We start from the raw sequence: 57,671 nt of genomic DNA, 5'->3' as shown, positions 1-57,671 counted from the left end.
TTGGCAATAAAGCCGGTGCTGCCTTCCTCCTGACCGTCCAGCCAAAAGTAATTGTTCTTCACCACCATCAGCTGGTCGCCGCCGGTGAGTTCCTCTTCGCGCATCAGGATCCGCCCGCGAATCTGCCGGTTATACAGGTTTGCATTCTTGTTACTACGGCAAATAATAAGCGTACTATCGTAACCATACTTGCTGTAGGCGTAGTTGAGGCCTTCTTCCAGCATATCGCTGCCCATACGGTAAACATCCTTGTAACCCTTGGTCACAATTTGAGGCATCACCTCTTTACCCTGTCTAATGATCTCCCTCACCCTGGTTACATTATACAAAATGCCCGATTCCTTTTGCTGCCTTAAAACGTCGGTAAGTTCATAAGTGTGTACGTTAAGGCCATAATCGGCTTTCATGAGTTTGGCATCAAGCGCGGGGCTATCGTCGGCGCCAACGGGTGGTAGCTGCGCGGTATCGCCCACCAGCATCAGCTTGCAATTTTTATCGTTATATACGTAGGTAACCAAATCGTGCAGCAGGGTTTCACGGTTATTGCCCGTTAGTTCATCAGATATCATCGACGCCTCATCAATAATAAAAAGCGTATTGGTGCTCATATTATCGGCTATCATAAAAGATTCATCAACATTTAACGCCGATTTTTTACGGTAGATGCGCTTATGAATGGTAAAGGCCTTGCGCCCGCTGTAGTTGGTAATTACCTTGGCGGCGCGGCCTGTAGGCGCCAGCAGCACGGCTTTTAAATTGTAATTGGGAAGCGCCTTTACCAGCGCGCCAAGCACGGTGGTTTTACCTGTACCGGCATATCCCTTTAATATAAAGCAATCATCCTGTTCCTCGCTGCTCAGGAATTTATCAAGCCGGGCAAAAAGTTCCAGTTGCTGCGAAGTAGGTTCATGCGGAAACCCGCGGCGGATATGATCAATTGTTGGCACACACAAAAATGGAGATAAGTATGTTAAATAGTTTATTACCCGCGTAAAATTTTACTCACCCCGACTTTGCTGCGCCGGTCGACCCTCTCTCCTGCGCAAAGAGGGTTTAGAAAGGATTTTAAAGCCCTCTCCTTTGGAGAGGGTTTGGGTGAGGCTAATGCCGCGGGGTGAGTAAACACGATGTACCGGTATTACTCAAATAATGCCATTGTTGGTGTTGTCACCAACAACATTTAGGAAGGTTATTAAATTGCTATACAAGGTGCATAGCGGCTTGTTAATAGCAATACCAACAGGGCGAAATTTTACTCACCCCGACTAAGCTACGCCGGTCGACCCTTTCTACTGCGTAAAGAGGGTGACGAAAATAAAATCCCTCTTTCCGCGCAGCGAAGAGAGGGTGGTCGAGCGAAGCAATGACCGGGTGAGTAAACACGATGTACCGGTATTACTTAAATAATAATACAATGCCGAAAAAATATTACTTTTGTTAATCTGCATGAGCGACCACAGACATTACTACACCAGCGACGATTTAAGCCTTACACAGGCCCACAGCTACACCCTGTTATTACAGGTTGATGTAAACAGCTTTAGTTATGCCGTTGTTAACGGCAAGCAGCTGCTATCCTGGGGCGAAAATTATTCGCTTGATGAGCTGCGCGACCCGCAACAGCTTCGCGATATTTTAACCGCCAATTACAACTTGGTAGTAACCGGCCTGCACGCTACAGGTTTTACCTTATTTCCCGAGGCTCTTTTTGAGAAAGGCCGCCTTGCCGATATTGCCCGCCTGCTTGATGTTACCGATACCGAAAAGGTTAAATACGAAAACGTTGACGGCAAAAATATCATCATATACAAGGTTGATGAAACCTTAACTTACGCTATAAAAGACCTCGACAACCAAAATGTTTTACATTACGACGCCGGGTTCATAAAAGCCGTTGCAAATAACTATCCGTTGAGTACTGATATATACCTTAATATTGGTAATGATACCGTGTCGTTTGTGAACTTCACCCACGGAAGCCTGCGTTTTTACAATACCTTTAAGTTTAAAAGCCACGAAGAACTGGCCTATTTCAGCGCTTTGGTAGCTACAGAATTAGGGTTACAGCCCGATAAAACCAAACTGGTAATAAGTGGTGATATTAATGATACCGACCGTTACTTTTTATACCTTAAAAACTTTTTTGGCGAAGTAAAACTTAACGATATTACTGTCTTAGACCTGCCTGGCAACATCCAATCTCATAAAATTTTAGCCCTCGCCGCTTTATCGCTATGCGCATCATTGGTGGAAGATTAAAGGGCCTTAGGCTTAACCCGCCTAAAGGCCTCCCCGTACGCCCAACTACCGACCTTGCAAAAGAGGCGCTGTTTAATATACTGCAAAACCAGATAGAATTTGAGGGTATTAAAGTGCTCGACTTGTTTAGCGGTACCGGCAACATTGCCATGGAATTTGCATCGCGCGGAGCGGAAAAAGTTACCGGGGTTGACCGCGCCATACAATGCGTGCATTATTTGAAAGATGCGTCGCGACAGCATGGCTTAACAGAAATTGAAGTTTTTAAAGCCGATGTTTTTAAATACCTGGCTATGGAAACCGAGCGATACGACCTTGTTTTTGCCGACCCTCCATACGACTTGAATAAAATACCCGAGATACCAAAAATTGTGTTCGATAGAAACTTGCTTTTAGCGGGCGGTATGCTGATAGTAGAGCATCAAAGCATGCAAAACCTAAGCAACCATCCGGCTTTTGTGGAGCAACGTAAATACGGGCACTCGTCGTTCTCGTTTTTTAAAGCCTAACTTTAACAGCGCGCAAATGAATAATAGAATCAGGAACCTTGAAGTTTCTATCTTATCCGACAATTGGTACGTTCTAAAAAAAGCTACTTTCGATTATTTAGGGAATGACGGCACCTGGGAAAGTTTCTCGCGCGAAGTTTACGACCGTGGTAACGGCGCTACTATACTGCTTTACAACAAAGCCAGCCAAACGGTGATACTAACCAGCCAGTTCAGAATGCCTACGTACTTGAACGGTAACGCCGATGGCTACATGATTGAAGCTTGTGCCGGTTTGCTTGACCTTGATAACCCCGAAGATTGTATTAAACGCGAAACGGAGGAAGAAACCGGTTACAAGATAACATCAGTACAAAAAGCGTTTGAGGCGTACATGTCCCCCGGCTCGGTCACCGAGATCCTATACTTTTTCACCGCCGAATACACCAAAGAGATGAAGGTGAGCGACGGCGGCGGCCTTGCCGAAGAAACCGAGAATATTGAAGTGATGGAGCTGCCCTTCGCCCGGGCATTGGAAATGGTAAAAACCGGCGAAATAAATGACGCGAAGACGATAATGCTGCTGCAATATGCGCAGATAAATGGTTTGGTATAGCTAAAAGCGGCGGCCTCGTGCGATTCCCTCCCCGCGGGAGGGTGTAGGGAGAGGTTTATGCGAATGATAAATGGCGTTAAACCCCTCACTGCCACCACATATTCCTGCACACCCCTCCCAAGGGCGGGAATTTACATCACATACATTGCTCATCACAATAATTAACTACTTTTGAATTAGCAACAGCGTTATCACCTAATATGAAAATAGCCCTTTTCCCCGGCTCGTTTGACCCGGTTACCAAAGCCCACGTTGATATTGTAAAACGCAGCGTAAGCCTGTTCGATAAGGTTTATATAGGCATTGGGGTAAACAGCAGTAAGCAGGGTTTGCTTAGCGTTGGCAAAAGAGAGGATATGCTGAGGGCCGTTTTCGCACATGACGACCGCATCCACATTGTAGCTTACGAAGGTTTAACGGTAGATTTTTGTAAAAGCATAGGCGCCGATTACATGATCCGCGGTATCCGCACCGTATCAGACTTTGAGTACGAAAAGGCCATAGCCCAAATGAACCACGCGCTGGAGCCCGAAATTGAAAGCATATTTATTGTAAGCAAGCCGGGTTACTCATCTATCAGTTCGAGTATCGTGCGCGAGATCATCCGTTATAACGGCGATGTCGCCCAGTTTATTCCGAAAGAAGCCCTACCGTATTTGTAATCAGTTCCTCTTTCTCCAACACATCAATTATAGAGGGGAATGTATTATTTACAATGGTTGGCACATCCTCATTTTTAAACCAGCGCACATCGGTAATGCCTTCCTCTAACTGTGGTACCAGCTTAGCCTTGCCTTTATAGGCCATTTTAAACCAATGGGTTTTCTTAAGCACAACTTCGCCCTTGTAAATATAGGTATGATATGTTTTGCAGATCTTTTCCTGTAGCTTGCTTACCTTAATGCCACACTCCTCTTCCACTTCGCGCACGGCAGCAATTTTAGTTTTCTCTTTCTTTTCTATCTTACCCTTTGGCAGGTCCCACTTATTGTTGCGGTAGATGAACAAGTGTTCGTCATACTGGTTGGTAACCAGGCCGCCGGCAGCTTCAATTAAATGATTTTCACTGATGATCTTTTTAAGGAAAGCCTTGGCATCATCGCAAAGCACGTAAAATAATTTACAGGGTTGTTTATCTACCCAGTGGTAAACAATTTTCAAATCAAAATGCTCAGCATCAATCCGTTGATATTGCGATGCTACTTTGGGTGATTTCGCGGTTAGTAAAACCACTTTTTCGTTAATATAAATTCTGTATTTTTGAGCCATGTATACCAATAGTGAGACCGAACAGCAGGTTGCGGAATTTCTGCTGCAAATTAAAGCAATAAAATTACAACCTAATAATCCTTTTACATGGGCTTCGGGCTGGAAATCACCCATCTATTGCGATAACCGTGTAACACTATCGCACCCAACTATCCGTACTTACATTCGCCAAAAGCTAACATCGGCCATTCAGGAAGAGTTTGGCTCGGTTGGTTGCATAGCAGGTGTAGCAACGGCGGGCATCCCCCAGGGCGCGTTGGTAGCGCAGGAAATGGGGCTGCCCTTTATTTATGTACGTGCCAAAGCAAAAGAACATGGTACAGGAAGCCTGATAGAGGGCGAAATTTCTCCGGGCCAGCGCGTAGTAGTCATTGAGGATTTAATATCTACCGGCAAAAGCAGCTTACAAGCCGTACATGCCTTGCGCGATGCGGGTTATACCGTTGCGGGCCTTGCCGCTATTTTTAGCTATGGCTTTGATGTAGCTACCGATAATTTTAAGGAGGCCAAATGCCCTTTTATTACTTTATCTAATTATAACGCCCTTTTAAAATACGCCGAAGAGCACAACTATATTTCTGCTGCCGATACCGCGGTGTTAAAAGAATGGCGTATACAACCATCAACCTGGGGGCAATAATATTTACTATGAGTGTTTTTGAAAGTACAGTTACCGTTAATAAGCCCGTAGCACAGGTATATGCGTTCCTGGCCGATATGAACAACCATCGGCAATTAATGCCCGATAATATTGAAGACTGGGAATCAACCGCCGATGTAGCCAGTTTCAATATTCAAAACATTACAAAACTTTCTATAAAGATAGAGGAACGTGTGGCTAATACCCTGGTAAGGATCATCCCCGCAGAAAAACCGCCGTTTGATATGGAATTAAAATGGGAATTGAGCGAAGCTGACGGGGCTACCCAAGCTGCTTTTACCATTACTGCCCAGCTGAATATGCTGATGAAGATGATGGCTTCGGGCCCGTTGCAAAAACTTGTGGACGAGGAAACAACTAACTTAGCAAAGCTGCTAAGTTAGTTGAACCTCATTTTCGGGGGTTTAAGATCTTTTTACCTTTAAGTGCTGCACCACTACCAGCGCATTCACGATAAACAGACTTGTTACTACAATAGTCATAAAAATTAAATTAGGGGTTTAATTGCTTTTACGGGAATTGTTAATCAATTGTTATTCCAAAACCTAATCTATGCATTTTAAATGCACATTATCAACATTTTTTTAATAATAATTTTACACATGGGGAATTGTGTAGAATGGTATCCTCAGCGGCCGCCGCAATAAGCGTAATTTTATACCTGCGAAACTATTATACAGCCAATTTAACCCCCTATTAAAATAAATTAAGTATTTACCGTACTTTTGCGCAAAATATAAGTACAGCATGATAACGGTATCTAATTTATCCTTACGTTACGGTAAACGCACCCTTTTTGAAGATGTAAACCTAAAGTTTAGCCAGGGCAACTGCTATGGCATAATTGGCGCTAACGGCGCGGGCAAATCAACCTTCATGAAGATACTTTCGGGCGAGATAGACCCAACCAGCGGTTCGGTTAGTTTTACCCCGGGCGAGCGTATGGCCGTATTAAGCCAAAACCACTACGCTTATGATGAATTTACGGTTCTGGAAACCGTAATGATGGGCCACAAGGAGATGTACGCCGTAATGAAAGAAAAGGACGCCATTTACCTGAAAGAAGATTTCAGCGACGCGGATGGTGAGCGCGCCGGCGAACTGGAAAACCTTTTTGCCGAAATGGATGGCTGGAATGCCGAGAGCAACGCTGCTACCCTGTTAAGCAACTTAGGTATTAAAGAAGAATTTCACTACAATCTTGTAAAGGACCTCGATAATACTCAAAAGGTACGTGTGCTATTAGCTCAGGCCCTGTTTGGCAAACCCGATATTTTGTTACTGGATGAGCCTACCAACGACCTGGACATACACACCATTAGCTGGCTGGAAGATTTCCTGGCATCGTACGAAGCTATTGTACTGGTAGTATCGCACGACAGGCACTTTCTGGATACCGTTTGTACCCACGTTGTGGATATAGACTTTGCCAAGATGACCATCTACACCGGTAACTATACCTTCTGGTACGAGAGTAGCCAGCTGGCATTAAAACAGCGCAGCGACCAGAATAAGAAAACCGAAGAGCGTGTAAAAGAGCTGCAGGAATTTATTCGCAGGTTTAGCGCCAACGCCTCAAAATCTAAACAGGCAACCAGCCGTAAAAAGGCTTTAGATAAGATCAACCTCGACGAGATACAGCCATCTAACCGTAAATACCCCGGCATCATATTCAATAACCAGGGCCGCGAAATTGGCGACCAGGTATTGCAAACCGAAAAGCTTGGTAAATCGCTTAACGGCGAGGTACTTTTTGCCGACATTAACTTTATGGCTAATAAAGGCGATAAAATTGCCGTGCTGTCTCAAAACAGTTTGGCAACATCGGCCTTCTACGATATTTTAACCGGACGCGATACAGATTACACCGGCAGCTTTAAATGGGGCGTAACTGTTAACCTTGCAGATATACCTATCGATAACTCATCATACTTCACAGGTAAGGATGAGAACCTGATAGACTGGCTGCGTGAATACTCTACAGGCGAAAAGGACGACCAGTTTATCCGTGGTTTCCTTGGCCGCATGTTGTTCAGCGGCGAGGAGGTGTTAAAGAAAGCTACTGTACTTTCCGGTGGCGAAAAAATGAGGTGTATGTTTAGCCGCATGATGCTGCAGTCGGCCAATATGCTTTTGTTAGATGAGCCTACCAACCACCTCGATCTGGAATCTATAACCGCGCTAAACAACGGTATGAAAGATTTTAGGGGTAACATTATCTTCACCTCTCGAGATCATGAATTGGTGCAAACCGTTGCCAACCGTATTATCGAGATAACCCCGGGCGGTATCATCGATAAACTGATGACCTACGACGAGTATATCAACAGCGAAGCGGTACAAAAACTACGCGAAGAATTATACGCCACGGCGTAACTATTGGGGCAGCAAATACGTCTTACCAACATGAAGAGAATTTTATTTGCTGCCCTATTTATACTTCCCTCGTTATTTGCAAACGCCCAGGTGTGTGAAGGCTTTGTAAAAGATGCCAAAACCAACCAGCCCCTGCCCTACGTTAACGTGGGTATTATAGGCAAAAGCGTTGGTACCGTTACAGATAGCGCCGGGCGCTATAAATTAAACCTTACAGGCCACGAAAACGATTCGTTAAAACTATCTATGATAGGTTATGCGCCTGCCATTTACAAAATAGCCTCATTTGCAACCGACGCGCATAAAACAATTTTACTGCAACCCTCTACCACCCAGCTTAAAGAAGTACGTGTAAGCAACCGTAAATGGAAAGAAGGTATCCTTGGTAACGATTCAAAATCTGACAATAGTAACGCCGGGTTCCGTTCAAACAGGCTTGGCTACGAGATAGGTACGGTTATCAAGATAAAAAAGAAACCTACTTACCTTAAACAATTTAATGTGCATATTACAGATGCACCTGCATACCCCGTAAAGCTCCGCCTTAATTTTTACAGTTTAAATAAAGGCATGCCGGATCAGTTGCTGCAAAACCAAAACATTTATGTTGATGTAATGCCCGGTCAAAAGGATATACAGGTTGACCTGCAACCTTATAGCATTTATGTTGACAACAACTTTTTTGTGAGCCTGGAATGGATAGCAAACTCCAAAGGCCGCGGGCTGATGTTTTCGGCCTACCTGAGTATATTTGGCAGCGGCGCTGTAATATCCCGCGAAACCAGCCAGGCCAGTTGGGAAAAGGTGGGTATTGCGGGCATAGCGTTTAATGTACTGGCCGAGTATTAATAAAGATATTTAACAGAAATATGCAAAAACATTAATTGTTACGCCTATCAATTGTATATTTGCATCCCGCTAAATATCAGCACGACTTGGTAGCTCAGCTGGTAGAGCAACTGACTCTTAATCAGTGGGTCGAGGGTTCGAACCCCTCCCAGGTCACCTTAAGTTAGCCTTTGGTAGTCTCTACTAAGGGCTTTTTTGTGCCTCCGTTAAATCAAAAAAGAGATTTTCACCTAACTTGAGATAACATTGTTGGGATGTATTGACGCTTACTCTAAGTGTAATTTTTTAAAGAAAATCTGATTACGAAGCTTAGCATCCTTCATTAATTTTTTAAAACTTATGAGCTCAATATACATTTTGTAACCTATGTGGTAACCAAAATACCCTTCGTCATCTGGGCTTACTGTCAACGAATGTTGTTTAGCGAATTGTTTTATTTTGTCTGTGATATCAGCAACAATATAAGCGTAAACTGGTGTATTGTCATTAACCTTAATTGGTTCTAAACCTTCTGGCATCTCATACTTACCAGCTCGAATCTTCTCAATATATTGACCGATTTGCAATATTGGGTCGTCCTCTTGTTTGTAAGCATATCTTTTGGGTCGTTTGAACTCAAAAATAGTTATTGGGTTACTATACTCATTATCACCACTTCTAAAAGATTTTTTACTATCAAATATTAATAAATCAGGCTCTCCAAACGCATCTTTTCGTTTAGAGATTTTTCGGTCTGATGCAACATATTCTGAGAATACTAACCTTTCATCTAACAACCATAAATTATGCTCCTCATAGGATGTCTTTTGAGTGTCACTATTCATTGGAAATATTAAGGAATGAATTTCCTTTTCGAGATTGGGATTTCCTTCTTCATCTCGTTTACGTAAAGCATCAAAAAAGTCTAAGATTATTTTTCGATTACACACGTAATGAGCCAAGTCACTCTTTCCTATATCGGTTACCTTGCTTAAGATAGCGTTTATATCTTGATTAAGATCTGTTTGGTCTGACGAGCTCAGAATAAATTGAATGTCTTTTTTTGTATCTTGTTCTTGTTGAAACTTAAATTTCTGTAAATCGAGTTCAATCTTTTCGTCTGTCGCATTATAAGAGAATAAGCTCAGATCGACGCTATCAATATATGTTTTATGCCAAGGGGCAGTCGAATTCACATACCCATATATTCTATTTTTTTTCTTTTCAACACGATGCTTAACGTCATCAGCAAACATCTCTTTAGTTTTTAAAGCTGCACTTTTTTCAATTTCAATTTGAGATATCCCATACATCAAATCGGATGTTTCTTTGTCGAAATTGAAAGTTTCCCGCTCTAATGAAACGTTTGAATCCAAATAATCTCCCAATACATACGCTTTTATCGAGTAGTTCTTTTTTGTTTTTTTTCACCTTTTATTATTTCATCATAAAACTCATCAATAAACTCTGGCACATAGTTATGTAACATTGATTCAACAACTTCTCTGTTATGTGCCGTCAAAATGACCTTGCTATCAGTTTTGGAAAAATAAATTTTGAATACTTTTAGGGTGAAGCTTTCTTCAACACTAACCCGCTGGCTCTTAATACTGAATTTGGTAGTATCTACAAGCTTAATTTCGTTGTCAGACGACAGGTAGTTATTAAGAACTATTTTTTTGCTTCCATCAAATTCTTGCAAAGTAATTTCCGGGCAAGTAAACTTATCATTTATAAAGAAAATCAATAGTCTTTCAAGTAGCTTTCTGGAAATTGTTTCCAACTCTTTGTCATAATTTCTTTCTTTTACAAGATTATTGAGGTAAACTATTGTTTTATTTTCAAGGTTTTCGACTTGTTTAATAACCTCATTTACTATGATTTCACTTTCTCGTCCAAAAGTAAAGCTGCGCTCATTGTGTTTACCATCCTCCTCCTTGTAAACGCTGTGCACTTTGACATCAGCGAAGTACTTTAGATACATAAATCTTCCAAATCCTTTACCGCCGGAGGATTTTTTCGACAAACTATATAGTGTGTCGAAAGAGTCTCGGTTTCTTTGCCTGAAACCAACTCCATTGTCGTGAATCTCAATACTCTTTATTTCACTTAAAGTGTCGTCAAACTGGAGGGAGTTTTCTCGAATAACTTTTATAATTACTTCTCCTTTAATCTGTTTTGCCTCAATAATGGAATCTATTGCATTCACAATAGCCTCTATTAAAGGTGTATAAACATTAGATTTACTTCTAATATTATCAACGGTGCCCTGAATGTTTATCTTGCTCATAAAGTGATTAAAGCTAATTATTTTAGCATGAAATTAAAGGATTTTTTTTAGTTAGATTCCCACTCATAAGTAAACCCCGGGGTTTCACCACTAAGGTAATTAAAGGTGAGTTGTCTGCCTTCCATACTTTTAGCACCGGCAATTTTTTTGGGATTGGTAAGGCTGCACTCGTAATCGGTAAGTACTTCATCGGCATATGTTTGTATACGGGTGTGCAAAAAAACATCCTTAAAACCATTTAGCTCATCCGGTATGCGGAAGGTGGCCGCCCGCGGTGTTGCATAGTGCTGCATGCTTATAGTGTACACCTCGCCAAGTAATATGCGTTGCGGTAAATACCCGGCCGTTGTAAAACCTTTTTCTTCTTCTTTAGCGTTAAGCAATTGCGCGCTTATGGTGATCTTAGCGGGTACAAACAGGGCCTTGGGCGGTAATTGCGGGATAATGTTTTGCATAACCGCTACCTGGGGCTCTTTCATCAAGGCGTTTAGCATGGTTTCTGACACAGCCAGATGAACGGTTGTATCCGTAGGTATTTTATACGTGGTGGCATCGGTGCAAATGCAGGCCTTTATGTATTCACCTATGTTTAGGCGGTCATACATCATCTTTACTGCATCCAGCGATACCTGGTTAATATCCAAAAAAGTAAAGTTTACTTCTGATGGACCGAATAAAGCAGCTATAGGAGTAAGCAACGTTGCGTAAGGGCCGCAGCCCGCATATAAAACATGAATGATTTGTGATGGAAAATCTGCCTTTAGTTGGAGAATTGCCTTGTATATGCCCCTTACAAAAACTGCCGTACGCTGAAACTCTAACAGGCAATGGGCAGCCTTAATGGTAGATACCGCTTTGCCTGAAGGTAACATAATGTCGTCATCAGTGATATTCCCGGCCGACACGCCGGATAATTCGGCATACACAGCGTGTAACTCGTGTACTACTTTGTATATGCCACCCAAGTTGCCTGGCTCGTTTATAATGGTTTGGGTAGCTCTTTTGAGCACTTCAAAATAACCGGTATCTGTTTCTGTTTCCATTACGTGTAATTAGGTTTAGGCCGGCCCGCAACAAGTAGTACCTGCTGACGGGCGTAAGGGATAAATATAATACTGATAATTGATATTTTAATGTTATCACCTATCCGTTTGTAAGAAAACGTGCACAAAAAAACCCCGGTCCTTTCGAAACGGGGCTTTGCATAGGGGTATATAAAACTTATTGAAATAATTCGGGGTAGACCTTACCGTCAGTAGCAGGTAATGTAACACCTGTTAGCTTACCAATAAAAGGGGCAACATCAACCATGTTCATCACCGGGATAATAGTTCCCTTTTTAAGGCCCGGCCCAAAGGCCACAAAACCGGTTTGGATCTGTTTATGATCCGGGTAAAAACCGTGGGTACCTTTAACTTTTTTGAGGGTTTGGATCAGGGTTTCGGTACCATTACCAATGGTAGTTCCGTTTACGCCGCTTAGGGCAAGCTGCACGTTAGGGTCGGCGCCAACTTTATCCAGGCCGGCTTTGTTTATTACCTGGTAATATTGTTTAACAGAATCCGGCTGTTGCGACAGCATGGCGGTCACTTTGTTTAGGGTAGCTTTGTCATTCTTATCCTTCAGTTGTAGAAATGATGAACCGCCCGACGAATGGAACTGCGCTTTCCAGCTACCTGTTTTAACATCGGTAATTAAACCCGCCAGTTTCAGCAAAACATTTGGGTTAAAGCTGCGGTAAATATTCTCGAAGCCATGGTCGCCCAGTATGATGATCAACGTACTATCTGCAATCTTGGCCCTGTTTACAGCTTCAACCAGCGTTTTAATAGCCCTGTCTGCCCCTGCTACCGATGCTTTAACCATGTAATGGTCGCGGCCGTTCTCGTGTTCGTAATGGTCGGTACATGCCAGGTGAAGCGCCAAAAAGTTTGGCTTATACTTTTTAATAATGTAGCCGGCCATACGGGCTACGTTCTCGTCCTGTATCAGCTCATCGTTGTTAGCGTTAAGATCATTGGCTTCCAACACACCGGTGGCGTTATCCTGTACCTCTTTCCACAGGGTTGCAGGCTGTGTTGCCGCAGCTGTGTATTCCCTTGCATCGCTCATGTTCTTATAATTCCAGTACTCGGGTATCCGGTAATCTATAGGGGCGTTTACCGTAACCGGCCAGCGCACACATGCGGTAGTTTTACCCGCTTTGTGCATAGCATCCCAAAGGGTTGGCGATTTGATGAGGCTGTAATCCCAATACCACTTACCTGTTGCACCTTCTGCCTCAAACGGTGTGTTGTAGTATATGCCGTGTTTTGCCGGGGTAACGCCGGTTATCATGGTAGTATGGTCCGGGTAAGTTACCGACGGGAACACGGGGTTTAAGCCTTGTGCAGCAATACCATTCTTCATTAATTCCCTTACCGTAGGCATAGCATAATTAACGCTATCCAAGTAAAACTCGGGCCTAAAGCCATCTACCGTTACCAGTATTACATACTTTGCCTGCGGGGCTTGTGCAACGGCGCTTTGTTTTAAACCTAATAGCGCGGTTAGCGCTATCAGGGTACTATAGATGTTTCTTTTCATGTTGATGTTAATTAAAATCCGTAACGCAGGCCTAACTGAAACTGGTAAGGGTTACCGCTTAGGTTTGATACCCCGGCGTTGGTGTTAACCGTATATACATACTCTTGCTTGGTAGCATCAAAGCTTTTGATGTTGTAAATAGAGGTTGCACCAAGGTTGTGGTTTACCCCCCATTTCTTATTAAGCAGGTTGCTTACGTTAAACAAGTCGACAGACAACTCTACGTATTGCTTTTTAGCAAAGTTGATTTTCTTGATCAGCCTTAAATCTACTACACCGTAAAAAGGGTTAACACCACCGTTACGTTCGGCTATTTTACCAAAGCTGTTACGGATGTATTCTTTCATACCTTTTTCAACCTTAGGGTTGTTAAGGATAGCGTTGATACCATCTTTAAGATATTGAGGGGTTGATGCGGCGTTAGGGTCGTAAATGTAGGCCAGGTCGTTGCTGGCAACAAAGTCGCCGTTTACGTTTCCGTTCACATATAACGAGTAGCGGGTACCGCTTAAGCCCGAGAACCTTACACCGGCGCTAAAGCCATGGAATGTTGGCGAGCTGCCGTAAGCCACAATTTTGCTCCTGAACTGGTTGTCGGAATAGCTCATGCCGCCAAGGTTGCGCGGGTCGTCTTTTACGTATTGTACCAAGGTGGCTGTGTTTGCCACGTTACCATTGTAAGAGGTGTTGTCTTTAGTTTGGTTCCAGGTATATGACACCGAAATTTCTCCCTGTTTGTAATATTTATAATCGGCATCAAATACAAAAGCCATTTGGTTTACCTTACCAACGCTTTGCAACTCTAACACGCGGCCAACTTCGGTAGTTTTGCGGCCTTGTGTCCAGTCTACGGTACCATTATCTGCCTTAATGCTGCTTGCAGGTACGTACACTCCCCTGTTATCTTCTGCAGCAATACGGAAGTAAGGATTGTCTACCATGTTTTTATCGAGGTAGGTGTAGTTGTTACGGCCAAGGCTTAAGTACCCACTTGCCGTAACCCTGAAGTTTTGCGCGAAGAAGTGCGAGTAAGATATGTTGGCTTTATAAACAACCGGTACTTTGGCGTCTTTACCATTCATGTTAATGGTAGCCAGCTTTTGTATAGCGGGATTATTAAGCAGATCTAAACCGGGCGCGGTTGATGGATCGTTCCGGTACGCCGGGAAGTTTGGTGTTGGTATCAAAGCCGCGTTTGTAATATCTACCCCCACAATGTGCGAACCATCAAACAACATATTGTTGATCATAGAGTACGGGTTTAACGCCGAACCTAAGATACCGCCGCCTAAACGGATAATATCTTTGCCATTCTGGCCAACATCCCATGTTGCCTGTACCCTTGGCTGTACCTGGAAAGTTGCAAGCTTATTAGCGGTGTTTAATCCAAGTGTATTGTAAACAGCCTGGTTAAAATTCGCGTGGTCAAGGTAAGTGGTATAATCGGCACGGATACCGGCCGTTAAATCAAAGCCCGGGAATAAGGTTGTTTGTACCTGCGCGTATACGTTTGGCGCAAGAATGTTAAACTTTATATTCCTGTCTGATGATGTGTAGATGTCCCTCGCGTAACGGTACGGCGTAAGATTATCAAAATTAGTGAGGCCGGTAAAATAGAAACGACCGTTTATTTCGCTACCATAAATAGAGTTTTGGTTGGTGAAGGTTAAGCCACCACCAAAAGTAAAGTTGTATTTCCCTTTTGTCCAGTAAACGTTATCGGTCAATTGGGCAACATTGTTGTTAAAATAATCACCGCCGTAACGCTGGCCACCTAACTGTATGGCAGTAGAATAGCTTGAGCCATCGGCCGCTTTAGACGATATATTTTGAACAATGGCACGCGGGATATTATCCTCAGGTAGCTGGCTGTTTGCAAACAGTTTGTTGTACTCCCAATAATGCTGAACCTTTAATTCGTTGGTTAAATTAGGGCTTAGTATGGTACGTAATGAAGCCATCACGCTGTTATTTAAACTTTTTCGTGTGCTGTAAACTTCATACAGATTGATGGCGGTGTTATCGCCGTCTGATTGATTGTCCAGATCGTAAATAAAGTTATCGCGGATGGTAAATAAGTTCTTGGGGTTTATCTGCCAGTCGATACGGGCGAAACCCGCGTGGGTGTTCTTAAACTTATCAAACTGACCAAATTGCGGTGAGCTTGCCACGCCATATTTGTTACGGGCTATGGTTAAATAATTATCTAAAGTAGCTTGTGTTACGTTAAAGCGCTTTTCGTCATCTGCCGCCTGTATGTTGGCAATGTACAATGGCCTTGAATCGGCCTGGTGATCCCACGCTATAAAAAACTGGGCTTTATCCTTAACAATTGGGCCACCTAACGAGAAACCGTACTGGTAGGTAGAGAATGCCTGGTTACGTTTCAAACCGTTAAGGCCGTATGGGCTCGATAACCAGTTGGCACGCGCGTAAGTAAAGGCACTACCGGATAGTACGTTTGTACCCGATTTAGTTACCGTGCTGATAGTACCGCCACCTGCATTACCGTAGGTAACATCGTACTGGTTGGTTACCACCTGGAACTCCCTTACCGCTTCAAGCGAAATAGAGTATGCCCCGGTTGGCTGCCCGCCCGATATGGTACCCCTTGCCGCCATACCATCAATAGTATAGTTGGTTGCCGATGCAAGCTGGCCGCTTAAGCTACTGCCCGCGCTAAGTGGCGACAAGTCTGCCAGGGAGGTAAAGTTACGGCCGTTAACAGGCAGCTTTGCAATATCTTTAGCGGTTACCGCGGTTGCCGAGCCAATGTTCTCTATCTTGTTTCGGGTTGATGGCGCCTTAATTTCAACAGCGTTAAGCTCCTGTACCTTTTGCTCCATCACAAACGATACCTGTAGCAAATCGCCCTGGTTTAGGGCGTAACCGGTTTGTTTTTGGGTAGCCAGGCCCATAGCTTCAACTGTAATGCTATAGGGCGAACCTAAAGGAAGCTCCTTTAACAGGAAAGTTCCTTTTGAGTTTGATGTAGCCTTAATGGTAAAACCGGTAGACTCATTTTTTACGGTAACGGTTGCATTCGGCAACAATGCGCCGCCTGCATCAGATACCTTACCGGAGATACCGGCCAAGTTGGTTTGTGCCATAGCCGCCGTTACCAGCAGTAAATTAAACAGGCAGGCAAGCCATATTTTTTTGAGGAATTGTTTTTTCATGCTTAATAGTTGTGAGTTTTAATTAAGCGCAAAAATGTGTGGGTAATGTTAACGGCAGATTTGCCTATGATTACTGTTATATGGTGATTAGTTTAATTAAAGATTAACGCCTTAACAAGCACCCTGACTTTTAATAACAAAAGCTTTTTATTGCAACAATAATAGTATTACACAAAAAAGCCTTTCAGCGATAGGCTGAAAGGCTTTTTTAATGTTTATTGCTATTGCTTACAACAACAGCCCCTTCAAATCAGCCGGAGAATAGTTGATGGATTTCAAGGTTTTATTATCCGCCGTGCGGAACACTAAAAATTTAGATTCCTCTTCTTTATAATGTGCTTCGCTCCCGTCTTTTTTAAGGTAATGGGCAATGGTTTCGTTTGCTTCTTCGATGGTGTTACAAGCCTTGCTCATGTTAGAGCGGTGTACTTCGTCAAACAGCGCTTTAAATTTTTCCCCAAGGCCAAACTCAAGTATTGCGCCTGCAAGTACATATTGTATATCGCAAAGGGCGTCGGCAATCTCAACCAGGTTATTATCTGCAATGGCTTCCTGAAGCTCTTTTACCTCTTCGGCCAAAAGTGCAACGCGCAGGTCGCAACGTGCTTTTGATGGAATAGTTGGCTCATCAAGAACCGGGTGTTTAAACGTTTTATGAAATTCGGCAACCTGGTTTAACGGCGATGCTTCCTGCATGGTGTAATAGCTTTATGGGTGTTAATGATTAAGCCAAAGCTAATAATTTTTGAAGCTTTTTACAGCGGAATTGTCAAACCTGCCAGCGGCCATAAAACCTGCTTTAAAAACTGCTCATGAAATAGCAGCGGCATAGGTGCAACCAGCCAAAAGAATACCCAGATACGGGCTAAAATTTTATTTTGAAGGAAATTGATCCTGTTTACTCCTAACACTTTCTCTGCCAATACCAAAGTGCCCTGTATTACAAAGTATAGGGTTGGCAAACCATAACCACTGTTTACGGGTACGCTCAATGCCAATTCGTGCAACAGGCCCGAGAACACAAATGCGATCATGAGCGCGGCGCCGCTCCCCACCTTAATTTTTAGCGGACGAAAGATAGCTATTGATGTCATCTCACTAAAGGCGATGTTCCAGCGTTTGCTCCAAAGCTCGGTTAGGCTAAGGGCTTTTGCCGGCTGGCGAAACAGGTAATAGGTATTTACGCCTGAGAACCGCCACATGCCAGCGCTGATACCTAACATACCGAAATGCAATATCAGGCTAAAAGCTATCAACAGTATGGCACTCACTAACACATACGTAAGCTTTGCATTTAAATAATGATGGACAACCAAATGAGCTAAGCCCACCAACAACCCTCCTATTATTATCCGGCTGATACCAAACCTAACCATAGCCCATGCATTTGGCAGCGGAGGGTTGCCCAAAGTTTCAAATGGTTCGGCACGCATGCCTACCCATCCTATGGCATAAACTATCCATTGCCTAAAACTAAGGGTCAAAGGTTTATGGCTATAACGCTCCGTTACGGCTATAACCTTCATACCGCTGAATGTAGTTGCTATGATAGTGAGCATCTGCAATATGGGATGTTCATGTATAAATAAAAAGTGTATAAGCAGTATCGTTAAAATTAGTGTAAGCCAACCTGCCAAAACAAGTTTGTGTTTAATAAATTGATAGCCCAATACAATAATGGTGAGGTTTATGAGACCGAAGGCTTCGAGATGCAGGAACAGCAGGCTATTCATATCTGTTTAAAATTAACATAAAACGCGTAACTATAAATTATACTAAGAGATATAAACAGTGTAACTAAAGTTACTTCGGCAAGCTTGTGCCATTTACCTTTAGGGAAGCTCAGCCTGTCGAAATAAAAGAATTGCACCAAAACGCGGGAGATCCAGTAAGCGGCAATAAACCCGGTTACAAATCCCGCCAATACCGAGCCATTCAAAAGTTCGGAAGAGGCAAACAAGGACACAAAACCAAAGCATAGATTGGTGACCAGTATATACCCGGCATACGTCCAAAACATTTGTTTAATAAGTGTTTGAACTTTAGCCAGCTCTACATTAAACTGTAATACGCCTGGTACGCCAAGGCTGCCAACAACCAGTACTATCTGTGCCAGTCCGGCAATTTGCACGGCATCTTGTATAGTGATCATATTTGTTTCCATATCCCCCTGCTTAAAGTATAGCAAATGTAAAACAAATTCATAAAGTTTCAATAATTACTGAAAATATAATTCATATTTAACTATGAGTACACTTAGAGATTATGATAGCAGCTTCTCACCATAAAAGCGTACTTTTGCAATGCTTTACAACTGTTCATACAAACTCTCCGGCGCATGGATATCAATCATAACAAATACCTCGGTACAAAACAAAAAGCGCTTGCCATTAATCTCGACCCTGCTATCTATGGATCTTTTGCCGAGATTGGTGCCGGGCAGGATGTGGCGGCCAACTTTTTTAAAGCGGGTGCATCATCGGGCACAATAGCCAAAACCATGTCGGCTTATGATATGACCTTTTCTGATGCCATTTACGGTTCACAACAGGTAAAGCGTTATGTAACCGAGCAACGCCTTTTAGCCATGCTGGAAAAGGAGTATGACCTGCTGATAGAGCGCCTTGCCGAGCAACGCGGTCACAATACTACCTTCTTTGCCTTCTCTGATACATTTTCGGCGCTTAACTACTTTAAAACGAACGATGGCCACGGTTGGATGGGTGTCCGTTTCCAGTTAGAGCCAAACGGCAAATACCAGGATGTGCTGCTGCACGTAAAACTGTTAGATAATCATAACAACCTGCAGCAACAAGCTGTAGGTGTTTTAGGTGTAAACCTTATCTACGCTTGCTTTAACTATTACAAACAACCCCTTAGTTTCCTGCTATCGCTGATGGACGACCTGTCTAAAGACAGGATCCAGATAGATATGATCCATTTTGAAGGGCCAGCGTTTACAAAGGTTGATAACCGTTTAATGAGCCTTTACCTTGTAAAATACGGTTTTTCTGACGCGGCCTTGTTTGGCCCTAACGGCAAAAACAGGCAGCCAAGCGAGGTATTATACAAAAAGCATATTGTAGTTGTACGCGGCCGTTTCCGCCCGGTAATTAATGTGCATATGGATATGCTAAATACCGGGGTTAAGCAGTTTTTAGATGAACCGGATGTAGACAGGAATAATGTGGTTGTAATAACCGAGCTAACCCTGCAATCGTTAAAGGAACGCGATGCCGATGAGAATGCCGAAATTGACGAAAAGGACTTTCTGGACCGTGTAGATATACTTTGTTCGCTCGGGCAAAACGTACTGATATCGAACTTTCATGAGTATTACAAACTGGTGGCCTATCTCTCAAAAATTACCAAACTTAAAATGGGCGTGGTATTGGGTTACCCTAACTTAGAGTATATTTTTACCGAAGAGCATTATCAAAACCTGCCTGGCGGCATCCTGGAGTCGTTTGCTACATTGTTTAGCCGTAAGGTAAAGGTGCTGATATACCCTACCCTGCGCGACGGCCAGATCTGGAATAGTGAAAAGTTTACCCTGCCCCCGCATCTAATAGACCTGTACCAATACCTAATAGCTAATAACAAGATAGAGGACATTAAAGACTATAATAAAAACAACCTTAACTTTCAAACAGATAAGGTTTTGCAACTGATAAAGGAAGGCGCTGCCGGGTGGGAAGAATTTGTACCTGCCGAGGTTGCAGCCATCATTAAAGACAGGTGCCTGTTTGGTTATGCCTGCGAAATAAAAAGCGATAGCACTACCGCCCAATTACCCGGTTTAAGCGCATAAAACAGCCCGGCTGCTACTTGGCAACCAGGCTATTTAATGTAACACAAATTATTGAGCGGTAAACTTAAAGCTGTGGATGATAACCTCAAAAGGCTTATCATCTGTTGGTGCCAGGCCTTTAAATAACCAAAGATTTATAAGCACCGGCATAGCCACATTGCTGATAGATACTGCCGGGCTCTTAAACTCCTTACTCATAAACAGGTTATCCCTCGGTTCATCGTTAACATGGCCATAGAGGGTTTTAAATGTAACGCTGTTAGCCGTACGGATAAATTTGTGGGTGGTATAAGTACCGTTTGGCGATGTAAATTCGGTGCTGTAACTGGTATGCTTTGGCGGGCCACCCACTTTCGGGTATACCGTGTAGTTTAGGTTGGGATATTCACTGTTGCCCCAACGCGCAAATTCAATGTCTATCTCATCGCGCGCATCAGTTCCCGAATAATCAAACAGGCCAAGCACCAGGTTTTTATCAAACTTATCTACATCGGCATCTATCTGCCATTGGTATGTGCCCATACCAAAGCTTACTGTACTGGCAACTTCGGCACATTCCCAGCGGCCGGTGGTTGCATTTTTGCTAACTTTTAAGTGCAACCATCCGCTGCCATCTACCCAAACGTTGTTGCCGCTCCAGTAATTTGGCCCCGGCCCTGTTGCTTCTGCCGGTTCTTTTACATGCCAGGTGTAGCCACTCCATTTAATGGTTTTGCCCTGCGCGTTAGCATTCTCAACTAATGCCGACAGCAACAATGTAAATACGATAACATATATTCTCTTCATGGCGTTTACTTATTTTAGTCCGGTAGCAATAGCTAACATTAACGAGTTTGCATCTTGTGTATCGTAGTCGCCGCCCCACAGGTAGGCGCCCTTAAATGGATTGGCTTTTATGTAAGCCGTCTTCGCGGTAACCAATGGCACACCGTTATAATACACCCCCTTGCCGGATTTATCGGTAAACTCTTTACCGGCAGCTGTTGGGTCTGCGGTTAAAATATCTTTGTAGGTCATGTAATCATACGACCCCCAGCTTTCGTTATTACCGGCCGCGTTTAAAGCGTTATAACGCAAACCAAATGCAGGCATGCCAATAACCAGTTTGCTTGCCGGCAAATGGAAATTCGTCCAGATAGCGGCACCGTCTTTCATAAATTGTAAACTCGACGACTGGCCAACCGGTGCATCGGGCCCAATGTGGATGTTATCTTCAAACGCGTGTACGTTTATCCAGTCAAAAGCCGAAAGGTCCGGGTAGCTCCAATGCATATAGTTTACCGTGGCGGTAAGCGTTAGTATAGCAGTTGGCGGTAATGCCGCTTTAAGTTCGGCCGCGAATGGCGCTATGGCAGCCATATTGGCATCGGCATTACCCGAGTTAATGTCTGTCATCATAATATCAACCCCATCCATTTGTTTGGCAGCTACATAAGCTTTAACCAGCCCAACCAGCTTGGTACGTTTGGCAGGGTCGCGAATGGCGGTACCAAAATCGTTGGTTTCGTAAATAGCCCATCCATCAATACCCGATAACCTGCCACTGATGCCCATAATAACAGGCACACCGGCAATATGGGCACGTGCTACAATCTCTCTTGCTTTTTGCCCCGGTTCGCCGGGCGAAGTATCCAAATCACCCTCGGGAGATACCAAACCAATTTTATAGGCCACATGGGTAACGTTTTTAAAATTAACATTAGCAGCTGTAGCATCCTGTGTTAGGTACGACATGGCTATCTTGGTATATGGCTTAAAGGTATATGTAGATGGGTTAACCAAAACCTTGGTACTCCTAACACTCGAATCGCCATTGTATGACACTTTAAGCTTAACGGTAAATTCGCCTCCCTTAGTTGGCGCAAATGCAAACCTCTTATCTTTGGATACCTCTACCCCATCAACCATCCAGCTAACGGTGGCTTTACCCGCCGGTGTAATTTCGATACCATTAAATTTAGCGGTATCACCTTCGTTGATGATCTGCGCGCCCGAAAACTCCCTAAGGATGTCAAATATCCTTGGTTGAAGCGGGTTATTGTCTTCCTGTTCCTTGGCGATGTCTTTTTTACATCCGGCGCTTAATGCAACCAGGATCACCAGCAGGAACGATAATCTTTTATAAATCTTTTCCATTTTCATTTATGATTTAATATGCTTTTATCCTTATTTTTTTGCTGCCTTAACTTCGGCATCAATCGTATTCAATAGTGAGTTTGTACCGGCATCGTCCTGTAATAATTGCCAAACCATTACACCACCGGCTTTTTGTAAAGCAAGCGTGGTTTTACTTTTAATAGTTGGCAGGCCATTGTAGTAGATAGTGCCACCCGCAGTTACAGTTACCTCGTCCTTGGTTTCGGCCCCGGGGTACTTTTTGATAATATCTGCAAATGCCATATCCTCGGGCACGCCATTGCCGAAACCATAACCGTAAAAAGGTAATCCAAGGCTTAGTTTTTCTTTAGCGATACCGCGTGCGCCGCCCCAGTAATCAAGGTCATCAACCGCCATTGAATAGGGCGAATGCTGGCCCGGCTTCTCCGGTTTCCACGGCCCCGTTTTGTCGTACGACATGATATTAATAAAGTTGAACTGTGCCAGCGCCTTATCAGTATATTGTGTTGCATAAACTGTTGCAATAGCCGTTGTAAGCAGCTTGCCCTTAGGTTTTAACAGTGCTTGCAACTCTACCACAAAAGCTTCGTAATTGGCATCTACAAAGTGGCCCTCCAGATCAACGTCTATACCATCAAGGTTATATTGAGTGGTTAATGATGCTATGCTGCCAACCAGTTTGGCGCGGCTGCTTTTATCTGCAATTAGCTTGGTATAATACTCCGGCGCAAGCCCCCCGCCTATTGATGCTAAAACCTTTACGTTTTTAGCATGTGCTGCTGTAACCAATTCCTTTAACCCGCTAAGCGTGCTAAAAGCGCCATTGGCATCAGGGTTAATAAATGCGATATTAAGGTGGGTTATTTTGCTAAAATCAAACTGAATAGCCCGGCCATCTACCACATTATATTCGCGCAGGTAACCAACCACCCTGAACGAGGCAGCGGCAACCGGTTTTTTATCATCGTCTGTCTTCACTCCGGACCGCGCAGTTTTTTTACAGCTGCACATAAGGGCTAACAGTAAAACAGCACACCAAATATTTCTTCCCATTATTTTCATCATCCCATCTATTATTGTTTATCCCACCAAACGCGTGCTGTCCAGTCATCAATTCCTCCGTTTAACTTGGCAATTGCCTTATTAATGTTGGCAGCGTTTTGCTCAGTTTCGGTTAGCGGATATTCAAACCTGCGTGGCGTAGTTGTGGTGGTAGATTCGTTGGTGATTGCCGGGGTTAACTCGGGGAAGCCTGTACGGCGCCAGTTAGCAAATGCCTCGGGGCCGTTCAATAACAAAGCTATCCAAAGCTGTGTATCAATAGCCTTTAACTCGTTACCCGGCGCAAGAGGGTTATCTGTTCTAAAGTTTTGGATCTGGGTATCTGTAATAACCGGCCCGCCTTTAAACAAAGCCAGTTGTTTCATAGCCGCGGCAACACCATTCTCGTAGTGGGTTTTGGCGTTTGCGCCTAAGCTTAAGTTCCATCGTTGCGACGCCTCAGCTAACAAAAGCTCCGTTTCGGCATAAGTGATGTGAAAATATGGCGCGTCGTTAGTTATCATCCAGTTAGCCAATTGTACTTTTTGTCCATTGTTTGGCACCTGCACTTTACGGCCACCGCCAAGGTCAACCTCAACCGCACCTAAAAAATCATCATAGTTGTATTTACCTGGGCCAACGCCAATAATGCCAACACCAGCTGCTCTTAAAGCGTCGCTTACATCAAGCCTTTCCGACGGTTTGTCGGGGTTAACCCAGTAATTACGTGCAATAGGCACTAAACGAGGGTCGTTGGCATCTTTTAAAGCATTTAATAAAGTGCTGCATATACGTGGGCGGCCCTCATCGGGGTATTGATTAATAGCCACCGAAATGCCATTACCGCGAATATCGGCATAACTGTTTTGCACATCGGCATGACGGGTTATACAATTATCATCCGCACTGGTAAATACACCCGCAGTATAAGCGGCCTGCACTTCGGCCTTGGCCTTTTCAGGATCAACCTTGCTCAGCCTCATGGCTAAACGCAGGTGTAACGAATTAGCGAATTTTTTCCAGGCGGCGGTATTGCCCTGGTAAAAAATATCATTGGCAACATTGTCTTTAGAAGGATTCAACTGTGCCGAGGCTTCTTTAAGCTCTTTAAAAAAGTCGTTGTAAATATCCTGCTGCGCATCAAACTCCGGGCGTATAATGCCGGCTATATAACCCTTACCTGCCTGCGAATACGGAATATCACCGTAAAGATCGGTCATGCGGGCAAATATGTACACCTTCATGATACGACACATGGCATTAAGATTGGTCTTAAGCGGGTCTTTTGAAGAACGCTCTACCGCATCAACAATGTTCAAAACGTCGTTAGGGTAACCAAGTTCCCAAAGTTCGGACATGTATTGCCTGTTCTTCACATATTCAAAACCGTAACGGGTGTAATAAGCGCCACCTATTTGCTGCACCAACGGCATGGTCATGATGATGCTGGTACGTTCGTTTATGGTTAGCTCGCCCGAAAAACGCAGCTGCGTAAGCACCAGTTGGTTCACCGGGTCGAGGTTGCTCGACTTGGTGGGGTCGGTATTCATGTCACCAAAATCATTAAACTTTTTACAGGATGCCGATAGGGTGGCAACCGCGAAAAGCATGATGGCTATTTTGTTTATATATCTTTTCATATTTATATGATTATCAATAGTATATATCTTTTGTTAGAATTTCACGTTCAGGTTAAAGCCCCAGCTTTTTCTTGATGGTAACGAGCCGTACTCAAGGCCCTGGCCATTACCATTATTGTAGTTAGAGTCGGGGTCAACATTAGGTACATTTTTATGTATGATGAACGGGTTACGGCTAACCAATGCTACCGACATATTTTTGATGCCCCACTTTGATGAAATTGCACTTGGGATATTATAGCTAAGGGTTATTTCGCGCATTTTAATATAGCTCGCATCGTAAATAAACGGCGTTGCCACGCCATTACCATCGCTATAGTAATTAGCCCAATATATTGACGGGTCTACCGCTTTGGTGTTTTTAGCATAAATAGGTTTGCCCGAGCCATCAACACCTGTTTGTACTACGCCCTGCGGAACGTAGCCCCTAACGTTGCCAGCCGCCGCCCATTGCTCGCTGCTCATACCCGCGGTTTGGCGTGCTTCTTCAGATGCTATCCACTCGGCTCTGCCCGGTAAGGTAATTAAACTGGACCCGCGTATCACGTTGAACAGGTTTGTCATTGAGAATAAGCTTGCGCCATGTTTTACATCCACAACAAAGCTTAAACCAAAGTTTTTGTAGTAGAACTGGCTGCTTAAACCGCCTGTCCAGCTCCAGGTTCCTTTACCTAAAACTTCGCGGTCTACCGTTTGCAGCGGCGCAAGGGTAACCGGGTCAAGTACGGCGTTGCCCTCATCATCTTTTTGGCCGCCGTAACCTAATATGGCGCCGTAAGCCGTGTTTGGCCTTGCTACAACTGATGTACCCAACCAACGGGCATCAGATAAGGTTAAATAAGGTATGCCCTCTGCAAGCGACTCTACATTATTGACGTTACGCGCAAAGTTCACATTCAAGTCCCAGCTAAAATCTTTGGTAACAATTGGCTTGGCGTTTAAAGCTATCTCGATACCTTTATTGCTTATGACGCCTGCATTTACAGATTGCTGCGGGAAGCCGGATGATAACGCGATGTTAACGGTGTTGATCTGATCCCTTGATTTAGAAGTGTAATATGTTACATCCAAACCTATCCTGTCTGCAAAAAATTTCAGGTCAGTACCTACTTCAAATGAACGGGTGCGGGTTGGCACCAGGTGCGATGGCAAAATGGTAGTTGCTATGCCTCCCAATGGAATGCCATTAAATGTTTGCGGATTAAGCTGATAGGTAGGATTCAATTGGTATGGATCGGTATCGCTACCCACTTCTGCAGCCGAAGCCCTTAACTTACCAAACGAGAGTATGGATTTAGGGATCTTAAACGCGTCGGTAAATACAAAGCTTGCAGACACTGATGGATAAGTGTACTCATTATTATCTGTAGGCAGGGTTGATACCGCGTCGCGGCGTACCGTTGCGTCTAAGTATAAATAACCTTTGTAACCGGCACTTAACAAGCCATATACAGAACGGGTTTCGCGCCCCCTTGGCGGGATCTGCACAATGGTTTTGTCGGAAAAACTGTTTGAGCTAACCACATCTGTTGCTACCTGGTTAATATATGAACCTGTGTAACCGGGGTTAAAGCTGTGAGATATACTCGCGCCGACACGGGCAGATAAATTAAGAGATGGTGTTACCTGCTTTTGCGCGGTTAACAACATATCAGCCTCTGTAGTTTGTACCTTTTGATTGGTAGTTTCTAACCTTCCGGTTAAGGAACCCGGTGTAGAACGCGGGCTAAATTTCTCGTAATCAAAATAGGTAAAATCTGTTGAGGCACGGCCCTGCAGGTTTAGCCAGCTGGTAAAAACATAATTGGCCTGCAACCCGCCAATCATACGGTTCTTTTTGGTGCGGTTGGTCATTTCATTGATCACCCAATATGGGTCAAGCCGGTACTGGCCACCGCCCCATTCAACATAGTTACCTTCAATATCTTTATACCCGGTTTTAAAGTAGGCCTGGTCTACGTTGTTAGCCAACCCGATAAAGTTGTTACCGATGTTACCCGGGTCGTCTGCCAGTGAAGGGCGATTTTTTACATTCTCGTTCATGTACATCACCCTTGCCTCAACCGTAAGGTTTTTACCAAACTTAGAGCTGCCTGTAAAGTTGAATGTGTTGCGGCGCATGTTGCTGCCGGGTACAATATCGTTATTACGAAGATCGGAAATGGATAAACGGAAATTGCCTTTATCGCTTGAGTTTGATAGCGCGATAGTATTGGTAAAAGTTGAACCCGTGCGGAAGAAGTCCTGGATGTTATTTTTTACCAGCGCGTAAGGGCGGTACACGCCATCGAAACCTATTACCTGTAAGTTTGGGTCTAACCGGGGGCCAAAGTTGTTAAACAGGGTGTTTTTGGCCTGCGCGGCATCTATCACCAACTGCTCGGAACTTCCTTGCCCGTAAATGAACTGGTTACCGTCTAATGTGGTTAGCTGCTTCTCAAAAGATGATGTGCTGTTAAATTCGATACCCAATTCTTTACGCTGGCCACCCCTTTTGGTAGTTATTAAAATAACACCGTTGCCTGCACGGCTACCGTAAAGCGCTGATGCCGAAGGACCCTTCAATACACTTATTTTATCTACATCATCGGGGTTAATGGCCGAGATGGCATCGCCAAAATCTTGTCCGCCCGAATACTTGCCGCCGCCTACCTGGCCGTAGTTAGAGTTGTCAATAGGCACGCCATCTACCACGTATAACGGCTGATTATTGCCGGTAATGGTTGTATTACCACGGATAATAACCCTCGACGAACCTGCCGGGCCACCCGCGGTACTATTGATAATTAAACCGGGCACTTTACCCGCAAGCGAGTTCATGACGTTAGTTTCGCGGGCTTTCTTAAGATCGTTACCGTCAACCTCAGCAAAAGCGTAGCCTAAAGCACGCTGCTCGCGTTTAATACCTAATGCGGTTACCACTACCGTTTTTAATTCGGTGCTACCCGGCTTAAGGTTGATGATTACAAATTTTACGTTTTCGCTGGCAATGACAGATGACGATTCAAAACCCAGCATCCTGAAAGTTATGACATCGCCCGTATTGGCTTCTACAGCAAACTCGCCCGCACTATTGGTCACCGCCGACTTGTCGTTTTTAGTATTTACTACAGTTACGCCCGGTAACGGCAACTTATCCGAATCGAGCACCTTGCCTTTTAGTGTAAATGCTTCGGCGGTACCGGGATTGTTTTTAAGCGCCTGTATCATTACCGTTTCGCCGGCAATTTTGTACCTGACGTTTATCTGGCTTGCCAGGGCGTCAATAACATCGTTCAGTTGCTTGTTGGTTACCTTAAGGTTTATCCTGCGTTTAAAATCAACATCGGCAGGGTTGTAAGAGAAATGCACCTTAGTGGCATCCTCAATTTGCTTAAATACTTTTTCAACCGGCTGGTTTTGCCAGTTAAAAGAGTAGAGCGCCACTGTGGGAGTGGACTGGGCAAATGCGCTGGTATAAATAACCAGGAATACTGCCCCCATCATCCTCAGTAACATTTTAGAAAAAAAACGTTTAGCGGGTAGTTTTTTCAGCATAGTTTAAAAGTTTAGGGTACGTTGATTGTGATATGGTTTAGTTTTAGAATACAAGTTTTATGGTATTGCCATTGTGCGTATAGGTAAATTTGTTTACAAAGCCAATGGCATCAAGTACATCGGTTAAGCTTTTGTTAGTGAACTGGCCGGTAAACATTATTTTGTCTGTCTGCTTCTCGTCGGCTTTAATAAGTACACCATATGTCTTAGCTATTTTGTCTACTATCTCCTTAAAATCGGCGTTTGTAAACACCAGCCTGCTGTTTCTCCAGTTTTGTATCTCCAACTGGTCGAAGTTAGTTTTAGTGAAATTTTTATCGCCCTCAGCTAATACAACCTGTTGCCCGGGAATCAATATCTGGTCGGCAATATTTGATTGAGATTGAGTAGCCTCAACCTTAACCTTACCTGTTGATAGCATTACACTCGCGCTTTTGGCATCGGCATAACTGCTTACCTTAAACGAAGTACCTAAAGCGGTGGTGGCGGTTTTATTGGTTAACACTACAAATGGGCGGGTTTTATCTTTAGTTACCTCAAAAAATGCCTCACCCGTTAAAAGCACATGGCGGTCATCCTTATTGTAATCGTTAGCCATTTTTAGTGAGCTCGATCCGTTAAGCGTTACGGTTGTGCCATCGGGCAAAACCACCACTTTTCGGTTGCTAAAGTTTGTTTGGGCTACAAGGTGATAGTTATTGGCTGTTGCCCGGCTATACAATACCGCGCCCGATAAAGGAGTATTGTAGCGGTATAAACCATAACCAATAGCCAGAACAAGTAATGTGGCGGCAACAGCAATGCGCGGTAGCCATAAGCGCCGAACATTTGTGGAACCTAAAGCTTTTGTTTGGAGCTGCTCGGCAGCTATTGATGCCTTGAGCTTTGCCAGTGTCTCCTGCTTTTCTTCCTTACTAATTTTTATGCTTAGTAAAAGGCACAGCTCGCGCGCATCGGTAATTTTCTTTTTCAGCAGAGGTTGCGTAAGGATAACATTTTCCCAATGTGCTTTATCGGCATCATTAAGTTCGTAGCAATAATTAATAAAGCTCTCGTCAGTTAAAAAATCCTCGACATTAAAATTTGTATAGTCCATTAAGTTGGTATTTACACACAAGTGCAATATATTATTCTTTTTTACCAAAACTTTTTAAAATTATTTACAAAGATTTTACATACCTTCATCATAGCTTAACATATACTGTTAAACTACTTAGACATTAGACAGATGGGTACCAAAACAGAAAAGGTTAAAAAAAATTGGGGGTTGCTGGTACAAGGCGATCAGCAAGGCCTTTACGCCTGTTTTGATATTTTTTATGACGACCTGTACCGCTTTGGCGTTTGCATGTATAAGAACCCCGAATTGGTTAAGGAGAGCATTAATAACCTTTTTATTGAGCTTTGGCGTATACAGGACAAACTTTCGGCAGTACAAAATGTACAGCAATATGTACTTACAATATATAAGCGCATACTTTACAAAACCTACCAGCAGTATAGCCGCGATACGTTTACTACCACTTTAGAAGAGGCAGATGTAGAAGCCGGAGCAGCCGAGCAACCTTACGAAAACATCCTGATAGCCAGCCAGCAGGACGAGATCACCAAAAAACGGCTGCAAAGGGCCCTTAACCAGCTTACCCCCCGCCAGATAGAGATTGTGCAGATGCGTTATTTTGACCAGATAAGTTTTTGCGAGATAAGTGAGCGCACCGGCCTTACCGAGCGTACCATTTACAACACCCTGCATAATGCTATTAAAGTTTTAAGGGATGTGTTCTTGCTGGCGCTGATAATTAAGCTACTAAGCTAAATGGCTAAATATTTAATAATAATGTAGATTAATTTGGTAGATATTATTACTATTAAAATTATTGATACATTTCTTTATTAAAAGCAAAATAAACTATATTTAGCAAACTAACTATTATACTGATTTCTTGGATTGAAAACTATTAGCCGACGAGATTTTTTAGGCAAGGGCGCTATGCTTGCAGGCGGCACCTACCCCGCCATGATGGCTTTAGGCCTTTTACGCCCTGCCCCCGCACACGCTTTTAATTTAGAGGGAAACGGGAACGGCAAACACATTGTAATATTGGGCGCAGGTTTAGCCGGCATGACCAGCGCTTATGAACTTACCAAGCTTGGCTACCGCTGCACTATATTAGAAGCGCGCGTGCGTACAGGCGGACGTTGTTGGAGCATCCGCAACGGCAGTACCCAAACAGAAACTGATAAACCAACCGCTACCGCACGTTTTGACGAGGGCCAATACTTTAATGCCGGCCCATCGCGCATACCACACAACCACGAGCTTACGCTGCATTACTGTAAAGAACTGGGCGTACCGATACAGGTTTATAATAACGTAAACGAGGGCGCATATTATTTTGCCGAGGGCAAGGGCCCACTCTCAAACAAAAAAATAAAAGTGCGTGAGGTACATAACGACATTCGCGGGTATATGAGCGAAATGCTGGCCAAGAGCATCGATCATGGTGGGTTAGATGGCGCGCTTACCAAAGAAGACGCCGAGAAGGTTATTGAATACCTGAAAGCCGAAGGCGGATTGGATGTTGATAAACTTTACAAAGCATCAGCACGGCGCGGCTATACCGAAATGTATGGCGCGGGAGATAAACCCGGCAAAATTGGAGACCCGCATAAACTGGCAGAGCTGATCCACTCCGGCCTGATGGACCCAGATTTTTATAACGTGGCTGAATATACCTACGAGTTACAGATGACGATGTTCCAGGCGGTTGGCGGCATGGATAAGATAGCAACGGCATTAGAGAAAAAAGTAGCCCCATTTTTAAAGATGGGTGCTGAGGTAACCGACATAACAAATCTGCCCGAAGGTGTAAAGGTTTTATATACTGATGCCACAGGTAAACACGAACTTAATGCAGACCTGTGCATTTGTACCTTACCATTGCCCGTATTAAGTAACATTAATCATAATTTTTCGGCTGATGTAAGCCGTGCTATAGATTATATTGGCTACATCCCCACCGGGAAGATAGGCTTGCAATTTAAACGCCGCTTTTGGGAAGAAGACGAACATATATACGGCGGCATTACCCACACCAATAACGATCTAACCCAAGTTTTTTACCCATCGTATGATTACCTGGGCAAAAAAGGCATCCTGATAGGATATTACAATTTTAACGAAAAGGCGCAGAAAATTGGCGCGCTTAGTTTTGCCGAACGTGAGAAATTCGCCCTTGAAAAAGGGAGGCTGATCCATCCGCAGTACGATAAGGAATTCGAAAACTCGTTCTCGGTAAGCTGGCACAAAACCAGGTACAGCCTTGGCGGCTGGGCGGTTTATAATACTGATACGCGCAAAAACCAATACCCCGCGCTGCTAAAGCCCAACAAGCAGGTGTATTTTGCCGGCGAACACCTTACCTATTTAAACGCGTGGATGGCGGGCGCGTTCGAATCGGCAAGAAGCACCGTAGCAGCCTTGCATGCAAGGGTTGGCGGGCAACAGGTTCAATACAAAGCACAACAATAAAACGAAACTAAAAAACTAAAATACCTTCACCATGGCAAACTCAATTAACCGCAGAAACTGGATCAGATCCAGCGCTTTTATAGCCGGGGGACTGGCTTTTTATTCTGGTACCATCAGTAAATTATCGGCTATGCCCAAACCCGCATTAACATTGCCACGTGCCCTTACCGACCGCGAGGTTGCTGCAGCCGCTCCGCTTGAACTTAAAGCAAGGTTACTGGCAAACGAAAATCCTTTCGGGCCGTCGCCTGCGGCTAAAAAAGCCATTGCCGACGCGCTTGATAAAAGTTACCAATACCCTTTCGCGCTTGGTTCGCAATTAAAAAGCAACATAGCCAAATACGAAGGAGTAGCTATTAAAAATATCATTATTGATTCGGGTTCTACCCCATTGCTGCACGCCGCTGCACTATGCTTTACAAAAGGCGGAAAAAGCGTTATCACCGGCGACCCATCTTATGACGACCTGCCAACCTACGCCGAGGAGTTTGACGGCAAATGGGTAAAAGTGCCCTTAACCTCCGATTATAAGTTAGACCTTGATGCCATGGAAGCCAAGGTTGATGCCAACACCGGCATGGTTTATATATGCAACCCTAACAACCCCACTGCAACCGTTGTAGATACCGCCAAGCTTAAAGCCTTTTGCGACCGCGTATCTAAAAAAACAATGGTGTTTATTGATGAGGCTTATATTGATTACCTGCCCGACCCACAGGGAAGCAGCATGATAAGCCAGATAAAAGCGGGTAATAACATTATTGTAGCGCGTACCTTCTCTAAACTTTATGGTTTTGCAGGCCTGCGCCTCGGCTATGTCATTGCCCAGCCCGATACTATTAAGCTGTTTAAACAATATGCAACTGATGGCTTCAATATCAGCAGCACTACCTTAGCCGGTGCTATAGCAGCTTACCAGGAAAAAGATTTTTTAGCTGAAACGCTTAAAAAAACCAACGAATCTAAAGAATACTTATACTCCGTTTTGAAAAAAGAGGGCTATACTTATATCCCATCATCGGCCAATTTTGTAATGTTCCCGCTTAAAATGGATGGCAAAAAATTCAGTACCGAAATGTTTAAACGTAGCGTAGGCATCCGCGATTGGAAAATAAACGGCCAGGACTGGTGCCGCATCAGCATTGGCCGTATGGACGAAATGGAAGCTTTTGCCGCCGCGTTTAAAGAAATATCTTAATTAAAAGGGAAGTAAGAGATCAAGATGCAAGAAGCAGGAAAGGACTTGAGTTTGCTTTTTTGTCTTGATTCCTGACTCTCAATATCCTGACTCTCTAAAAATTTTATGCGTAAACTAACATTAACACTATTACTTGCAGGCTCAGTTTATCTCTGCAATGCCCAAACCGTAACACCAAGGCCACTTACCATGGCCGAATACAGCAAAGCGCAAACCTTTACCATTGCCGACCTGGATAAGGACACCTATGTAAAGTTCGAGAACACCTACGTGCTGGATAGGTACGAAGGGCGCAAGCCATACTTTATCACCGGCAGCGACGGACTTAAAAAACGCATAGATCTGTATAAACTGATCGCTAAAGAAGGCATGCAGGAAATTGGCACCATGGTATTTTATACCAACGAGAAAGGCAAGCTATATAAAGCCTTAGTACCCGATTTTACGGCCGATGCAAAAGTTTGGGAGCAGTATTTTCAGGATATTGATAATATTAACAAGGTAGAGACCAATTTCATCTTAAAGTTATCATACATACTGTCTAAAGAATTGAGTTTTCAGCAATATAAATTGCTCAATGGCGGTAAAGACATGAAAGAGGAATCAGCTACCTATGGTAATGATATTTGTTTCCCGGGTGATGAATTAGTAACCATGGCAAACGGCGATAAAAAACTTTTAAAAGATGTAAAAAGTGGTGATGATGTAATTACTGTAGACCCGGCTACTAAAGTAGCATCAGCAGTAAAGGTAAAGGAGCTTACCACACACGATGCTAAAAACTACGCTTTAACCAAGCTGGTGCTGGTATCGGCAAAGGTAAACGGCAATAATATTAAACTCAACAGTAAGATTTTACAGGCTACCCCCAACCACCCTATGCTTACCAAACAGGGCAATCAAAAAATTGGCAATATTAATTTAGGCCAGGATGTGCTTTGCCTTAACGAGCAAACCGGCAAGTACGAAAACTTTACCGTTCTGCTAAAAACCGAGCAGGCAGGCGGCACCCAAAAAGTTTATAACATTGTTGCCGATGGCGGCAGCACCGTTATTATGAATGGCGTTATGGTGTTGCAGAAATAAGCCAACATTTATTAAATTGGAAAGGGCTTATTTGATAAGCCCTTTTTTGTTTTATAACCTATACACACCACTAATGTTCAAAAATCGGCACGCTATATTTTAATGCATTTTGGTACACTTGCCAAATATTTCTACTTGTTCTGCTCATGTCCAAACCGGTAAAATCCATCTATAACTTACATTTCGCGCTGGTTTGTTTAAGCTCGCTGTTATTTTCTGCAAGCTTTAATATGCTTATACCCGAGTTACCAGCCTACCTTACCAGCCTTGGCGGCGGTGAGCATAAAGGGCTAATTATAGCTTTATTTACTTTAACCGCCGGAATATCCCGCCCTTTTAGCGGCCGGCTGACGGATACCATTGGCCGTGTGCCTGTAATGGCTGTTGGTTCAATAGTTTGTTTTGTGTGCGGGTTTCTTTACCCGGTTTTAGGAACGGTTTCGGGCTTTTTGTTTCTGAGATTGCTGCATGGTTTTTCAACCGGGTTTAAACCTACGGCAACCGCGGCTTATGTTGCAGATATCATCCCGCGCGAGCGTTGGGGCGAAGCCCTGGGTTTACACGGCATTTGTTTTAGCACAGGGCTTGCCATAGGCCCGTTCATTGGCAGTACCATAAGGCTTTATTTTTCATTGAATACGCTATTTTATACTTCGTCATTTTTAGCCCTGATGTCTATCATCATACTCATGAACATGAAGGAAACACTAAAGGTAAAGCAAAAGTTCAGCCTTGCTATTTTAAAGATCTCGCGCAAGGATCTTATTGCTGTTGAGGTTTTACCTGCTGCCATTGTAACGCTGCTATCATACGTAGCATACGGCGCCATATTAACCGTTATACCCGACTGGAGCGGCCATCTGGGCATCATGAACAAAGGCTTATTCTTCATGGTGTTTACCATTGCATCCCTGCTTATTCGTTTTGGGGCGGGCAGGGTATCAGATAAGTATGGCCGTGTATCGGTCATAAAAGTAGGGTTGTTTTTGCTGGTAATATCACTTGTAGTTATTGGTTATCAAAAAACAGCTTTTGGGTTACTTGCAGGCGGTGTTATTTATGGTGTATCCACGGGCATCTTATCCCCTGCCCTAAACGCGTGGACGGTTGATATGAGCCACCCCCAATATCGTGGTAAGGCAATGGCAACCATGTATATCTCGCTGGAGGCTGGTATTGGTTTGGGCGCTTTAATATCCGGTTGGTTTTACCAGGATGTAATTAGTATGGTACCATCAATATTATACGCCACAGCGGTAGTAACCGTGTTGGCCATAATTTACATGATGTTCCGTAATAACATACCCGAGAAACACCGGGAAGATGTGTTAATGGAAACAGAAATTTAAACCACCTGTATAAACCCGCACTTACGAAAGTACGGCAGCCACAGGTAGGCGTCAGCCAACAGGTCGGCCGTTGGTATCTTTTGGCTAATACTCAGCGCGGAAATGGCATCGTAAAGGTTAACATGGTTTTTACACCCCTGCAAAAGCAGGTATTGCAATTCGGTTATCTCATCTAACACAATCCTGTAATTTTTTCTGCTGATGGCTATAAAAGTTTTTTTGGGCGATGGCAGTTCGTATTCTTCATCGTGCAGCACTGCCTCAAAAAACTGTTTCATTGGTATATCCAACTCCAGCAATTGCAGGCATTGGGGGATGCGGATGTTTAGGGTGGTGGAAAACATCTGGTACACATCTGTTGTACCCGTATCCATAATATCCTGCTCTGTACCCGGCGCTCGTAGGGCGACCTGCCGGGTGCGCTCTATTCTTGCCAGTGCCGCGGGAATATCAAACGCGCTGCTATCTTCCCCCTCAGCTAATTTGGGTTTGGTTTTATCTAAAAAGTCGGGGAACTTTTCACCAAGATCATACAAAGTGTAAGATGTTGACGGGTGATACATGAGGTATGCCTTTGCGAAGCTGTCAAACAATTCATCCCCCATAAATTTCTTGCTTACGGCGAAATCGGTATACATACAATCAAGCAACCGCATCATGTATCCCGAGCTGTAAACGTTTAAACGGGAATGTACGGAAGCAATGTCGTTATCGGTTACAACGTCATGCTCGTTCAGTTCATAGGTATGGTTAGCGTATCCTATCTTTTGGTTAAGAAAGCCCGGCGCCATTACCACTGTGCGCAGCCAGTTTTGCAACAATGCGGTGTCCTGCTTAACCATTTGATGCCTGCAACTGAAAATCTACCGGGTTTGATACCGGCAAATGTGGTGAACGGTAAACACCTTCCTGCGGGATGTTGCCTTTTAAAACTTCCTTAGCTTTAAAAAGCTCTTCTAATAGTTCCGGATATTCGGGGATTTTAGCATCCCATTCCAATAAAGTACTTACGCCACCCGTTAAATTATACGCCTGGTGGAACAGTTCCCAAACTTTTGAGGGAACGGGCTGGTCGTGGGTATCCACAAGCAGTTCGCCGCAATCTGTTGGGCCTGCCAGGTGCATTTGCACAATACGTTCATGAGGCAAGCTATCAATATACTTAACAGCATCAAAGCCATGGTTATGGGCCGATACAAAAACGTTGTTTACATCCAGCAATAAACCGCAGCCTGTTTCTTTAGCAAGGGCCGAAAGAAACTCCCATTCGGGCATAGTTGATGCCTTAAACTGCAAATAGGTCGACGGATTTTCTAATATCAGAGGGCGTTTTAAATAATCCTGAATTTTTAATACCCGTTCGGCAACATGGTCGAGGCTCTCTTCGGTCATGGGCATGGGTAAAAGGTCGTGCGTGTTGGTATAGGCCACCCCTGTCCAGCACAGGTGGTCAGATATCCACTCCGGTTCTATCGTTTCGGCCAGTGCCTTAAGCTTCTGCAGGTAGTTATAGTTAATAGGGTCGGTACTGCCTACAGATAGTGATACACCGTGCATTACAACCGGCACCTGCTTACGTACATGCAACAATACATGTGTAGCAAAGCCAAAATCATCCATAAAGTTCTCACTGATGATCTCGAACCAGTCTACCCCTGCCGGGTTGTTGAGCAGGTAATTAAAATGCTTGTTTCGTAAACCCACGCCAAGGCCCAAATTTGGCAGGCCCAGGCGTGGTGTAGTTTTGATGCTCATGGCAATTAAGTTATAAAGCCTCATCCCACCCTCTATTATGGGGAGGACTTAGATAAAGCTGATTTTTAGGTTGACGGTGGGAAGGCCAAACGCAAATCGCTTGGTTTTGGCTTATCGGGCACGGGTACACCACGTTTTTTCAACACAGCTGCATATGCGTTCCAGGCAACATCATACACCAGGTCTCCTTGAGCATAATCAACAATTGCAAATGGCGTAGGCTGGTATTTGGGTTTAGGTCCAAAATCATTCAACTGCATCTGGTAATCGTTTGGTGCAGGTATGCTCGGGTACATTTGCGAGGCCGAAATAGGTACTGCGCATCCGCCTAAGCTACCGCAGGCGTTATCTGACGGGGGGCTGTATGGCGAAACCTTATCGCCTTTGGCCTTCAGGAAGGTATTGTTTGCAGATGAACCGCAACCGCCTCCACCACCTGTAGATTGTACAAAACCGCAACCACCTTCGCCCTTGCACTCGTTGGAGCCTTTACAGGCGTGGTACAGCTGTACAGGTGCGCAACTTGCAGGGTCTTTTACGATATCTTCATCAAGGTTTAAACCCTGGCAGGCGTGATATAAATGTTCGTGACGGTTCAATGGTGGGTATTCCTTAGATGTTACGCCCAATGATAAATCAGGCGCTTTACCAAACACTGCCCAGCAGATAGACAACCTATCGCCCGAGCCACCCATAGATGGGTAAGGGAACGCGGTTTTAGGGTTTTGGAAGTAATCGTTTAACACCCGGGTTACACCGGCAATAGCACCTGTTGAGGCACGGCTAAACAGGTCGAAGTTTTTACCATCGGCATCGTTCAATTTTAAACGGTTAAGTGCACCTGCAATATCGCCGGATAATGGTAACTGCGGGTAAAGCTTTGGATTGTAAGCAGCCGTTTGCAGCATTTCGGGCGTCCATTTATTGCCCTTGGCATGCCACTGGTCCCAGGTTTCAATTTTACCGCTCCTTACCAACTCTAACACGAAGGCGAAAGTTTCGTAATGATCCATCTTACCATATGTACAACGCGCTTCTGCCTTGGCCGAATCAACCTGTTGTCCCGTCGCGTTATAAGAAGGATATTTATTGCGCAAAACCGGGCACTTAGGCTGAAACATGTCCTGTACAGCCATTAAAGTAAGCGGCGTTTTCAAATTACGGCTTTTGCTAACACGCGCTAATATCTCGTCGATTACACCACCGCCCTCGCCCTGGTCGGTAATGCCATTTATCATGTTCAGCACATCGTGCAGCGCTCTTTCAAGATCGCCGGTATTGATGCTGGTTGGCATGTATGGATATTCGTCCTGGCTTGTTTGTGTTGCGTCAAGCCTGCCCGGGTTAAATACTTCTTTTTGAATGGCGTATTCCAGTTGCCTGTTATCCCCCCCTGCTGAAGATACTTTTTGAGATTTAGCAAGCCCTTTTTTATAAACTATTTCCCAAAGGGTACTTCCGTCTGCATATTGAATAGACAGGTAGTTCCATAATTGCAAGTACATGTTACCAATAGAACCAAACATAGGTAATGGCTGCCCTTCTTTCCAGTTATTGTAAGGCGCCTTTTCCTCGTATTTCTTTTTCTTATCGTCACGGATATCTGCCAAAGCAGCTTTTTCTGTTTGCTCAATGGCAAGGAACAGGTTACACTGGTCTTTATCCATTGGCCCCAGTTTTACCTTAATATGGGTGCTTTTAACGGTATCTTTAAAATCAAGTATACCCGGCAGTACAGATGAATCGGGCGAATAGCATTTCCAGGCGTAGGTTTTTTCGTCCTGTAGCGGCTCGCAGGTAAATTTAGGGTCGTAACCCACAACTTTGGCAAGGTTAGAGATAATTTGCAAGTGCAGCATTTCGGCAACAAATACGCTAAATACGGCGTTAAATGCCTGCTCATTCGCGTTTTTTGGATGCGCGGATGCGGCCATGCCCGGCCAGGTGCGACCTTCGTAAAAATTACTGCCCTTACTGTTTATTTCGTGCATACCCTTTAAAGAGTAAAGCGACGTCATATAAAGGGGGATAGTAAATAATTCGACGTTTACTGCAGATTGCACCATGGCGTGCAGGGCCTTTTCGTCGATGTCCTTGTATGATACCGGCCGGTTTGCTAACCGGCTATCATCTGTAAACAAGAGCGTTGTTTTCATGATTAAGGTTTGGTTGGTTTAAGAGGTTAAATTAAGATATTTTTCCTTGAGAAATTTTTTTTAATGCTTCTATTCCGGGCAGAAATAAATAAAGGCCGCCATCAGTACGCACGAAGCGCTCCAGGCCATCAATCTGTTCATATGTGGGACCGGTGCCCATGTAATCAAATTCATTATAAGCCTGTATGGTATTATTGGGCGGCCCAAACAATGGGTCGAACCCGCTGCTGTTTGGGCTTGCGTCGGGCTGGCGAAAGCTGTTGCGTATTATCCAGTTTTGCATAATAAATTGAAACTGCGATGCCAGGTTAGCGCAAATGAACAAACCCACCAGCCCGCGCTGTGCATCTTCATTTTTGCCTTCTTCATAATCGGGGCCATAAGCACCGGCGCGGCGCATGATACGGCGGCTTTCCGCATAATTGGGTGTACCATCGGGGTTATTTTGATTACCGGTAACCATATTATCGTCCCTTGGGTTTGTACGACGGATATGAGCTGCATAAGGGCACCTGGCTCCCAGTGCATCAGTGGTCATATCACCCTGCTGGTTGGGCGTTTTATGCAAATAATTAAAATTAGTATAATCAAAATCCTTCAGCTTTGGGTCGGGGCCATTAGGCGAAACCACCAGCGGTGTGCCATCAAACCACCGCCCGCACAGTTTCGCGGCAACTAAGTTGGGGCTTACCCCCGGTGTTTTGTTAATAAATTTGTTAAAGGCTTTAACATCCTGGTAAAGCAACCTAAAGGCTGCAAAGCTGCCATTAAGCACCAGCGGGTGTGCACGATAGTTAGGCACAGTAGTTTTACCATCGTTATATTTTTTGGTTATAACAAAGTGATAAGGCGGTACTATCGGCCTGTCGTCTATAGTGCTTACTCCCAGCAGCATCCTTTGTTTTTTTGTATTCCAGGGCACTTTACTTAAACGAGGCTGCGAGAAGCTGTCTTTATAACCAAAATGAATATAATTTTGGCCGGTTAATAAAGGGTTCGAATCTTTTGAGAATGCCAGGGTAAGCGCGGGTACGTTATCTTTAACCGGGATCATCGCCATCAATTCATCACAATACTTCTCGCGTTTTGGATTGCTTTGGGTGTATATAGTGATCTGGATATGCAGATCTGAACCATCTGGTTTTGGGTTAGCAGGCAGGCTCCACCCGCCTGACCTTTTCCACCAACTGCCGGGGGCGCTATCATCAATATCGCCCACCGCTGCTGCGTTAACTGCCGCGCCACCATCATATAAACTAAACAGCGGGAAGCTGGCATTTTTTACAGTGGTATAATTATCGGCAGCAACTAATAACCTAAAACCAAAACTGGTGAGGCCAACATTAAGGCAATACGCTGGCTTTACCCCATTAGGCCAGGGGGCGGCTGAGGTTATAGTAAGCGACGAACCACTGCCAGGCATCAGTTCGGCTAACAATTCGCGGGCGCCGGCAACGTTGTTAGCATCTATCGTAAAAATCAAATAACGGATATAATCGAAATTGTAACCGCGTAATATCAGCCCTTGTATATCATCAAATTGCAGGTCGGGCGCCCGGGGGTCTGCAACATCATTCAGGTATGCACTCATTATAATCGGGTTTAAATAAGTTAAATATCCCCGCACTGGCGCGGGGATTGGGAATGATGTTTAACAAGGTGTTGGCGGGGTTGATGCCTCATAAGTTATATCAACCGGCGGGAATGGCCACAGCGCAGGTGCATCAGTGTAGTTTTGTAAAATTTTACCTACGGTCATCCCCGGGAAGGTGAAGCCCAGCACATATTTGTAATTAGTGCCTTTTGGGGTTTTGGCCGATGCCGGGATGGTTGGGTCGGCAAAGTTATAGCGCATAAGCAGGCAGTTAAATGCGTCGGGGTTTTCGGCTACGCCCCCGTTTTCTTTAATAGATACGGCAGAGGTAGGATCGGATGCAGGCACAATATCATCTTCGTCCATCGCATCAACAATTTGGTTTAAGCCCCAGGCAATAACAGGGTTAGTTACAAAAGAACTGATGTAGGGAGCAAAGTCGGCATCATATAATGATTGTACTACCAGCATATCCTTACCCGGCATTGTTTGAAAACTTGTTACCGGCAGGCCGGGGTTTTGCCCATCCAGCAAGTGGTAAAACATAAAAAAATGCACGCCTGTAGCAGCGCGCATATCGCTTAGGTTTTTCATTTCGGTTTGGATGCTTGTTAAGGCTTTGGTTACGGTTTCTTTGGGTGTTTGCTTTTTAAGGGGCATAAAAAGCAGCAGCATATGCTGCTGCTCTGCAGCAGGGATACTTTTAATAGGTTCAACAGTTGCCATTGTGATTTGGGTTTAGGTTGTCTTTACACCTACTCTGTTAAGGCTTTTCGGTATCCGCCATTGTTGTTATTATTAACTTAAAACGCGTTTACACTTTCCCCTCTCAAATACCGCGAAATTTTGCAGCAATAGATATTCTACAAAATAACATTTGCTTAAAATATTCCTGAAAGCGATAACCTGATTAACAAATGTCAATTATAATTTACGATACCTATAGGGTAAAAACAGCTTTTTTTAGCCACCCTTTAAGTGGAAAAAAGGCATGGCATTAATTTGTATATCCTATTATAAATGGCCACTTTCGGTAAACCTTTAAATCCGAAACTATATGACAATCAAAAAAACCTTATTCTATGTAGTTGCCGCGGGCCTGGCCTTTAGTGCCTGCCAAAACCAACGTGCAGACCTGGGCACAAAACCATCAGTTGGGGCGCCATTCAATTATGATAGCCTGAGTTATGAGCAAGCTAAAAAGTACGTTACTAATTACGAGAAACGGGCCGGTTTTGTAGATTCTATCTACAAAGATCAAAGTGGATCGGTGATCAGAAAAAAGAAACCAGACTCGCGAAGCATATGGTTTAGCGCGCAACGGTTACAGACCTTGTTAGATAAAATTAAAAGCGAAGGCGGCGACGGTATCCGTTTTTACTATGCCACTTATGATACTATTTATCCAAAAACAATTGGCAGTAATACACCACCGCAGATGTACTGGGGCTATAATACGCTGGTAATGGTATCAACCAAAGACAGCACCAACCAGGCCGACCAAAAATTCCATCGTGATTACTTTACCAGTAAGGCCAAAGGATCGGACAAACCTGTAAAGGGTTTTATTTTAGGTACTACCCCTGAAAACCGTGGTGAACTTTGCCCACCGCCAAAAAACTGTAACGAAGTAGGCGCATTGCTTATTCCATAACCAATTTAATGATATTTTTTACTTTTAATACAGTATCAGAGTTTTTATGCCTCTTGGTAGCAGTAATTTTCCTGTACCGGGAAAAAAGCCTGGCCTGGAAGCTGTTTATTCCTTTTTTACTGTTAACCTGTTGTGTTGAGGTAGCCGGCATTTACATGCGCGAAGTTATGCAGGTGCGCAACTACCCTATTTACAATTTGTACTTATTGTTTGAGTGTGGCTTTACCAGCTATTTCTTTTTTCATTTGTACAAAGCGTATTACTACAGGCCAATTTGGCTATTTACCTGGCTTAGCCTGTTTACCGTAATGTATATTACCGAGTTGGTAACGCATAGCGGTAAACAGTTTGCCGGTGATACGGCAACGGTTATGTCGGTAGTGTTTGTATTGGCCTGCCTTTACTTTTATTACCTTAAATTAAAAGATGAACATTTTGAGCACCTCACCAGTTCGGCACCGTTCTGGTGGGTTAGCGGTACACTTTTCTTTTATTTTGGCAGCACTGTTTGCAATACATTTTACACATACCTGTCTAACTACGAATTAATAACTTACAGCCGGTCTATGCGGTATATTATTTTTAACGTGTTAGATGTTACGATGTACATTTTTTGGTCATACGCTTTCATATGCAGATATCGTCAAAGGAAATCATCTCGCTTATAGGGCTTACATCTATAATATTTTTAATTGCACCGCTGTTTCTTATCCTGTATGTGTTATCGTACAATCGCAAGAAGAAGAAACACCAGGAGGAAACCGTTATGCTTCAAAAAAACTTTGAGACCGAACTTTTAAAAACCCAGATGGAGGTGCAGGAACAAACCCTAAAAACGGTTGCCTATGACCTGCACGACAATATTGGCCAGTTGCTTAGCCTTACTACCATTACGCTCAGCTCGATAAATCTCGAAGATAACAAAAACACGGCCGAGAAAATCGCCCTGGTAGAGGACCTCACCATGCGATCTATTAAAGAGGTAAAGGCGCTCTCCCGCTTATTACACGGCGAAGAAATTGTAAGCCGCGGCCTTAAGGCAGCTATTGAATTTGAGTTAGAATGGCTTAAACGATCGGACAGGTTCAAGGTAAACTTTACCCATAACCACGTGCCTTTTAATGGAGATAGCGCGCAGGAAACCATATTGTTCAGGCTTTTTCAGGAAATCATAAACAACATCATCCAGCATGCTAAAGCAACAGAAATTAACATCAATTTACAGGGTGCTGTAGAGAGCTATCAATTAACCATAAGCGATAATGGGATGGGATTTGATGTAGAAGAGATATTAGCCCGTAAAGCAGGTATGGGGTTGCACAATATTATTAAACGAAGCAACATGATAAATGGCAATGCGTCCATTGTATCTTCGCCGGTAAACGGCACAACCATAACCATAAACCTACCGTACAAATAACCATGCAAACCGAAAAAATAAACATTGCTATTGTTGACGATCACACACTTTTTCGCCAGGGGCTGGCACATTTGCTAACCGAATCTAACGAGATAAATGTGCTGTTTGATGCCGATAACGGTGCAGACATGATCAAAAAACTTTGTGATGCAACATTACCCGAGGTAATATTGATGGACATTACCATGCCCGTTATGGATGGCTACGAAACCACCAAATGGTTAAAGGAAAACCACCCGGGTATTAATGTTTTGGCGTTAAGCATGTTTGAGGAAGACAAGCCTATTATAGGGATGCTTAAAAGCGGCGCCGGCGGCTATATGCTTAAACAATCTAAAGCGGCCGACCTTGTAAACGCTATTAAAGGGATAGCCTCGCAATCATTTTATATTAATGAGCTGGTATCGGGCAAGCTGCTTCGTAACATCCAAAACAACCAGCCGGTAAAAAACGCGCCTATAGGGCTAAATGCTAACGAGCTGAAGTTTTTGGAGTTATGCTGCTCAGATCTTACTTATAAGCAAATAGCCGATATGATGCATTTAAGCCCCCATACCATTGATAATTACCGTGAAGCCCTGTTCCAGAAATTTGAAGTAAAATCAAGAACAGGACTGGTAATATCGGCCCTAAAAAACGAGCTTATAAAAATATAATTATGATGCCGCTATAGCGCCATCAACCTTTTTTGCAGCCGGTGTGTTTTTTGCTTTTGCAGGTGCCGCCGGTTTTGCTGTTTCAGGCACCTTGGGTTCATCTGTTTTAACCAATGCTGCAGTATCTATTTTAATATCTTTAGCAAATTTCTTAGCCAGTTTTTTGGCCTCTTTCTCAATCTTTTTATCTAATTTTTTAGATGCTACGCCAAATTTCGCGGTCGCTTCTTTCAACCGGGCAACAAGTGTTTGTTGCAAAGATTTTTGAGCAGTTTTTTTTGCTTCTTTAACAAGTGGTTTAAGTTTATTTTTCATGTATCTATCTGGTAATATGTGCAAAAGTAGGTTACAGCAAGGTTAATTCAATATTATCATTATGTTAACACTCAGCATCTTACTTAACATTGCATGTTATAACAAGTTTATTATTCTGACCTTAAACGTTATAGGGTTGGTCTAGCCTAAGACAACTTTACTATTAGTTAATACAATGCAAAACTTTATAAAATAAAATTCCTTATATAAACAATTCTATTCCTTTATTGGTGAATGCTATATTATAGTATATTAAATAATAAAACTATGGTACTAAAGTTTAGCCGTAATTAATATTGCAAAACTGTTTTAGCGATTAATAACCGACTTTTATACCAGATATAATTAATATATTATATATAAGGTGTAAGTGTATTTACCTCAAAAAAAAATAAAAAAAAGCTATTTTCACCCTATACTAATCGTAAACTTTAATACATTTTTGTTTAATTAAAACAGTGGCGATAGCAGGGATACAGTGTATAAGGAGGAGCGGTTAACGTTTTAAATAATTTTTTATTGCGAACAAATTAAATTATTATATTTACACAATTAACAAATTATAAATCTAAACCTTATCTAATTAGACTATGGATCCATTATTGGGAGAAATCAAAATGTTTGCGGGTACATTCGCACCAAACGGATGGTACTTTTGCGACGGAACTACCCTGGCAATTTCTCAAAATGCCGCTTTATTTTCAATCTTAGGAACGACGTATGGTGGTGATGGTGTATCAACCTTTAAATTGCCAGACCTTAGGGGCCGCACTCCCATTCACTCCGGCAACGGACAGGGGGTAAACGTTTCACGTTACCAGCTTGGCCAGGTGGGCGGTACGGAGAATGTAACTATCTCTGCATTACAAATGCCTGCGCACACGCACACTATTAATGCCGTATCTGCAGAAGCAACAGCATTACAACCAACCAATGCCTACCCGGCTTCAAGCCCGGGCGATCCGGTTAGTGGTTCTGGCGTTAATATTTATTCGAGCGCTACGCCTGATGTAACTTTGAATGTAAATAGCGTTGCACCGGCAGGTGGCAGCCAGCCTTTAAACGTAGTTACACCATATTTGGGTATCAACTTTATTATAGCCTGGACAGGTATTTACCCTTCAAGACCGTAATTATATAAATGAATATCAAAAGTATTGATTTTGATACTTGCAGATGAAAATTGGCATTGTATCAAATTCAAAAATATGTATACCCCTGCTTTCGTACCTAAGCAGTATTAAAGCAGGGGTTATGCTCTACTACAGCAAATCGGGCCATGCAGATATCAGTGTTAACGAGATGGCCGCTTTTTGCAGGATGAATGGTATTGCATTTTATGCGGAAAATGTTAAGAATGAGCTGTACAACTGGCAGCAGATAAACGAGCCCGAGGTGATTTTTATTACCGGGTACGTTCATAAAATAGCTGTCGAAAACTTAGGTAATGTGCCAAAAGGCATATATAACATACACTTTGGTAAACTGCCGCAATACAGAGGGCCATCGCCGGTTTTTTGGCAATTAAAAAATGGCGAAGCATACATTGGCTTGACAATACACCAATTAACCGATAAGCTGGATAGCGGACCGGTTGTATGGGAGCAAACCATTAAAAACGAAGAGTACCATACCTACAATTATATAAACCAGGCGTTTAGCCAGCTACAGGTGCAGGGCGTAGTACAAATACTTACCATGCTAAACAACAGGCAAACACCAAATTATAAGATACAAGCCGAAACCGAAGCCCGGTATTACAAACAGCCGCAACTGGCCGATGTAATGATAAACTGGGAGGTAATGGGTGCTAATGAAATAATTGATCTGGTTAAAGCCTGCACCCCCTGGAATAATGGTGCAAGTACCCTGATAAACGGGTACGAAATAAAAATATTAGATGCTGAAGCTGCTTCATCAGAAGCGAATAACATACCCGGTACAATTAAGATAGCTAATAACAAATTTAATGTGGCCTGTATCAATCACCAGGAGTTAAACATTAACTTTTTTTATATAAATAATACTTGCATCCCGGCCCGGCACGCAGGTTTTTACGGTTTAAAAACAGGGCAAACATTTATTAGTAAAATATAACGGCCTTGCCGGCAAAATAATACCTGAATAATTAAAATTTCATTATGAAAAAACTTTTACCCTTATTAAAAAAGCTATTACCAACAAATCGCAGATCGTGGTCAATAGCTTTGATGTTGGTGGTGCTGATTGCTATAGGCAATAAAAGCCAGGCACAGGTTTATTACTTAACTAATGATGCCACATCCGGATCTACCTCCGGTGTAGATGGTATAAACCGCATGGATTACAATGGAAACAACGCAGTACTCCTTGCAAATTCATTTACCAATTCACCCGGATTAATGGAGTTGGATCTACCTAACAACCGGGCGTTTGTATACGAGGCTTTCTCTACATCGCCTCCAACCGGGCTTAGTATTAAAGTTGTAAACTTAAGTACGGGGGCGGTAACGGCTACTATACCCATTACCGAATCTACTGCAAGGTGTTACTCTATCAAATACGACGCGATAAACGATTATATATATTATTTAGTTGCTGACAGTGGACCAACTGGCGCAACAGCAAATGACGCGCTGATAAAAGTTAAACCGGATGGTTCAGGTAAAACAGTGGTAATTTCTGGCTTTAGTTCAAATCCGAACTTATTGACCTTAAATGTTGCGAATAATAAAGCCTATGTATACAATCAGCTGGCGGCAGACAAAAAATTACGTACAATAAACTTAACAACAGGCACTGTTGAACAAACTATAACGATAACCGTCCCTGCCGGTAATCCATTTCTGATGAATGGCATGGATTACGACCCTGCTACTGATTATATATATTTATTAGGATCAAACAATGCGGGGACAACCAATGACAACGACGGTATCTTTAAAGTGCATCCAGACGGTACTGACTTCACGAAAATTGTAAGCGTACCGCAGTCGCCAACATCATTTGCATTAGATGTTAACAATAACCGTGCATTCGTATTTGACAATGTTGCGCCTGCCCGTAATATTACATCTTATGACCTTACAACCGGTACAGGTACATTAATAAAATCTTTATCATCTTTACCCGGAAGCTCAACAGTAACAGCGATGTGGGCTCCAAAAGTAGCAACATTAACCACCACCGCAGCTTCGTCTGTGGTAGCGGTATCAGCTTCAGTTGGCGGTAATATAACACGTAGCGATGTTACCGTAACAGAACGCGGTATAGTGTACAGCAGCAGCAATACTGTGCCAACAATAGGCGGCAGCGGTGTTACTAAAGCAGCTAACGGCAGTGGTACCGGCAGCTTTTCAGGAAGTATCTCGGGTCTTAGCCCTTCCACAACCTATTATTACAGGTCTTACGCAACAAGTGCGGCAGGCACAGCCTATGGTACAGTTAATACTTTTACTACAATTTCTAATGACGCGAACCTTTCGGCCTTTTCAATAAGTGCGGGTACGTTAACGCCTTCTTTTTCGAGTGGTACTACTTCGTATACAGCGTCGGTAACAGGCAGCACATCTACCATTACAGTTACCCCTACAAAAAACCAGGCTAACGCATCTATAAAAGTTAATAACGTAACTGTGGCATCGGGTAGCGCATCCTCCCCTATTGCATTAAATATAGGTGATAATATCATTACGACTGTAGTTACCGCGCAAGATGGTACTACTAAAACCTACACTTTAACTGTAAGCCGTGTTGAATTAGCACAAACTATTACATTTAACACTTTACCTGCAAAAAGTTACGGCGATGCAGATTTTGCACCGGGCGCAACCGCCAGCAGCGGTTTAACAGTTAGCTACAGCAGCGATAACACCGCTGTAGCAACTATTGTTAGTGGCCAGATACACATAGTTGGTGTAGGCACGGCGAATATTACCGCTTCACAAGCCGGCGATGGCAATTACAATGCGGCAACCAGTGTAATTCAAACCCTCACCGTAAGCAAGGCAACTGTTAATGTTACCGCTAATGCCCAAACAAAAGTTTATGGGAATAGCGACCCTGTGCTTACCTATACTGCAACAGGTGTAATTAACGGCGATACCCCTACCGGAACATTAGAAAGAACCACGGGCGTTAATGTTGGTACTTATGCCATTAACCAGGGCACACTATCTTATGGTACTAATTACAACCTGGTATACACAGTTGCAAACCTAACTATTAATAAAAGGCCTATTACCGTTTTACCTGTAGGCAAAACCAAAGTTTATGGCAGCAATGATCCGTTCCTTAATTCGTTTCAAATAACAAGTGGCTCACTGGCACCCGGAGACGCTACCGGCGACCAATTTGGACGTGCCACGGGCGAAAACGTAGGCACTTACCTGATGACCCTGGGAACCAAAAAATTCTATACCGGTGGTGTTGTGGACGGTACTGCTAACTATGATATAACCGTTCAACCGGCCTATTTCACAATAACTGCTAAACCTGTTACTGTTACTGCTAACGCGCAAAGCAAAACCTACGGCGATGCAGATCCTGAGCTTACATACACAAGTACCGAACTTGCTTATAGTGATACTTTTACCGGTACCCTTTCAAGAAATGCAGGAGAAGCGGTTGGTACTTATGCCATTACACAAGGTACACTGGCCTTAAGCGGTAACTACGAATTAACTTATGTAGGTAATAGCCTGACAATTAATAAAGCTAACTTAACTTATGTAGCAAACCCTGCAACCCGTTTTTATCAAACCGCTAACCCAACCTTTACAGGTTCGGTAACCGGTTTTGTAAATGGTGATACCCAGGAAACAGCAACATCAGGCACTTTAAGCTTTACAACAACGGCCACAACAAGCAGCCCTGTTGGCAGCTATCCTATTAATGGGGATGGCTTAACTGCCGCTAACTATAACTTTGTACAGGCAGCGGCAAACAGCACAGCGCTTACAATAACTACATCTAACGATGCTACACTTTCTGCCATAACTATAAACGCAGGTTCTTTAACCCCGGCATTTAGCAGCGGCCAGGAAAGCTATAGCGCTAACGTAGCATACGCGGTTTCAACACTAAATATTTCGGCTACGGTTAATCAGCAAAATGCAAGCATTACTATTAACGGCCAGCCATATACCTCGGGCTCGTCAAAAAGCATAGCGTTAAATACCGGTACCAACAATATTAATATTGTTGTAATAGCGCAGAATGGTGCCACTAAGATCTATTCACTTGTAGTAACCAGGGCAATGCCTGCTACAGACGCTAACTACAGTGCCATTACCTTAACACCGGTTTCAACATTGATACCTACATCACCCGGTAACTTCAAAACATCGGTAGCGGCTTCACAAACTTCGGTTAAAGTAACAACCATTCCGCAACAGGCAAATGCTACCGTTACCGTAAACGGCACTTCTGTAGCTAATGGTGTAGCATCGGGCAGTATAGCGCTTAATCAGCCTGCAACAACCATTACAGTTGTAATAACCGCCGAAGATGGTGTTACAAGTAAAAGGTATACGGTAGTAGTTAACAGGCAAGGTTCCAGCAATGTTTTACTAAGCAGTATCGGGCTTATCCCGGCATCAACTCTTACCACAGTATCACCAGATAATTACAGCACATCGGTAAGCTCAGATCAAACCAGCGTATCTGTAAAAGCAGTAACACAGGATGCTGGTGCGACCCTAACTGTTAACGGTGTGCCTGCTACAAGCGGTGTAGCATCGTCGCCGGTAGCATTGGTGGGCGAATCAACATTAATACCGATAGTAGTGACTGCCGCAGATGGTAGTACTGTAAAAACCTACACTATAACCGTTACCCGTTCGGGCTCAAGCAGTACCACAGTTAACAATATTGCATTAAGCCCGGCCTCGCAATTGGTATTAACATCAGCTAATCATTACATAACATCAGTAGCCGCCGGGCAAGCAAATGTTTCTGTAATTACCTCTGTGCAGGATGCAAACACAACTATTAAAGTAAATGGTATTACAACAGCAAGTGGTGTAGCCTCTGCACCTGTAACATTAACCGGACCGTCGACAGACATCACTGTATTGATAACTGCGCAAAGCGGCTTAACTAAAACTTATACCATTACTGTAAATCGTGCGGGTTCTAACAATGCAATATTGACCAACATTAACCTAACGCCATCATCAGTACTTACATTAACATCGGGTAACAGCAACTTCAGAACGTCTGTAAATGCAGGCCAGTCGAGTGTAACAGTTACCCCTACCGCGCAAAATGAAACTGCTACAATCGAAGTAAACGGTTCTGCGGTAGCAAGTGGTTCGGCATCGGCCCCTATAGCTTTAAGCATGGGTGCAACCGTAATTAATATTGTGGTTACTGCGGGCGATGGTGTAACAACTAAAAACTACACAGTTACCGTTAACAGGGCCGGATCCAGCGACGCGCGTATCAGCAACATTGCACTAATACCTTCTGCTCCGTTAACACAAACTTCTCTTGGTAACTATACCGCATCGGTGATACACGAGCAAACCAGTATTACCGTAACCGCCACAGCGGTTGATGCAGGCACCACCATTAAAATTAATGGTGTAACTACAGCAAGCGGTACAGCATCTGCCCCTATTGCGCTTGCGGTTGGCTCAAACGTAATAAACGTTGTTGCCACTGCCGAAGATGGTACAACAACCAAATCGTACACGGTAACGGTTAGTCGTGCCGCATCCGGCGAATCGCGCTTAAGCAACATTAACCTTACCCCATCATCAATACTAACTGAAACGGGTATAAACACTTATAACACATCGGTTGGTATATCCCAAAACAGTGTTACGGTTAGTGCTGTTCCAGTGGACCCTGCTTCAACAATCAAGATAAACGGGGTTGCTGTAAACAACGGTGTGGCATCGGGTGCAATTATCTTAAACCCGGGCAGCACAGCTATTACTATTGTAGTAACCGCTGCAAATGGTATTACAACAAAAACCTATACGGTAAATGTTAATCGTTCAGGCTCAAGTGACGCCCGTATTAGCAGTATTGCTTTAACACCTTCATCAGTACTTACACAGTTATCGCCAAATAACTACACTACAAACGTAAGCGGCACGCAAAATACTGTAAGGGTAACTGTAAATGCTGTTAATGTAAACAGCATCATTACGGTGCAGGGTATTCCTGTTACAAGTGGTGTAGCATCAGATGAAATTACATTAGCGGGTGGTGCTACCGATGTATTAATACAGGTTGTTGCCGAGGATGGTAGCACAACTAAGAATTACAAGGTAACTGTTAACAAGCCATTAGCGCGCAACTCATTCGCAGTTACCAAGTCAGGTGCTAACATGATTGCTAATAAAGCAGGTAAAACCTTCGAGAAAGATGAAATAATAGTTCATAAAGGATTATCTCCTAACGGCGACGGCTTTAACGACTTCCTGGTGATAGAGGGCTTATCTTCATACACCAACACCAAACTATCCGTAATGAATACAAGCGGTACGCTGGTGTTTGACATGAAAGATTATGGTAAGGATGGCTCAAGGGTATTTGAAGGCCGCGCCAAGAACGGTACGTTACTAAAGGCAGGTACTTACTACTACACCCTTGATTATAAAGATGGTGATAAGGACAAACGTAAAACCGGTTATATCATCATTAAATTTTAACAAATAGCTACTATTAACAAACGATTAGTGTGAAGGCAATTACAATTAGTACTACTTTTAAAAGGGCAATATTTATAACAACCACAGGCCTGCTGCTGCTATGCGGCAGCAGGCTAATGGCCCAGCAGCAGATCTACTCTTACGCGCAGTATGCTGATAACCTTACCCCTATTAATGCTGCCTACTCCATGCTGGATAAAGCAGGATCTATAAGTGTAATGGGCCGCAGGCAGTTTATAGGTATTGATGGCGCACCTACCAGTTTACTTTTGAGCGGTACTTTGCCAATACAATCTATAACCGGTGCCGCAGGTATTTATGTTTTAAATGACCAGGTAGCTGTAGAAAAACAGCTGGAAGTGAACGCGTTCTTTGCAAAAAGCATCCAGCTTACCGGCAACGATTTTTTGGCGGTATCTATCAACGCGGGTATCCGTAACTATGTTGCCAATTATTCTACGCTTGATTCATTTGACCCGCAGTTTAAAGATGATGTGCGCGAAACAAGCCCAAACCTTGGTTTTGGTGTGATGTTTTACAGCGACAGGTACTACCTGGGGCTTTCGTTACCAGAGTTAACTATCCGCAGTTTGGGTACAGCTTCTGTACAGCAGGCCAATTATCTAAAAAACCACTTCTATTTTTCGGGTGGGTATTTGCTGGATATGGGCGAGGATATCAAGTTTAAGCCGTCGGCCCTGGTGGCGTATGTAAAAGACGCCAAGTTACTAACGGATGTTACCGGTACCATTTTCTTAAAAGAACAATTAGGTATTGGCGCTGGTTACCGAAGCAACAAAAGGGCTACAGGTATATTATCTGTAATTGGCGATACCTATAAAGTGGGTTACTCCTACCAGTTTGGTACATCATCAAACACGCTTGGCGGTTTTAATACAGCCATACACGAGGTTAGCCTGAGCTATCGCTTTGGTACAACAGGTGTACGGAAGTTGTTATAATAACATCATCATTACAATTCATAAAGAAAGGCCATCTGTTGATCAACAGATGGCCTTTTCTTGTATTGCAGGATTTCTATTCATTTAATAGTGTTGAAGTAAATTTCAGTCAGTTAAAGAGACCTGTCTAAATGTACGTAACCCCCATCTACATACGTTATTTGGCCTGTAGTGTGGCTCGATACCGGCGATAACAGGAAAACAACAGCGCTTGCTATTTCTTCAACCGTTGTCATCCGCTTACCTAAGGGGATATTTTGTGTAATAGAGGCCAGTTTTTCATCGGGATTTTCCAGTGTTTGCAGCCAGCGCTCGTACAAAGGGGTATAGCATTCGGCCACTACAACCGCGTTTACACGGATGTTATGAGGTAATAATTCTACCGCCCACTCCCGCGTAAGCGCATTACGGCCGCCATTGGCAGCAGCATAGGCAGAAGTACCGCCCTGCCCCGTATCGGCAATCTTAGAACTGATATTTACAATACTCCCCTGCGATTTAATAAGCTCTGGTAAGGCATGATGCACCACTAAATAATAATGCACCAGGTTTTTATGGAGCGACTGCATAAACTTTTCGTAATTCCCATTTTGCAAACCAACACCATCATTTTCACCTGCATTGTTTACCACACCATCTATGCGGCCAAACTTGCTAATTATTGCCTCTACTGCAATGCGGCACTCTTCAGGGTTTGATAGCTCGCCCTGTATAGCATAAGCATTGCCCCCGGCTGCTTCAATTTCTTGTACCGTTTTTTTATTTTCGGCCTCGGTGCGGCTTAGTATTACGGGTATGGCGCCTTCTTTTGCCAATAAAACAGCAATGCCTTTTCCTATTCCGCGTGCGCCGCCGGTAACAATAATTACTTTATCTTTTATTTTTAGGTCCATGTGGTTTGGCGGGCTGGTGCCCGGTTTAATGGTGATAATTTAGCTATAAATAATAATTGGTTGTATGCCGACGTACAAATTAAGCCTTTGTTGCAAGCTTAAAATTTTATCCTTTTAGCATATTATTAAGCAATATTGTAACGCAAAGGGAATAACCAAACAGTTTTACGACTTTTAAATTGAATAATTGTACATTCATAACACAATAAATATTTGATGAAACCTCAATTATTAAAAGTATCTACCGATATGGTGCACTCCTTTAGCGCACGGCGGGATATTATGCCTAACGTAAACAACCGCTGGCATTACCACCCCGAGGTAGAGTTGGTATATTTTAAAAAAGGCGACGGCACACAATTTATTGGAGACCGCATCACCCAATTTAATTCGGGCGATATGGTGCTGGTTGGCTCAAACCTACCCCATTACTGGCAGTTCGACGAGCGCTATTTTGATAAGGAAGCAAACGTTACCGCCGATGTGAGCGTAATACATTTTAACGAGAACTTTTGGGGAGATGCTTTCCTGCAATTACCCGAAACGCAGGAGATAAAAAACGTACTTAAAAACTCCAAACGAGGCATCCAGATAACCGGCGAGAACCTAAAGGAAGCGGGCAACCTGATAGAGCAGATCATTTATGCCAATGGCGCCCGTAAGATCATCCTGCTAATGGAAGTTTTAATGGCCATAGGCAACAGCACAGAGGATAATATGCTTGCCTCCATAGGTTTCCAGCACAATTTCCAGGAAGCGGAGAAAGACCGCATCAATGCCATTTATAACTATTCGATAGCCAACTTCAAAAAGAAGATCTCGCTGGAGGAAATTGCCGCGGTGGCCAACATTAGCCCAAATTCATTCTGCAAGTTTTTTAAATCGCGCAGCAGGAAAACCTATTCGCAGTTTATTAATGAGATAAGGGTGGGTAATGCCTGTAAGCTATTGATTAACAACCAGCAAAATGTAAAGGAGATATGTTATGAAAGCGGTTTTTACAACTTTGCCAGTTTCCATAAATACTTTAAGGAGATAACCGGTAAAAGCCCGCTATCCTATCAAAAAACCTATATAAAGCACTAATTATCCAATTATAAAAATTACCAGGCTGCGGGGACCGTGCGCGCCCAACACAAGTGATTGCTCTATATCGGCGGTTTTTGATGGGCCGGCTATAAAAGATGCGAAACCATGGTCGCTGCCCTGGGTACGCAAATAAGCCTGGTGCATACCGGCCACTATATCTGAGGCGTTCACTACAAAAGCCAGATGCTGGCAAATGAACGGCAGCACGCGTGTACCCATTTGTTTTTCGGTTACCCAAAGGGCGCTATTCTCTGCCACTCCAAATTCCGCTTGTAAAATGGCCAGTTCTACATCCTCTAATTCGTGTGGTGTAGCACCGGCAAATAAAGCGGAATCATTTGCTATATCAAAAAGCTGTGGAATGGTGGTAATCACCCTCGCCCCTTGCGGGATGTTTAAGTGCGTTTTTATATCGCTTATACTGCTAACCCGGATAACCCTGCCACCAACGTTCCCAGCCACGGTTTTAAAAGTCTCTAATATTGCTGATGCATCTGCCTTTGGCTTATTTTCCCAAATGGCAATATCAGGTGCAGCTACCAATGGCGGCTGGTTTATACGTACATCAGCTAATATTTTCTCTCGTGCAGTCATATTCTTGTTTTGGATTAGATATTCAAATAAACTAATCTCTTATCATTAATATCTACTTCCTATTCCTCGCATACCATTCCCCGAACGATTCTTTAGGCGGCTCGGGCATATCACGATGTTTGTACCAGGGGTTTAAGCCATTGTTTACCGCGAACGGCGCGTATTTCATCACCACACGACCTGCTTTACCCGCAAGGCGATAAACCTTTGGTGACGACAGTGTATAGGCCATTGCATGCATAGCCGCGCTTTTCTTTTTATCGCCGTAGCCTTCCTTTACAATTACCTGCCTCCATTTATACAGTTGCTCATGGATGTTAATTTTAACCGGGCATACGTTGGTACACGACCCGCAAAGCGTTGATGCAAAAGGCAGATCGGCATATTGCTTCATGTCAAGGTTTGGGGCCAATATAGAGCCTATGGGCCCTGCTACCGCGGTATGGTAACTATGACCGCCGCTGCGCCTGTAAACCGGGCAGGTGTTCATACACGCCCCACAACGGATACATTTCAGGGAGTTCCTGAAATCCTCGCGGCCAAGCTGGATACTGCGCCCATTGTCAACCAATATGATGTGCATCTCCTGCCCCGGCCGTGGTCTTTTAAAATGGCTGGAGTATGTGGTAATAGGCTGCCCTGTTGCGCTGCGGGTAAGCAGGCGTAAAAACACGCCAAGGTCTTTTCGTTTCGGGATCAGTTTTTCAATACCCATGCTGGCGATATGTATATCGGAAAGATGCGCGCCCATATCGGCGTTGCCCTCATTAGTGCAAACTACAAACTCGCCTGTTTCGGCCACCGCAAAGTTTACGCCTGTGAGTGCTGCCCTGCGGGTAAGGAAGGTGTTACGCAGGTGGATGCGCGCCGTTTCGGTTAATACTTGCGGGTCCGACTCTCCTTTGGAGCTGCCAAGGTGCTCGTAAAATACATCGCCTATCTCTTCCTTTTTTTTGTGGATACAGGGCAGTACAATATGGCTTGGCGGCTCTTTAGCCAACTGCACAATCAATTCACCCAGGTCAGAATCTACCACGTTAATGCCCTGTTCTTCCAAATAATGGTTCAAGTGGCAT

Annotated in this window: 48 protein-coding genes and 1 tRNA gene (2 of these 49 cut by a window edge); 24 read left to right on the top strand and 25 right to left on the bottom strand. The window is 43.6% G+C overall.

The genetic code is table 11. From position 1 onward, the window contains the following. Positions 1–947, bottom strand: the 5' portion of a protein-coding gene (locus ACFQZI_RS00755) for an ATP-dependent DNA helicase (protein WP_377137362.1). Its footprint begins 484 nt before the window's first position; 947 of the gene's 1,431 nt are visible here — the first part of the coding sequence; the start codon lies at positions 945–947; its stop codon lies off the left edge, out of view. A 499-nt stretch (positions 948–1,446) separates the two neighbouring features. Here ACFQZI_RS00755 and ACFQZI_RS00750 point away from each other — a divergent pair, with 499 nt between their 5' ends. From ACFQZI_RS00750 to coaD, 4 genes are all read left to right on the top strand, one after another. Further along, positions 1,447–2,259, top strand: coding sequence for a DUF3822 family protein (locus ACFQZI_RS00750; protein ID WP_377137360.1), 813 nt, complete (start codon positions 1,447–1,449; stop codon positions 2,257–2,259). Further along, complete coding sequence (locus tag ACFQZI_RS00745) at positions 2,235–2,768, top strand: RsmD family RNA methyltransferase (RefSeq protein ID WP_377137358.1); 534 nt, start codon at positions 2,235–2,237, stop codon at positions 2,766–2,768. Before ACFQZI_RS00750 ends, ACFQZI_RS00745 begins: the two co-directional genes overlap by 25 nt. Before the next feature lie 16 nt (positions 2,769–2,784). Beyond that, on the top strand, positions 2,785–3,363 hold the full coding sequence (gene nudK, locus ACFQZI_RS00740; protein ID WP_377137356.1) for a GDP-mannose pyrophosphatase NudK: 579 nt from the start codon (positions 2,785–2,787) through the stop codon (positions 3,361–3,363). Between the two features lie 200 nt (positions 3,364–3,563). Further along, positions 3,564–4,025: a pantetheine-phosphate adenylyltransferase gene (coaD, locus tag ACFQZI_RS00735; protein ID WP_377137354.1), complete on the top strand. Its 462-nt coding sequence runs from the start codon at positions 3,564–3,566 to the stop codon at positions 4,023–4,025. Here coaD and ACFQZI_RS00730 read toward each other — a convergent pair. Beyond that, on the bottom strand, positions 3,994–4,632 hold the full coding sequence (locus ACFQZI_RS00730) for an NUDIX hydrolase (protein WP_377137352.1): 639 nt from the start codon (positions 4,630–4,632) through the stop codon (positions 3,994–3,996). The two genes, coaD and ACFQZI_RS00730, sit on opposite strands and share 32 nt — an antisense overlap. On the opposite strand from ACFQZI_RS00730, the gene pyrE reads away from it, so the two are divergent. The 5 genes from pyrE (at position 4,631) to ACFQZI_RS00705 (ending at position 8,674) form a co-directional block, all read left to right on the top strand. Beyond that, the gene (gene pyrE, locus ACFQZI_RS00725; protein ID WP_377137350.1) at positions 4,631–5,272 is read left to right on the top strand and encodes an orotate phosphoribosyltransferase; all 642 of its coding nucleotides are present in this window, start codon (positions 4,631–4,633) and stop codon (positions 5,270–5,272) included. The genes ACFQZI_RS00730 and pyrE overlap by 2 nt on opposite strands. Before the next feature lie 8 nt (positions 5,273–5,280). Further along, a complete protein-coding gene (locus ACFQZI_RS00720; protein WP_377137348.1) occupies positions 5,281–5,676 on the top strand; it encodes an SRPBCC family protein in 396 nt (131 codons plus the stop codon). A gap of 364 nt (positions 5,677–6,040) precedes the next feature. Then, on the top strand, positions 6,041–7,669 hold the full coding sequence (locus tag ACFQZI_RS00715) for an ABC-F family ATP-binding cassette domain-containing protein (RefSeq protein ID WP_377137346.1): 1,629 nt from the start codon (positions 6,041–6,043) through the stop codon (positions 7,667–7,669). Between the two features lie 30 nt (positions 7,670–7,699). Further along, positions 7,700–8,518 (top strand): carboxypeptidase-like regulatory domain-containing protein, encoded by an 819-nt coding sequence (locus ACFQZI_RS00710; protein ID WP_377137344.1) that lies wholly within the window; start codon positions 7,700–7,702, stop codon positions 8,516–8,518. An 83-nt stretch (positions 8,519–8,601) separates the two neighbouring features. Next, positions 8,602–8,674 (top strand) — tRNA-Lys (locus tag ACFQZI_RS00705). A 110-nt stretch (positions 8,675–8,784) separates the two neighbouring features. On the opposite strand, the gene ACFQZI_RS00700 is transcribed toward ACFQZI_RS00705, so the two are convergent. From ACFQZI_RS00700 to ACFQZI_RS00665, 8 genes are all read right to left on the bottom strand, one after another. Further along, positions 8,785–9,885 (bottom strand): hypothetical protein, encoded by a 1,101-nt coding sequence (locus ACFQZI_RS00700; protein WP_377137342.1) that lies wholly within the window; start codon positions 9,883–9,885, stop codon positions 8,785–8,787. Positions 9,886–9,896: 11 nt separating this feature from the next. Then, positions 9,897–10,787, bottom strand: coding sequence for an ATP-binding protein (locus tag ACFQZI_RS00695; RefSeq protein WP_377137340.1), 891 nt, complete (start codon positions 10,785–10,787; stop codon positions 9,897–9,899). A gap of 47 nt (positions 10,788–10,834) precedes the next feature. Beyond that, positions 10,835–11,830 (bottom strand): hypothetical protein, encoded by a 996-nt coding sequence (locus tag ACFQZI_RS00690; RefSeq protein ID WP_377137338.1) that lies wholly within the window; start codon positions 11,828–11,830, stop codon positions 10,835–10,837. Positions 11,831–12,008: 178 nt separating this feature from the next. Further along, positions 12,009–13,373: an alkaline phosphatase family protein gene (locus ACFQZI_RS00685; protein ID WP_377137336.1), complete on the bottom strand. Its 1,365-nt coding sequence runs from the start codon at positions 13,371–13,373 to the stop codon at positions 12,009–12,011. Positions 13,374–13,384: 11 nt separating this feature from the next. Continuing rightward, on the bottom strand, positions 13,385–16,552 hold the full coding sequence (locus ACFQZI_RS00680) for a TonB-dependent receptor (RefSeq protein ID WP_377137334.1): 3,168 nt from the start codon (positions 16,550–16,552) through the stop codon (positions 13,385–13,387). Between the two features lie 228 nt (positions 16,553–16,780). Then, positions 16,781–17,248, bottom strand: a complete 468-nt coding sequence (locus ACFQZI_RS00675; RefSeq protein ID WP_377137332.1) for a pyrophosphohydrolase domain-containing protein — start codon at positions 17,246–17,248, stop codon at positions 16,781–16,783. A gap of 59 nt (positions 17,249–17,307) precedes the next feature. After that, positions 17,308–18,285 (bottom strand): MBOAT family protein, encoded by a 978-nt coding sequence (locus ACFQZI_RS00670; protein ID WP_377137330.1) that lies wholly within the window; start codon positions 18,283–18,285, stop codon positions 17,308–17,310. Then, entirely contained in the window at positions 18,282–18,716 is a 435-nt protein-coding gene (locus ACFQZI_RS00665; protein ID WP_377137328.1) for a hypothetical protein, read from the bottom strand. Before ACFQZI_RS00665 ends, ACFQZI_RS00670 begins: the two co-directional genes overlap by 4 nt. Before the next feature lie 174 nt (positions 18,717–18,890). Here ACFQZI_RS00665 and ACFQZI_RS00660 point away from each other — a divergent pair, with 174 nt between their 5' ends. Beyond that, a complete protein-coding gene (locus tag ACFQZI_RS00660) occupies positions 18,891–20,363 on the top strand; it encodes a TonB-dependent receptor (protein WP_377137326.1) in 1,473 nt (490 codons plus the stop codon). Positions 20,364–20,411: 48 nt separating this feature from the next. On the opposite strand, the gene ACFQZI_RS00655 is transcribed toward ACFQZI_RS00660, so the two are convergent. The 6 genes from ACFQZI_RS00655 to ACFQZI_RS00630 form a co-directional block, all read right to left on the bottom strand. Continuing rightward, positions 20,412–21,149: a glycoside hydrolase family 16 protein gene (locus ACFQZI_RS00655; RefSeq protein ID WP_377137324.1), complete on the bottom strand. Its 738-nt coding sequence runs from the start codon at positions 21,147–21,149 to the stop codon at positions 20,412–20,414. A gap of 9 nt (positions 21,150–21,158) precedes the next feature. Next, on the bottom strand, positions 21,159–22,499 hold the full coding sequence (locus ACFQZI_RS00650; protein ID WP_377137322.1) for a glycosyl hydrolase family 18 protein: 1,341 nt from the start codon (positions 22,497–22,499) through the stop codon (positions 21,159–21,161). Positions 22,500–22,529: 30 nt separating this feature from the next. After that, positions 22,530–23,459: a glycosyl hydrolase family 18 protein gene (locus ACFQZI_RS00645; RefSeq protein WP_377137320.1), complete on the bottom strand. Its 930-nt coding sequence runs from the start codon at positions 23,457–23,459 to the stop codon at positions 22,530–22,532. 95 nt (positions 23,460–23,554) lie between these two features. Continuing rightward, the gene (locus ACFQZI_RS00640; RefSeq protein WP_377137318.1) at positions 23,555–25,162 is read right to left on the bottom strand and encodes a SusD/RagB family nutrient-binding outer membrane lipoprotein; all 1,608 of its coding nucleotides are present in this window, start codon (positions 25,160–25,162) and stop codon (positions 23,555–23,557) included. Positions 25,163–25,195: 33 nt separating this feature from the next. Then, on the bottom strand, positions 25,196–28,699 hold the full coding sequence (locus ACFQZI_RS00635; protein WP_377137316.1) for a SusC/RagA family TonB-linked outer membrane protein: 3,504 nt from the start codon (positions 28,697–28,699) through the stop codon (positions 25,196–25,198). A 43-nt stretch (positions 28,700–28,742) separates the two neighbouring features. Further along, the gene (locus tag ACFQZI_RS00630) at positions 28,743–29,795 is read right to left on the bottom strand and encodes a FecR family protein (protein ID WP_377137314.1); all 1,053 of its coding nucleotides are present in this window, start codon (positions 29,793–29,795) and stop codon (positions 28,743–28,745) included. A 132-nt stretch (positions 29,796–29,927) separates the two neighbouring features. On the opposite strand from ACFQZI_RS00630, the gene ACFQZI_RS00625 reads away from it, so the two are divergent. From ACFQZI_RS00625 to ACFQZI_RS00605, 5 genes are all read left to right on the top strand, one after another. After that, positions 29,928–30,515, top strand: coding sequence for an RNA polymerase sigma factor (locus ACFQZI_RS00625; RefSeq protein WP_377137312.1), 588 nt, complete (start codon positions 29,928–29,930; stop codon positions 30,513–30,515). Between the two features lie 132 nt (positions 30,516–30,647). Further along, the gene (locus ACFQZI_RS00620) at positions 30,648–32,231 is read left to right on the top strand and encodes a flavin monoamine oxidase family protein (RefSeq protein WP_377137310.1); all 1,584 of its coding nucleotides are present in this window, start codon (positions 30,648–30,650) and stop codon (positions 32,229–32,231) included. A gap of 31 nt (positions 32,232–32,262) precedes the next feature. After that, positions 32,263–33,429, top strand: a complete 1,167-nt coding sequence (locus ACFQZI_RS00615; RefSeq protein ID WP_377137308.1) for a pyridoxal phosphate-dependent aminotransferase — start codon at positions 32,263–32,265, stop codon at positions 33,427–33,429. A gap of 105 nt (positions 33,430–33,534) precedes the next feature. Then, positions 33,535–34,515 carry a Hint domain-containing protein gene (locus ACFQZI_RS00610; protein WP_377137306.1) on the top strand — a complete coding sequence of 327 codons (981 nt, stop codon included), beginning with the start codon at positions 33,535–33,537 and terminating at the stop codon, positions 34,513–34,515. Positions 34,516–34,661: 146 nt separating this feature from the next. After that, positions 34,662–35,864: an MFS transporter gene (locus ACFQZI_RS00605; protein ID WP_377137304.1), complete on the top strand. Its 1,203-nt coding sequence runs from the start codon at positions 34,662–34,664 to the stop codon at positions 35,862–35,864. Here the strand turns inward: ACFQZI_RS00605 and ACFQZI_RS00600 are convergent. The 5 genes from ACFQZI_RS00600 to ACFQZI_RS00580 form a co-directional block, all read right to left on the bottom strand. After that, the gene (locus ACFQZI_RS00600) at positions 35,861–36,706 is read right to left on the bottom strand and encodes an HvfC/BufC N-terminal domain-containing protein (protein ID WP_377137302.1); all 846 of its coding nucleotides are present in this window, start codon (positions 36,704–36,706) and stop codon (positions 35,861–35,863) included. The genes ACFQZI_RS00605 and ACFQZI_RS00600 overlap by 4 nt on opposite strands. Continuing rightward, positions 36,699–37,619, bottom strand: coding sequence for an MNIO family bufferin maturase (gene bufB, locus ACFQZI_RS00595; RefSeq protein ID WP_377137300.1), 921 nt, complete (start codon positions 37,617–37,619; stop codon positions 36,699–36,701). The genes ACFQZI_RS00600 and bufB overlap by 8 nt, the downstream gene beginning before the upstream one ends. A 65-nt stretch (positions 37,620–37,684) precedes the next feature. Further along, a complete protein-coding gene (locus ACFQZI_RS00590) occupies positions 37,685–39,775 on the bottom strand; it encodes a ferritin-like domain-containing protein (RefSeq protein WP_377137298.1) in 2,091 nt (696 codons plus the stop codon). A gap of 31 nt (positions 39,776–39,806) precedes the next feature. Further along, positions 39,807–41,366: a hypothetical protein gene (locus ACFQZI_RS00585; protein ID WP_377137296.1), complete on the bottom strand. Its 1,560-nt coding sequence runs from the start codon at positions 41,364–41,366 to the stop codon at positions 39,807–39,809. A 60-nt stretch (positions 41,367–41,426) separates the two neighbouring features. Then, complete coding sequence (locus ACFQZI_RS00580; protein ID WP_377137294.1) at positions 41,427–42,095, bottom strand: hypothetical protein; 669 nt, start codon at positions 42,093–42,095, stop codon at positions 41,427–41,429. Between the two features lie 331 nt (positions 42,096–42,426). On the opposite strand from ACFQZI_RS00580, the gene ACFQZI_RS00575 reads away from it, so the two are divergent. From ACFQZI_RS00575 to ACFQZI_RS00565, 4 genes are read left to right on the top strand one after another with little or no spacing between them, the layout of a single operon-like run. Next, complete coding sequence (locus ACFQZI_RS00575) at positions 42,427–43,023, top strand: hypothetical protein (protein ID WP_377137292.1); 597 nt, start codon at positions 42,427–42,429, stop codon at positions 43,021–43,023. Positions 43,024–43,031: 8 nt separating this feature from the next. Further along, a complete protein-coding gene (locus ACFQZI_RS20875) occupies positions 43,032–43,691 on the top strand; it encodes a hypothetical protein (RefSeq protein WP_449288971.1) in 660 nt (219 codons plus the stop codon). Continuing rightward, positions 43,655–44,443 (top strand): sensor histidine kinase, encoded by a 789-nt coding sequence (locus ACFQZI_RS00570; protein ID WP_377137290.1) that lies wholly within the window; start codon positions 43,655–43,657, stop codon positions 44,441–44,443. Before ACFQZI_RS20875 ends, ACFQZI_RS00570 begins: the two co-directional genes overlap by 37 nt. A gap of 2 nt (positions 44,444–44,445) precedes the next feature. Next, complete coding sequence (locus tag ACFQZI_RS00565) at positions 44,446–45,099, top strand: response regulator (protein ID WP_377137288.1); 654 nt, start codon at positions 44,446–44,448, stop codon at positions 45,097–45,099. On the opposite strand, the gene ACFQZI_RS00560 is transcribed toward ACFQZI_RS00565, so the two are convergent. Continuing rightward, the gene (locus tag ACFQZI_RS00560) at positions 45,100–45,414 is read right to left on the bottom strand and encodes a hypothetical protein (RefSeq protein ID WP_377137286.1); all 315 of its coding nucleotides are present in this window, start codon (positions 45,412–45,414) and stop codon (positions 45,100–45,102) included. It abuts the gene before it with no gap. Between the two features lie 590 nt (positions 45,415–46,004). Here ACFQZI_RS00560 and ACFQZI_RS00555 point away from each other — a divergent pair. From ACFQZI_RS00555 to ACFQZI_RS00540, 4 genes are read left to right on the top strand one after another with little or no spacing between them, the layout of a single operon-like run. Then, positions 46,005–46,547, top strand: coding sequence for a phage tail protein (locus ACFQZI_RS00555; RefSeq protein WP_377137284.1), 543 nt, complete (start codon positions 46,005–46,007; stop codon positions 46,545–46,547). 43 nt (positions 46,548–46,590) lie between these two features. Continuing rightward, the gene (locus ACFQZI_RS00550) at positions 46,591–47,511 is read left to right on the top strand and encodes a methionyl-tRNA formyltransferase (RefSeq protein WP_377137282.1); all 921 of its coding nucleotides are present in this window, start codon (positions 46,591–46,593) and stop codon (positions 47,509–47,511) included. 44 nt (positions 47,512–47,555) lie between these two features. Next, positions 47,556–53,057 carry a cadherin-like beta sandwich domain-containing protein gene (locus ACFQZI_RS00545; protein ID WP_377137280.1) on the top strand — a complete coding sequence of 1,834 codons (5,502 nt, stop codon included), beginning with the start codon at positions 47,556–47,558 and terminating at the stop codon, positions 53,055–53,057. 29 nt (positions 53,058–53,086) lie between these two features. Next, on the top strand, positions 53,087–54,019 hold the full coding sequence (locus ACFQZI_RS00540) for a PorP/SprF family type IX secretion system membrane protein (RefSeq protein WP_377137278.1): 933 nt from the start codon (positions 53,087–53,089) through the stop codon (positions 54,017–54,019). A 113-nt stretch (positions 54,020–54,132) separates the two neighbouring features. Here ACFQZI_RS00540 and ACFQZI_RS00535 read toward each other — a convergent pair whose 3' ends face one another. Then, entirely contained in the window at positions 54,133–54,912 is a 780-nt protein-coding gene (locus ACFQZI_RS00535) for an SDR family oxidoreductase (protein WP_377137276.1), read from the bottom strand. 216 nt (positions 54,913–55,128) lie between these two features. On the opposite strand from ACFQZI_RS00535, the gene ACFQZI_RS00530 reads away from it, so the two are divergent. Beyond that, on the top strand, positions 55,129–55,998 hold the full coding sequence (locus tag ACFQZI_RS00530) for an AraC family transcriptional regulator (protein ID WP_377137274.1): 870 nt from the start codon (positions 55,129–55,131) through the stop codon (positions 55,996–55,998). Here the strand turns inward: ACFQZI_RS00530 and ACFQZI_RS00525 are convergent, their stop codons facing one another. Together ACFQZI_RS00525 and ACFQZI_RS00520 are read right to left on the bottom strand one after the other, a co-directional pair. Further along, on the bottom strand, positions 55,999–56,595 hold the full coding sequence (locus ACFQZI_RS00525) for a LutC/YkgG family protein (protein ID WP_377137272.1): 597 nt from the start codon (positions 56,593–56,595) through the stop codon (positions 55,999–56,001). A 52-nt stretch (positions 56,596–56,647) separates the two neighbouring features. After that, positions 56,648–57,671: the 3' portion of a lactate utilization protein B gene (locus tag ACFQZI_RS00520; RefSeq protein WP_377137270.1), read on the bottom strand. It continues 338 nt past the right edge of the window; only the last 1,024 of its 1,362 coding nucleotides appear in the window; the start codon falls outside the window, past its right edge; its stop codon occupies positions 56,648–56,650.

Source organism: Mucilaginibacter lutimaris (genome assembly GCF_042676625.1).
In the GTDB taxonomy this organism is placed as follows: Bacteria; Bacteroidota; Bacteroidia; order Sphingobacteriales; family Sphingobacteriaceae; genus Mucilaginibacter; species Mucilaginibacter lutimaris.
This window is presented reverse-complemented; position numbering and strand designations above follow the sequence as displayed.

What these genes read in the sequence shown, in the direction of transcription:
- ACFQZI_RS00690 (WP_377137338.1), bottom strand. Translation starts at nt 11,830, where the DNA reads ATGGAAACAGAAACAGATACCGGTTATTTTGAAGTGCTCAAAAGAGCT.
- ACFQZI_RS00590 (WP_377137298.1), bottom strand. Translation starts at nt 39,775, where the DNA reads ATGAAAACAACGCTCTTGTTTACAGATGATAGCCGGTTAGCAAACCGG.
- ACFQZI_RS00545 (WP_377137280.1), top strand. Translation starts at nt 47,556, where the DNA reads ATGAAAAAACTTTTACCCTTATTAAAAAAGCTATTACCAACAAATCGC.
- coaD (WP_377137354.1), top strand. Translation starts at nt 3,564, where the DNA reads ATGAAAATAGCCCTTTTCCCCGGCTCGTTTGACCCGGTTACCAAAGCC.
- ACFQZI_RS00750 (WP_377137360.1), top strand. Translation starts at nt 1,447, where the DNA reads ATGAGCGACCACAGACATTACTACACCAGCGACGATTTAAGCCTTACA.
- bufB (WP_377137300.1), bottom strand. Translation starts at nt 37,619, where the DNA reads ATGAGCATCAAAACTACACCACGCCTGGGCCTGCCAAATTTGGGCCTT.
- ACFQZI_RS00610 (WP_377137306.1), top strand. Translation starts at nt 33,535, where the DNA reads ATGCGTAAACTAACATTAACACTATTACTTGCAGGCTCAGTTTATCTC.
- ACFQZI_RS00710 (WP_377137344.1), top strand. Translation starts at nt 7,700, where the DNA reads ATGAAGAGAATTTTATTTGCTGCCCTATTTATACTTCCCTCGTTATTT.
- ACFQZI_RS00575 (WP_377137292.1), top strand. Translation starts at nt 42,427, where the DNA reads ATGACAATCAAAAAAACCTTATTCTATGTAGTTGCCGCGGGCCTGGCC.
- ACFQZI_RS00530 (WP_377137274.1), top strand. Translation starts at nt 55,129, where the DNA reads ATGAAACCTCAATTATTAAAAGTATCTACCGATATGGTGCACTCCTTT.
- ACFQZI_RS00635 (WP_377137316.1), bottom strand. Translation starts at nt 28,699, where the DNA reads ATGCTGAAAAAACTACCCGCTAAACGTTTTTTTTCTAAAATGTTACTG.
- ACFQZI_RS00695 (WP_377137340.1), bottom strand. Translation starts at nt 10,787, where the DNA reads ATGAGCAAGATAAACATTCAGGGCACCGTTGATAATATTAGAAGTAAA.
- ACFQZI_RS00655 (WP_377137324.1), bottom strand. Translation starts at nt 21,149, where the DNA reads ATGAAGAGAATATATGTTATCGTATTTACATTGTTGCTGTCGGCATTA.
- ACFQZI_RS00615 (WP_377137308.1), top strand. Translation starts at nt 32,263, where the DNA reads ATGGCAAACTCAATTAACCGCAGAAACTGGATCAGATCCAGCGCTTTT.
- ACFQZI_RS00555 (WP_377137284.1), top strand. Translation starts at nt 46,005, where the DNA reads ATGGATCCATTATTGGGAGAAATCAAAATGTTTGCGGGTACATTCGCA.
- ACFQZI_RS00525 (WP_377137272.1), bottom strand. Translation starts at nt 56,595, where the DNA reads ATGACTGCACGAGAGAAAATATTAGCTGATGTACGTATAAACCAGCCG.
- ACFQZI_RS00720 (WP_377137348.1), top strand. Translation starts at nt 5,281, where the DNA reads ATGAGTGTTTTTGAAAGTACAGTTACCGTTAATAAGCCCGTAGCACAG.
- ACFQZI_RS00625 (WP_377137312.1), top strand. Translation starts at nt 29,928, where the DNA reads ATGGGTACCAAAACAGAAAAGGTTAAAAAAAATTGGGGGTTGCTGGTA.
- ACFQZI_RS00730 (WP_377137352.1), bottom strand. Translation starts at nt 4,632, where the DNA reads ATGGCTCAAAAATACAGAATTTATATTAACGAAAAAGTGGTTTTACTA.
- ACFQZI_RS00715 (WP_377137346.1), top strand. Translation starts at nt 6,041, where the DNA reads ATGATAACGGTATCTAATTTATCCTTACGTTACGGTAAACGCACCCTT.
- ACFQZI_RS00605 (WP_377137304.1), top strand. Translation starts at nt 34,662, where the DNA reads ATGTCCAAACCGGTAAAATCCATCTATAACTTACATTTCGCGCTGGTT.
- ACFQZI_RS00535 (WP_377137276.1), bottom strand. Translation starts at nt 54,912, where the DNA reads ATGGACCTAAAAATAAAAGATAAAGTAATTATTGTTACCGGCGGCGCA.
- nudK (WP_377137356.1), top strand. Translation starts at nt 2,785, where the DNA reads ATGAATAATAGAATCAGGAACCTTGAAGTTTCTATCTTATCCGACAAT.
- ACFQZI_RS00670 (WP_377137330.1), bottom strand. Translation starts at nt 18,285, where the DNA reads ATGAATAGCCTGCTGTTCCTGCATCTCGAAGCCTTCGGTCTCATAAAC.
- ACFQZI_RS00660 (WP_377137326.1), top strand. Translation starts at nt 18,891, where the DNA reads ATGGATATCAATCATAACAAATACCTCGGTACAAAACAAAAAGCGCTT.
- ACFQZI_RS00570 (WP_377137290.1), top strand. Translation starts at nt 43,655, where the DNA reads ATGCAGATATCGTCAAAGGAAATCATCTCGCTTATAGGGCTTACATCT.
- pyrE (WP_377137350.1), top strand. Translation starts at nt 4,631, where the DNA reads ATGTATACCAATAGTGAGACCGAACAGCAGGTTGCGGAATTTCTGCTG.
- ACFQZI_RS00665 (WP_377137328.1), bottom strand. Translation starts at nt 18,716, where the DNA reads ATGGAAACAAATATGATCACTATACAAGATGCCGTGCAAATTGCCGGA.
- ACFQZI_RS00680 (WP_377137334.1), bottom strand. Translation starts at nt 16,552, where the DNA reads ATGAAAAAACAATTCCTCAAAAAAATATGGCTTGCCTGCCTGTTTAAT.
- ACFQZI_RS00640 (WP_377137318.1), bottom strand. Translation starts at nt 25,162, where the DNA reads ATGAAAAGATATATAAACAAAATAGCCATCATGCTTTTCGCGGTTGCC.
- ACFQZI_RS00675 (WP_377137332.1), bottom strand. Translation starts at nt 17,248, where the DNA reads ATGCAGGAAGCATCGCCGTTAAACCAGGTTGCCGAATTTCATAAAACG.
- ACFQZI_RS00580 (WP_377137294.1), bottom strand. Translation starts at nt 42,095, where the DNA reads ATGGCAACTGTTGAACCTATTAAAAGTATCCCTGCTGCAGAGCAGCAG.
- ACFQZI_RS00585 (WP_377137296.1), bottom strand. Translation starts at nt 41,366, where the DNA reads ATGAGTGCATACCTGAATGATGTTGCAGACCCCCGGGCGCCCGACCTG.
- ACFQZI_RS00650 (WP_377137322.1), bottom strand. Translation starts at nt 22,499, where the DNA reads ATGGAAAAGATTTATAAAAGATTATCGTTCCTGCTGGTGATCCTGGTT.
- ACFQZI_RS20875 (WP_449288971.1), top strand. Translation starts at nt 43,032, where the DNA reads ATGATATTTTTTACTTTTAATACAGTATCAGAGTTTTTATGCCTCTTG.
- ACFQZI_RS00685 (WP_377137336.1), bottom strand. Translation starts at nt 13,373, where the DNA reads ATGAAAAGAAACATCTATAGTACCCTGATAGCGCTAACCGCGCTATTA.
- ACFQZI_RS00560 (WP_377137286.1), bottom strand. Translation starts at nt 45,414, where the DNA reads ATGAAAAATAAACTTAAACCACTTGTTAAAGAAGCAAAAAAAACTGCT.
- ACFQZI_RS00600 (WP_377137302.1), bottom strand. Translation starts at nt 36,706, where the DNA reads ATGGTTAAGCAGGACACCGCATTGTTGCAAAACTGGCTGCGCACAGTG.
- ACFQZI_RS00550 (WP_377137282.1), top strand. Translation starts at nt 46,591, where the DNA reads ATGAAAATTGGCATTGTATCAAATTCAAAAATATGTATACCCCTGCTT.
- ACFQZI_RS00745 (WP_377137358.1), top strand. Translation starts at nt 2,235, where the DNA reads ATGCGCATCATTGGTGGAAGATTAAAGGGCCTTAGGCTTAACCCGCCT.
- ACFQZI_RS00565 (WP_377137288.1), top strand. Translation starts at nt 44,446, where the DNA reads ATGCAAACCGAAAAAATAAACATTGCTATTGTTGACGATCACACACTT.
- ACFQZI_RS00630 (WP_377137314.1), bottom strand. Translation starts at nt 29,795, where the DNA reads ATGGACTATACAAATTTTAATGTCGAGGATTTTTTAACTGACGAGAGC.